The organism is Streptomyces sp. NPDC051219 (assembly GCF_040682335.1).
Taxonomy (GTDB): domain Bacteria; phylum Actinomycetota; class Actinomycetes; order Streptomycetales; family Streptomycetaceae; genus Streptomyces.
This window is the reverse complement of record NZ_JBFBAS010000001.1, coordinates 111,694-168,330: the sequence shown is the minus strand read 5'-3', so window position 1 is coordinate 168,330 and position 56,637 is coordinate 111,694. Positions and strand designations below refer to the sequence as shown.

General features: G+C 70.0%; 50 protein-coding genes, 8 pseudogenes and 1 riboswitch (2 of these 59 cut by a window edge). Of the genes and pseudogenes, 34 read left to right on the top strand and 24 right to left on the bottom strand.

What is annotated here, in order from left to right; genetic code table 11:
* Window positions 1–493, bottom strand: partial view of an NCS2 family permease gene (locus AB0M62_RS00870; protein ID WP_366071903.1) — the 5' portion only. The gene continues 962 nt to the left of window position 1, outside the view; the window shows 493 of its 1,455 coding nt (coding positions 1–493); its start codon is at window positions 491–493; its stop codon lies off the left edge, out of view.
* Window positions 494–657: 164 nt separating this feature from the next.
* On the opposite strand from AB0M62_RS00870, the gene AB0M62_RS00865 reads away from it, so the two are divergent.
* Window positions 658–933, top strand: a complete 276-nt coding sequence (locus AB0M62_RS00865; RefSeq protein ID WP_366071902.1) for a DUF2530 domain-containing protein — start codon at window positions 658–660, stop codon at window positions 931–933.
* A gap of 104 nt (window positions 934–1,037) precedes the next feature.
* Entirely contained in the window at window positions 1,038–3,548 is a 2,511-nt protein-coding gene (locus tag AB0M62_RS00860) for an HAD-IC family P-type ATPase (protein ID WP_366071901.1), read from the top strand.
* Window positions 3,549–3,600: 52 nt separating this feature from the next.
* Here the strand turns inward: AB0M62_RS00860 and AB0M62_RS00855 are convergent, their stop codons facing one another.
* Window positions 3,601–6,714, bottom strand: a complete 3,114-nt coding sequence (locus AB0M62_RS00855; RefSeq protein WP_366071900.1) for a molecular chaperone Hsp90 — start codon at window positions 6,712–6,714, stop codon at window positions 3,601–3,603.
* Window positions 6,715–7,234: 520 nt separating this feature from the next.
* Entirely contained in the window at window positions 7,235–8,161 is a 927-nt protein-coding gene (locus tag AB0M62_RS00850) for a DUF3027 domain-containing protein (protein WP_366071899.1), read from the bottom strand.
* Window positions 8,162–8,623: 462 nt separating this feature from the next.
* Here AB0M62_RS00850 and AB0M62_RS00845 point away from each other — a divergent pair, with 462 nt between their 5' ends.
* Genes AB0M62_RS00845 through AB0M62_RS00830 form a run of 4 tightly spaced genes read left to right on the top strand, consistent with a single transcriptional unit; the run spans window position 8,624 to window position 12,060 of the window.
* Window positions 8,624–9,988, top strand: coding sequence for an MFS transporter (locus AB0M62_RS00845; RefSeq protein WP_366071898.1), 1,365 nt, complete (start codon window positions 8,624–8,626; stop codon window positions 9,986–9,988).
* A 27-nt stretch (window positions 9,989–10,015) separates the two neighbouring features.
* Window positions 10,016–10,525, top strand: a complete 510-nt coding sequence (locus AB0M62_RS00840) for a DUF2771 domain-containing protein (protein ID WP_366071897.1) — start codon at window positions 10,016–10,018, stop codon at window positions 10,523–10,525.
* Between the two features lie 4 nt (window positions 10,526–10,529).
* The gene (locus AB0M62_RS00835) at window positions 10,530–11,204 is read left to right on the top strand and encodes a futalosine hydrolase (RefSeq protein WP_366071896.1); all 675 of its coding nucleotides are present in this window, start codon (window positions 10,530–10,532) and stop codon (window positions 11,202–11,204) included.
* Window positions 11,191–12,060, top strand: a complete 870-nt coding sequence (locus tag AB0M62_RS00830; protein WP_366071895.1) for a 1,4-dihydroxy-6-naphthoate synthase — start codon at window positions 11,191–11,193, stop codon at window positions 12,058–12,060. Before AB0M62_RS00835 ends, AB0M62_RS00830 begins: the two co-directional genes overlap by 14 nt.
* An 83-nt stretch (window positions 12,061–12,143) precedes the next feature.
* Here AB0M62_RS00830 and AB0M62_RS00825 read toward each other — a convergent pair whose 3' ends face one another.
* Window positions 12,144–12,527 (bottom strand): cold-shock protein, encoded by a 384-nt coding sequence (locus AB0M62_RS00825; RefSeq protein ID WP_366071894.1) that lies wholly within the window; start codon window positions 12,525–12,527, stop codon window positions 12,144–12,146.
* Window positions 12,528–12,672: 145 nt separating this feature from the next.
* On the opposite strand from AB0M62_RS00825, the gene AB0M62_RS00820 reads away from it, so the two are divergent.
* Window positions 12,673–12,924, top strand: coding sequence for a hypothetical protein (locus AB0M62_RS00820; protein WP_366071893.1), 252 nt, complete (start codon window positions 12,673–12,675; stop codon window positions 12,922–12,924).
* Here AB0M62_RS00820 and AB0M62_RS00815 read toward each other — a convergent pair.
* The gene (locus tag AB0M62_RS00815; protein WP_366071892.1) at window positions 12,900–13,517 is read right to left on the bottom strand and encodes an HAD hydrolase-like protein; all 618 of its coding nucleotides are present in this window, start codon (window positions 13,515–13,517) and stop codon (window positions 12,900–12,902) included. The genes AB0M62_RS00820 and AB0M62_RS00815 overlap by 25 nt on opposite strands.
* An 81-nt stretch (window positions 13,518–13,598) precedes the next feature.
* On the opposite strand from AB0M62_RS00815, the gene AB0M62_RS00810 reads away from it, so the two are divergent.
* The 4 genes and pseudogenes from AB0M62_RS00810 to AB0M62_RS00795 all read left to right on the top strand — a co-directional run.
* Window positions 13,599–14,639 carry an iron ABC transporter permease gene (locus tag AB0M62_RS00810; protein ID WP_366071891.1) on the top strand — a complete coding sequence of 347 codons (1,041 nt, stop codon included), beginning with the start codon at window positions 13,599–13,601 and terminating at the stop codon, window positions 14,637–14,639.
* Window positions 14,636–15,712, top strand: a complete 1,077-nt coding sequence (locus AB0M62_RS00805; protein ID WP_366071890.1) for an iron chelate uptake ABC transporter family permease subunit — start codon at window positions 14,636–14,638, stop codon at window positions 15,710–15,712. The genes AB0M62_RS00810 and AB0M62_RS00805 overlap by 4 nt, the downstream gene beginning before the upstream one ends.
* Window positions 15,709–16,683: an ATP-binding cassette domain-containing protein gene (locus AB0M62_RS00800; RefSeq protein WP_366071889.1), complete on the top strand. Its 975-nt coding sequence runs from the start codon at window positions 15,709–15,711 to the stop codon at window positions 16,681–16,683. The genes AB0M62_RS00805 and AB0M62_RS00800 overlap by 4 nt, the downstream gene beginning before the upstream one ends.
* Window positions 16,684–16,724: 41 nt before the next feature.
* A pseudogene (locus AB0M62_RS00795) lies at window positions 16,725–17,213 on the top strand (ABC transporter substrate-binding protein); the annotation flags it as partial.
* Window positions 17,214–17,228: 15 nt separating this feature from the next.
* Here the strand turns inward: AB0M62_RS00795 and AB0M62_RS00790 are convergent.
* Window positions 17,229–18,365, bottom strand: coding sequence for a hypothetical protein (locus AB0M62_RS00790; RefSeq protein WP_366071888.1), 1,137 nt, complete (start codon window positions 18,363–18,365; stop codon window positions 17,229–17,231).
* Window positions 18,366–18,462: 97 nt separating this feature from the next.
* Between AB0M62_RS00790 and AB0M62_RS00785 the strand changes: the two genes are divergently transcribed.
* The gene (locus AB0M62_RS00785) at window positions 18,463–21,051 is read left to right on the top strand and encodes a helicase C-terminal domain-containing protein (RefSeq protein ID WP_366071887.1); all 2,589 of its coding nucleotides are present in this window, start codon (window positions 18,463–18,465) and stop codon (window positions 21,049–21,051) included.
* A 95-nt stretch (window positions 21,052–21,146) separates the two neighbouring features.
* Here the strand turns inward: AB0M62_RS00785 and AB0M62_RS00780 are convergent.
* Window positions 21,147–21,596: pseudogene (locus AB0M62_RS00780) on the bottom strand (VanZ family protein); the annotation flags it as partial.
* 74 nt (window positions 21,597–21,670) lie between these two features.
* Here AB0M62_RS00780 and AB0M62_RS00775 point away from each other — a divergent pair.
* Window positions 21,671–21,823: pseudogene (locus AB0M62_RS00775) on the top strand (DUF4291 family protein); the annotation flags it as partial.
* A 367-nt stretch (window positions 21,824–22,190) separates the two neighbouring features.
* Here AB0M62_RS00775 and AB0M62_RS00770 read toward each other — a convergent pair.
* The gene (locus tag AB0M62_RS00770; RefSeq protein WP_366071886.1) at window positions 22,191–23,495 is read right to left on the bottom strand and encodes a RelA/SpoT domain-containing protein; all 1,305 of its coding nucleotides are present in this window, start codon (window positions 23,493–23,495) and stop codon (window positions 22,191–22,193) included.
* Window positions 23,496–23,914: 419 nt separating this feature from the next.
* Here AB0M62_RS00770 and AB0M62_RS00765 point away from each other — a divergent pair, with 419 nt between their 5' ends.
* The 6 genes from AB0M62_RS00765 to AB0M62_RS00740 all read left to right on the top strand — a co-directional run bounded on the left by AB0M62_RS00765 (window position 23,915) and on the right by AB0M62_RS00740 (window position 28,614).
* On the top strand, window positions 23,915–24,232 hold the full coding sequence (locus AB0M62_RS00765; protein WP_366071885.1) for a hypothetical protein: 318 nt from the start codon (window positions 23,915–23,917) through the stop codon (window positions 24,230–24,232).
* A gap of 463 nt (window positions 24,233–24,695) precedes the next feature.
* Window positions 24,696–25,058: a hypothetical protein gene (locus tag AB0M62_RS00760; protein ID WP_366071884.1), complete on the top strand. Its 363-nt coding sequence runs from the start codon at window positions 24,696–24,698 to the stop codon at window positions 25,056–25,058.
* A gap of 213 nt (window positions 25,059–25,271) precedes the next feature.
* Window positions 25,272–25,478 (top strand): dehydrogenase, encoded by a 207-nt coding sequence (locus tag AB0M62_RS00755; RefSeq protein ID WP_366071883.1) that lies wholly within the window; start codon window positions 25,272–25,274, stop codon window positions 25,476–25,478.
* 346 nt (window positions 25,479–25,824) lie between these two features.
* On the top strand, window positions 25,825–25,947 hold the full coding sequence (locus AB0M62_RS00750; protein WP_366071882.1) for a hypothetical protein: 123 nt from the start codon (window positions 25,825–25,827) through the stop codon (window positions 25,945–25,947).
* Between the two features lie 131 nt (window positions 25,948–26,078).
* Window positions 26,079–27,149, top strand: a complete 1,071-nt coding sequence (locus tag AB0M62_RS00745; protein WP_366071881.1) for a TIGR02391 family protein — start codon at window positions 26,079–26,081, stop codon at window positions 27,147–27,149.
* A gap of 230 nt (window positions 27,150–27,379) precedes the next feature.
* A protein-coding gene (locus AB0M62_RS00740; RefSeq protein WP_366071880.1) for an IS3 family transposase occupies window positions 27,380–28,614 on the top strand; the annotation gives its coding sequence in 2 pieces (ribosomal slippage) (window positions 27,380–27,695 and window positions 27,695–28,614; 1,236 coding nt in all).
* Window positions 28,615–29,630: 1,016 nt separating this feature from the next.
* Here the strand turns inward: AB0M62_RS00740 and AB0M62_RS00735 are convergent.
* Window positions 29,631–30,062, bottom strand: a complete 432-nt coding sequence (locus AB0M62_RS00735; protein ID WP_366071879.1) for an ATP-binding protein — start codon at window positions 30,060–30,062, stop codon at window positions 29,631–29,633.
* 179 nt (window positions 30,063–30,241) lie between these two features.
* On the opposite strand from AB0M62_RS00735, the gene AB0M62_RS00730 reads away from it, so the two are divergent.
* On the top strand, window positions 30,242–31,567 hold the full coding sequence (locus tag AB0M62_RS00730; protein ID WP_366071878.1) for an XRE family transcriptional regulator: 1,326 nt from the start codon (window positions 30,242–30,244) through the stop codon (window positions 31,565–31,567).
* Here the strand turns inward: AB0M62_RS00730 and cutA are convergent, their stop codons facing one another.
* Window positions 31,568–31,888: a divalent-cation tolerance protein CutA gene (gene cutA, locus AB0M62_RS00725; RefSeq protein ID WP_366071877.1), complete on the bottom strand. Its 321-nt coding sequence runs from the start codon at window positions 31,886–31,888 to the stop codon at window positions 31,568–31,570. It abuts the gene before it with no gap.
* Between cutA and AB0M62_RS00720 the strand changes: the two are divergent.
* From AB0M62_RS00720 to AB0M62_RS00710, 3 genes and pseudogenes are all read left to right on the top strand, one after another.
* Window positions 31,887–32,387, top strand: a pseudogene (locus AB0M62_RS00720) (DUF4291 family protein); the annotation flags it as partial. The gene cutA and the pseudogene AB0M62_RS00720 sit on opposite strands and share 2 nt — an antisense overlap.
* Window positions 32,388–32,469: 82 nt before the next feature.
* Complete coding sequence (locus AB0M62_RS00715; protein WP_366071876.1) at window positions 32,470–34,116, top strand: DNA repair helicase XPB; 1,647 nt, start codon at window positions 32,470–32,472, stop codon at window positions 34,114–34,116.
* A gap of 51 nt (window positions 34,117–34,167) precedes the next feature.
* On the top strand, window positions 34,168–34,452 hold the full coding sequence (locus tag AB0M62_RS00710) for an antibiotic biosynthesis monooxygenase family protein (protein ID WP_366071875.1): 285 nt from the start codon (window positions 34,168–34,170) through the stop codon (window positions 34,450–34,452).
* Between the two features lie 64 nt (window positions 34,453–34,516).
* On the opposite strand, the gene AB0M62_RS00705 is transcribed toward AB0M62_RS00710, so the two are convergent.
* From AB0M62_RS00705 to AB0M62_RS00685, 5 genes and pseudogenes are all read right to left on the bottom strand, one after another.
* Window positions 34,517–35,647, bottom strand: coding sequence for a glycosyltransferase 87 family protein (locus AB0M62_RS00705; RefSeq protein ID WP_366072229.1), 1,131 nt, complete (start codon window positions 35,645–35,647; stop codon window positions 34,517–34,519).
* Window positions 35,648–35,830: 183 nt separating this feature from the next.
* Complete coding sequence (locus AB0M62_RS00700) at window positions 35,831–36,034, bottom strand: hypothetical protein (RefSeq protein WP_366071874.1); 204 nt, start codon at window positions 36,032–36,034, stop codon at window positions 35,831–35,833.
* Window positions 36,035–36,307: 273 nt separating this feature from the next.
* The gene (locus AB0M62_RS00695) at window positions 36,308–36,481 is read right to left on the bottom strand and encodes a zinc ribbon domain-containing protein (protein WP_366072228.1); all 174 of its coding nucleotides are present in this window, start codon (window positions 36,479–36,481) and stop codon (window positions 36,308–36,310) included.
* Window positions 36,482–36,516: 35 nt separating this feature from the next.
* Window positions 36,517–36,913, bottom strand: a pseudogene (locus AB0M62_RS00690) (transcriptional activator protein); the annotation flags it as partial.
* A pseudogene (locus AB0M62_RS00685) lies at window positions 36,913–37,140 on the bottom strand (winged helix-turn-helix domain-containing protein); the annotation flags it as partial. The pseudogenes AB0M62_RS00685 and AB0M62_RS00690, both read right to left, overlap by 1 nt.
* Before the next feature lie 751 nt (window positions 37,141–37,891).
* Between AB0M62_RS00685 and AB0M62_RS00680 the strand changes: the two are divergent.
* Window positions 37,892–39,919, top strand: a complete 2,028-nt coding sequence (locus AB0M62_RS00680; RefSeq protein WP_366072227.1) for an ATP-binding domain-containing protein — start codon at window positions 37,892–37,894, stop codon at window positions 39,917–39,919.
* Window positions 39,920–40,070: 151 nt separating this feature from the next.
* Here the strand turns inward: AB0M62_RS00680 and AB0M62_RS00675 are convergent, their stop codons facing one another.
* On the bottom strand, window positions 40,071–40,757 hold the full coding sequence (locus tag AB0M62_RS00675; protein ID WP_366071873.1) for a copper homeostasis protein CutC: 687 nt from the start codon (window positions 40,755–40,757) through the stop codon (window positions 40,071–40,073).
* 97 nt (window positions 40,758–40,854) lie between these two features.
* Here AB0M62_RS00675 and AB0M62_RS00670 point away from each other — a divergent pair, with 97 nt between their 5' ends.
* From AB0M62_RS00670 to AB0M62_RS00660, 3 genes and pseudogenes are all read left to right on the top strand, one after another.
* Complete coding sequence (locus AB0M62_RS00670) at window positions 40,855–41,538, top strand: hypothetical protein (protein ID WP_366071872.1); 684 nt, start codon at window positions 40,855–40,857, stop codon at window positions 41,536–41,538.
* Window positions 41,539–41,647: 109 nt separating this feature from the next.
* Complete coding sequence (locus AB0M62_RS00665) at window positions 41,648–42,862, top strand: Cmx/CmrA family chloramphenicol efflux MFS transporter (protein ID WP_366072226.1); 1,215 nt, start codon at window positions 41,648–41,650, stop codon at window positions 42,860–42,862.
* A gap of 134 nt (window positions 42,863–42,996) precedes the next feature.
* Window positions 42,997–43,371 (top strand): annotated as a pseudogene (locus tag AB0M62_RS00660) (Uma2 family endonuclease); the annotation flags it as partial.
* A gap of 95 nt (window positions 43,372–43,466) precedes the next feature.
* Here the strand turns inward: AB0M62_RS00660 and AB0M62_RS00655 are convergent.
* A complete protein-coding gene (locus AB0M62_RS00655) occupies window positions 43,467–43,736 on the bottom strand; it encodes a DUF4031 domain-containing protein (RefSeq protein ID WP_366071871.1) in 270 nt (89 codons plus the stop codon).
* 7 nt (window positions 43,737–43,743) lie between these two features.
* A complete protein-coding gene (locus tag AB0M62_RS00650; protein WP_366071870.1) occupies window positions 43,744–44,142 on the bottom strand; it encodes a hypothetical protein in 399 nt (132 codons plus the stop codon).
* 126 nt (window positions 44,143–44,268) lie between these two features.
* Between AB0M62_RS00650 and AB0M62_RS00645 the strand changes: the two genes are divergently transcribed.
* Together AB0M62_RS00645 and murQ are read left to right on the top strand one after the other, a co-directional pair.
* Entirely contained in the window at window positions 44,269–45,192 is a 924-nt protein-coding gene (locus tag AB0M62_RS00645; protein WP_366071869.1) for a MurR/RpiR family transcriptional regulator, read from the top strand.
* An 86-nt stretch (window positions 45,193–45,278) separates the two neighbouring features.
* Complete coding sequence (gene murQ / locus AB0M62_RS00640) at window positions 45,279–46,217, top strand: N-acetylmuramic acid 6-phosphate etherase (protein ID WP_366071868.1); 939 nt, start codon at window positions 45,279–45,281, stop codon at window positions 46,215–46,217.
* Between the two features lie 171 nt (window positions 46,218–46,388).
* Here murQ and AB0M62_RS00635 read toward each other — a convergent pair whose 3' ends face one another.
* Window positions 46,389–48,455 carry a SpoIIE family protein phosphatase gene (locus AB0M62_RS00635; RefSeq protein ID WP_366071867.1) on the bottom strand — a complete coding sequence of 689 codons (2,067 nt, stop codon included), beginning with the start codon at window positions 48,453–48,455 and terminating at the stop codon, window positions 46,389–46,391.
* A 391-nt stretch (window positions 48,456–48,846) separates the two neighbouring features.
* Between AB0M62_RS00635 and AB0M62_RS00630 the strand changes: the two genes are divergently transcribed.
* A complete protein-coding gene (locus AB0M62_RS00630) occupies window positions 48,847–50,274 on the top strand; it encodes a PTS transporter subunit EIIC (protein ID WP_366071866.1) in 1,428 nt (475 codons plus the stop codon).
* 23 nt (window positions 50,275–50,297) lie between these two features.
* Here AB0M62_RS00630 and AB0M62_RS00625 read toward each other — a convergent pair.
* Window positions 50,298–50,482 (bottom strand): annotated as a pseudogene (locus AB0M62_RS00625) (hypothetical protein); the annotation flags it as partial.
* 110 nt (window positions 50,483–50,592) lie between these two features.
* Here AB0M62_RS00625 and AB0M62_RS00620 point away from each other — a divergent pair.
* The 4 genes from AB0M62_RS00620 to AB0M62_RS00605 all read left to right on the top strand — a co-directional run bounded on the left by AB0M62_RS00620 (window position 50,593) and on the right by AB0M62_RS00605 (window position 52,343).
* Complete coding sequence (locus AB0M62_RS00620; protein WP_366071865.1) at window positions 50,593–50,763, top strand: DUF397 domain-containing protein; 171 nt, start codon at window positions 50,593–50,595, stop codon at window positions 50,761–50,763.
* Between the two features lie 416 nt (window positions 50,764–51,179).
* A complete protein-coding gene (locus AB0M62_RS00615) occupies window positions 51,180–51,662 on the top strand; it encodes a hypothetical protein (RefSeq protein WP_366071864.1) in 483 nt (160 codons plus the stop codon).
* Between the two features lie 58 nt (window positions 51,663–51,720).
* Entirely contained in the window at window positions 51,721–51,930 is a 210-nt protein-coding gene (locus AB0M62_RS00610; RefSeq protein WP_366071863.1) for a type II toxin-antitoxin system VapB family antitoxin, read from the top strand.
* On the top strand, window positions 51,927–52,343 hold the full coding sequence (locus tag AB0M62_RS00605) for a PIN domain nuclease (RefSeq protein ID WP_366071862.1): 417 nt from the start codon (window positions 51,927–51,929) through the stop codon (window positions 52,341–52,343). Before AB0M62_RS00610 ends, AB0M62_RS00605 begins: the two co-directional genes overlap by 4 nt.
* An 80-nt stretch (window positions 52,344–52,423) precedes the next feature.
* On the opposite strand, the gene groL is transcribed toward AB0M62_RS00605, so the two are convergent.
* The 4 genes from groL to thrC all read right to left on the bottom strand — a co-directional run bounded on the left by groL (window position 52,424) and on the right by thrC (window position 56,571).
* The gene (gene groL / locus AB0M62_RS00600; protein ID WP_366071861.1) at window positions 52,424–54,046 is read right to left on the bottom strand and encodes a chaperonin GroEL; all 1,623 of its coding nucleotides are present in this window, start codon (window positions 54,044–54,046) and stop codon (window positions 52,424–52,426) included.
* 325 nt (window positions 54,047–54,371) lie between these two features.
* Window positions 54,372–54,575: a cold-shock protein gene (locus AB0M62_RS00595; RefSeq protein ID WP_005315736.1), complete on the bottom strand. Its 204-nt coding sequence runs from the start codon at window positions 54,573–54,575 to the stop codon at window positions 54,372–54,374.
* Window positions 54,576–54,952: 377 nt separating this feature from the next.
* Window positions 54,953–55,228, bottom strand: a complete 276-nt coding sequence (locus AB0M62_RS00590; RefSeq protein ID WP_366071860.1) for a MoaD/ThiS family protein — start codon at window positions 55,226–55,228, stop codon at window positions 54,953–54,955.
* A gap of 41 nt (window positions 55,229–55,269) precedes the next feature.
* Window positions 55,270–56,571 carry a threonine synthase gene (thrC, locus tag AB0M62_RS00585; protein WP_366071859.1) on the bottom strand — a complete coding sequence of 434 codons (1,302 nt, stop codon included), beginning with the start codon at window positions 56,569–56,571 and terminating at the stop codon, window positions 55,270–55,272.
* 17 nt (window positions 56,572–56,588) lie between these two features.
* Window positions 56,589–56,637, bottom strand: a riboswitch (SAM riboswitch); it runs 94 nt beyond the window's last position.

The window sequence follows — 56,637 nt, the reverse complement described above, 5'->3', positions numbered from 1 at the left end:
CGATACCGATGGCGATGCCCTTGCGCAGTCCGAGCGGCACCGCGTGCATGACGCGCTCCCGCAGACCGGTGGCGACGAGCAGCATCACCAGGAAGCCGGCGATGACCACCATGCCCATGGCGTCCGGCCAGCTCATCCGGGGCGCGAGCTGGAGCGCGACGACGGTGTTCACGCCGAGGCCGGCAGCCAGGGCGATCGGCACATTGCCGATGACGCCCATGAGCAGAGTGGAGAAGGCCGCGGTGAGGACGGTGGCGGTGACCAGCTGGCCGCCGTCGAGCTGATGCCCGTACATGTCCTTCGCGCTGCCGAGGATGATCGGGTTCAGCACGATGATGTAGGCCATCGCGAAGAAGGTCGCGAGGCCGCCGCGGACTTCACGGGCGACCGTGGAGCCGCGTTCGGAGATCTTGAAGAAGCGGTCGAGGCCGCCGGGACCACCGGACTGCTCCTGCTTCCGGACACCCGCAGGAGCGGTGGCCGTGGGGGACATGCGAAACCTCATCGGTATTTCCTGGATGTTCATACGAACAAAACCGGTCGGACGCAAACCGTTTCAGTATGAACATATAAACTCGGTGATCGCTATCTCCGCGCGTAGACCTCGGCCGCACGGGTCCCGGAAACCCGGCCCGCCCACCGACCTACACTGTGCGCATGGCTGGCTCATCGACGGGATTCCCCAAGCACGAGGCGCCGGAGCCCCTGGAAGGGCCCGTCGTCGGCACCATCACCGGCGGCACGATCCTGTGGTTCGTCCTCTTCCTGGTTCAGCTCCCGTTCTACGGCTGGTTCGAGGAACGCGATCTGCTGTGGTGGGTGTGGACCTGCGCGGCCGGCGGCGGTCTTGGCCTGATCGGCATCTGGTACGTCCGCAAGCGCGAAGCGGCGATCCGGCGGGCGAAGTCGGACGCGGCCGGCGAGACCCCGTAGCCGCGTCCCCGGCTACGGCCAGAGGACCATTCGCCTCCTCCCGCGATCCTGTGTCCGGCCCACTCGGGGGGTGAAGCACGGCCTCCCGCCGTACCGTCGGAGTCATGACGCAGCGGGCGAAGATCGACACGGACGGACCGGAGCCGCCCGGCGGCCCGGCCATCGACGCCGGATCCGAGCTCGACCCGGTGCATCCCGTACGGCTGCCGGTGCTGCACAGGCCGGCCGGGCTCACCGCCGCGGAGGTCGCCGAACGCGTCGCGCGCGGCGAGGTCAACGACGTCCCCGTCCGCTCCTCCCGCTCCACCACGGACATCATCCGCGGCAACGTCTTCACGCGCTTCAACGCGATCATCGGCGTCCTGTGGGTGATCATGCTGATCGTCGCGCCGATCCAGGACAGCCTCTTCGGCTTCGTGATCATCGCCAACACCGGGATCGGCATCATCCAGGAGCTGCGCGCCAAGAGGACCCTGGACGGGCTCGCCGTCATCGGCGAGGCCAGACCCACCGTCCGCCGCGACGGCGTGGCCGCCGAGATCTCCACCTCCGAGATCGTCCTCGGCGACCTCGTCGAACTCGGAGCCGGGGACAAGGTCGTCGTCGACGGCGAAGTCGCCGAGGCCGACGGCCTCGAGATCGACGAATCCCTGCTTACCGGCGAGGCCGACCCGGTGCTGAAACAGCGCGGCGACCCGGTCATGTCCGGCAGTTTCGTCGTCGCCGGAGGAGGCGGGTTCACCGCCACCAAGGTCGGCCGCGAGGCGTACGCCGCCCAGCTGGCCGAGGAGGCCTCGCGCTTCACGCTCGTCCACTCCGAGCTGCGCAGCGGGATCAGCACCATCCTCAAGTACGTGACCTGGATGATGGTGCCGACCGCGATCGGCCTGATCATCAGCCAGCTCGTGGTGAAGAGCAACGACTTCAAGGAGTCCGTCGCGCGGACCGTCGGCGGCATCGTGCCGATGATTCCGGAGGGCCTGGTCCTCCTGACCTCGGTCGCCTTCGCAATCGGCGTCATCCGCCTGGGCCGCAAGCAGTGCCTCGTACAGGAGCTGCCGGCGATCGAGGGCCTGGCGCGGGTGGACGTCGTCTGCCTGGACAAGACCGGCACGCTCACCGAAGGCGGCATGGACGTCACCGAGCTGCGGGTCCTCAGACCCGTGGCCGACGGCCGGGACACCGACGAGGGCAGGGCCGCCGCCGCACAGCGCAACGGCCTCGACGAGCCGTACGTACGCAAGGTGCTGGGCGCCCTCGGCGAGTCCGACCCGCGGCCCAACGCGAGCCTCCAGGCGATCATCGACGCCTACCCCGACAGCGAGACCTGGCGGTGCACCGAGTCGCTGCCCTTCTCCTCCGCCCGCAAGTACAGCGGTGCCAGCTTCAGCGAGGGCAACGGCGAGAACTCCACCTGGCTGCTCGGCGCCCCCGACGTACTCCTCCCGGCGGACGACCCGGCTCTCGCCGAGATCGACCACTTCAACGAGCGGGGCCTTCGGGTGCTGCTCCTCGCCCGCGCCGTCCGCGAACTGGACGATCCGGCAGTGGTGACCGGCGCGCGGGCCACCGCGCTGGTCATCCTGGAACAGCGGCTCCGCCCCGACGCGGCCGACACCCTGCGCTACTTCGACGAGCAGAACGTCCACGCCAAGGTCATCTCCGGCGACAACGCGGTGTCGGTGAGCGCGGTGGCCGGAAAACTCGGCTTGGCCGGCGCCGCGAACACGGTGGACGCCCGCAGTCTTCCCACCGAACAGGCCGACATGGCCCGGGCCCTCGACGACAACGCCGTCTTCGGCCGGGTCACCCCACAGCAGAAACGCGACATGGTCGGCGCGCTCCAGTCACGTGGTCACACGGTCGCGATGACCGGCGACGGCGTCAACGACGTCCTCGCGCTCAAGGACGCCGACATCGGCGTCTCGATGGGCTCCGGCTCCGAGGCGACCAAGGCCGTCGCCCAGATCGTCCTGCTGAACAACAGCTTCGCGACGCTGCCTTCGGTCGTCGCGGAGGGCCGCCGGGTCATCGGCAACATCACCCGGGTCGCCACCCTCTTCCTGACAAAGACGGTCTACTCCGTCCTCCTGGCCATCCTGGTGGTCTGCTGGCAGGTCGAATACCCCTTCCTGCCACGCCACCTGACCCTGCTGTCCACGCTCACCATCGGCGTGCCGGCCTTCTTCCTCGCGCTTGCCCCCAACAAGGAGCGCGCCAGGCCGAACTTCGTGCGCAGGGTCATGCGGTACGCCATCCCCGCCGGCACGGTCGCGGCCGTGGCGACCTTCGGCACCTATCTGCTCGCCCGCTCCCACTACAGCGGCCCGGGCGCCCTCGACGCCGAGACCAGTGTCGCCACCCTCACGCTGTTCCTGGTGTCCATGTGGGTCCTGGCGATCATCGCCCGCCCGTACACGTGGTGGCGCGTCTGTCTGGTCGCGACGATGGGTGCGTGCTTCCTGATCGTGCTGATCGTGCCGTGGCTCCAGGACTTCTTCGCCCTGAAGCTGGTGGGCACGACCATGCCCTGGGCGGCGGTGGCCGCCGCGGCGGCCGCGGCGGCGGTCCTGGAGCTCGTCTGGCGCCTGGTGGACCGCCGCTTCCCCGCCTAGGCCCAAGACCTGGGTCTCCGAAGGGCCCGAGGACGTCAGTCGGCCAACGACGTCAGTCGAACCAGCGGTCCCGGGCCAGCTCTTCCGTACGCGACGGGTCCTCCAGCAGGGCCGCCACCTCGAAGCGGCGCGGCCACTGCCCCGCTGCCCAGGCCAGGCCCGCCGCCACACCCTCCAGCGTGGCAGCGTGCAGAACCCCGTCCGGAGTGCGGCGCCAGTCCAGTTCCACGCCGCCCGCGACAAGCTCCTCGTGCTCGAAGTACGAGTGCGGCGTGGCCGGACCGAGCAGGACGCGTACCGCGTCGGGGACCTGGTGCTCCTCGCCCTCCGTGGTCACCTCGGCCGGTACGGTCTCGCCCAGACGCCGGACCTGGAGCAGCTCGGCCAGATCCGCGGCCCGGGACGGCGACACCGGCAGCAGCGCCACGCCCGCGGTGAGCGGCAGCAGGTCCGGCGCGTCGGCGATCACCGCATCCGCCGCGTCGACCACCCGCACCTCGCCGTCCACGACGGCCCGCAGCTCGTCGGGCAGTGTTACCTGGTCCGGGTCCAGTTCGGCGAGCGCTCCGTAGAGGGCGTGCAGCTGGCGCGCGGCGACGTGCCGGGACGCGTCGGCGAGCCGGCCCAGCAGCTCGGCCGCACCGCCCGGCTCGTCGAGCAGGGCCGCGACCGACGTCCGCACACCCAGTGCGCGCAGCACCTGCTCGTCGCCGAAGCCGGTCGCGTCCGCCTCGTCGTAGAGTCCGGCCAGCAGCGGATCGCCGCCCGCTGCGCGCAGGCCGGCGGGCCGGCGGCCCTCGAGCACCGGATGGTCGCGCAGCCACCACGCCGTGTACGAGCGCACGGTCTCGGTCGTCCCGTCCGGGAGCAGGACCCGCACCGGCTGGGTCAGCGCATCACGCAGCGGCGGCTGCGCCAGCAGTGCCAGCGCCTGCGGCCAGGCCTCGTCGTCCACCAGGTCCAGATCCCGTACCGCGACGATCTCCGTCGCGACGGGCGGCACCGGAGTCTCCGGCAGTTGGTCGAGCACGTCCTCGCACCACACGTCGACGGCGTCGAGCAGCCCCGCGTCGTCCGGCTCGGCGAAGTCACCGTCGCGCGGCTCGACTTCGTCCGGGTCCAGCACCACATCGGTGGCGCGTACGAGGGCGAAGTTGCCCAGTACCCCGCAGGCGGTCAGCGGCTGCGCACCCCAGCGCTCGGCCAGCTCGGCGTCGCAGAGGGCCAGTTCACCTTCCCGCATGACCTGCGCGAACGGGCTGCCGGGCAGTACGAGTTCACCGGCCGGGGCGGTCTCGCCGTCCTCGTCCGGCAGCGCGAGTGCGCCGAGCCACGGCTCGTCGCCCGGCTCCAGACCGGCGTCCCGCACCAGCCGGAGCACGACCTCGGCCAGTTCCTCGGCGTCGAGGCCGTTCTCGTCCCACATCTCCCCGTCGTCGAGCGACGCGGCGACAGCCGCCCGCACCTGGGGAGTGGTCAGTACGGCGCGGGGCGTCGCGGGCAGCGCGCCCAGTTTCTCCAGCAGCGGGTGGGCGGCATCGGGATGGGCCACCTTCAGCCCGAGCCGGGCCAGCTGTTCACTGTCCGCCGCGTCCGGGAGCGGCAGCAGGACCTGCCGGGGGCCGTTCGCGGTGCGTCCACTGGCCAGTGGCACCGGCAGCCCGGCGAGCCGGTCCGGATCGACGCCGGCCAGGGTCTCGTACAGCCGGTGCCACCATTCCGGCGCGCGCTCCACGCCCGCCAGCCGGTCGATCGCATCGCCCAGCGGCAGCCTGCCCACGCCGAGCGTGCGCAGCTCCGTACGCCGCTCCAGCCCGGCCGGCAGCAGCGTCGGCAGCACCTCCGCCAGCACCTGCACCGTGTCGGCGCCGACGCCCTCCACCACCTCGGCCTCGAACGGCCGCAGCGCGGTCAGTTCCTCCGATGGAGCGGCGGGCGCGAGAAAGGCCACGCGTGCCAGCCGCTGCAGAATCGCGGCCCTCAGAGCGCCGTCGAGTTCGCCCTTGCCCAACGGTCCCGGCACCAGGTCGATGGTCCCGGTCGAGACCGGCTCCCAGTCGGCCAGCAGCTCCGCGTACGCGTCGGCCGCCCGCTCCACCAGGAAGTCGCTCAGCGGACCGGGAGCGGGGTGGCGGCGGGCCGTGTCCAGCGGCAGCGAGGCGATCAGCAGAGCCGGTACGCCCAGCGGCTCGTCGGTCGGTGTCGGTGCGTGTACGACGGGTGCGGTGCGGGGGTACTCGGGAGCCCCGTCCAGGTCCACGGGCACGGCCCAGGTGACGGCCCAGTTCGGGCGCAGCCGCTCTTCGAGGGGACGCCCGACGAGCAGCGCCGGCTCGACGGGCCCCCCGTGCGTGACCGTGCGCCAGCGGTTCGTCACCCCGGCGCTGTCCTCCACATGGACGTACGGGCCTTCCACCCGGCGCCGCAGCACGCGTACCCCGGCGCCCGGGGTCTCCACGACGACTTCCTCCAGTCCGGGAAGAGTCAGCAGCAGCGCGTCGTCGACGGCGCCGAGCAGCCGCTCCACCAGGTCCTCGGCGCTGCCGTCCCGCAGCGGCAGGATCACGACCGTGTCGTACCCGTCCGGTGCGGTGCCCTCCGCGGGCAACGGCAGCCGCAGCAGCGGGACATGGCCGTCCCGGCGGCGCAGCTCGTCTCCCAGGCCGGGACTCCCCAGCGCGGCCCGGGCCGCCAGCTCGCGCGCCTCGGCGAGCGACCAGCGGACGCCGCCGTGCCGCCCCACGACAGCGGGCTCGTCACTGACGGCCAGCACGGCGGCGAACCCGACGCCGAACCTTCCGACGCTCACATCCTGCGCATCGCGCTTGGCGGACGCCCGGAGGGTGCTCAGCGACTCGACGCCGGTCGCGTCCAGCGGCGCCCCGGTGTTGGCCGCGGCGAGCACAGCGGGCTCACCTGCGGCCCCGGGGTGCAGGGTCAGCCGAAGACGCCCGGGAACCTTCGCCCGGGCGGCGGCATCGGCGGCATTCTGCGCCAGCTCCACGACCAGCCGGTCGCGGTACCCGCCGAGCGCGAGGTCCTCCTCGGCGTTGGCGTCCTCCCGGAAGCGGGCGGGGCTGGCCCCCCACGCGTCGAGCACCCCGCGCCGGAGCCGCGCCGTCCCGAAGGGATCGGCCCCGTCGGTCGCCGTCGCCTTTACGCTCACGCCTGGTGCCTCCAATTGTCTGAGCCGCCTCCTGGCGGGGCTGGGCTGAAGGTACCGCGAGAAACCGCCAAGTCACGCCCTCGCCTCCACGCACCTACCCGATGCCCGCACCCCCACGCGGGGGCCGGCAGGGTCGGAGGGTGCGGGGGGGCGGACGGTGGGGGTTCGGGACAGGAAGCGTGATGTGTGGCGCGGGGCGCCGGGCACCCGGACGTACCGCCAGGAGGTGCCTGAGTCATTCGGTCCCGGACGCACCGCCTGGAGGCCCCGGCGCGTCCGGCCCACGCTTCCGGAGCAGCAGCTCGCGCGACCGCGCAGGACTCTCGGCGTCACACCCCGGCCCGCCGGGGTGAGAAGTCCAGGGTCGCTCGTTTGGATCTTGCCGGGCTCACAGGCCCTGGCACGCACGCTCGCCGCGTTGTCGTCGGTCGGCACGGCTCCGCCATGCCTCCCTCCTCCGCCTCGCGATCGCGCGCACCAGACCCCGCTCACTGATCCGGCCTGATCCAAACGAGAGACCCTAGGAGTGGCCCAGCTCGCCGTCTTCCGTTTCCGGCTCCTCCGGGACCGAGCCGCCGTCGCGGGCGGGGCGGAGCGCGAACTCGTCCACCCGCATCGAGTCCAGCACCGGCGGCGCCGGGCGCGGCGGCTTCGGCATGACCGCCGCCTCCGAGTGGCCACCGCATCCGTATGACAGCGACACGACATGCCCGTCCGCCGGACCGAACTCGTTCCCGCAGATTCCGAACGCCTGGCCGAGCGACCCGCCCAGCGGCACCAGGAAGCCGCACGACATGCATGACGCCGGGGCCGCCTGGGCCATCGGGGTCTTCGCGCCGAAGGACTCGTCCCAGCGGTCGGCCGCCGAGTGCAGCCCGTACCGCGACAGCACCCGCGCCCGTCGCATACCCAGCTCCTCGGCCACGGCGGCGATCGATCCGCGCGCCGGTGCGACCGGCAGGGACGACGGCGGGCCGGCGGTGACCTCGGCGTCCTCGGCCTCCACGAGCTCGGCCATCTCCCCCGAGACGGCGGAGTTCGGCAGGGGCTCGTCCTCGCCCGTGTAGCCGGGCTCGAGGCGCAGATCCTCCGCCTCCGTCGGCAGAAGATCGCCGGGTCCCATGTCGCCGGGGCGCAGCCGTTCGCTCCACGGCACCCATTCGGGGGCCAGCAGCGCGTCGGGCCCGGGCAGCAGCACCGTCTCGTCGAGGGTGACGATCTTCGCGCGGGAGGCCCGCGCGACGGTCACCGCCCAGCGCCACCCGCGGTAGCCCATGTCCTTGCACTCGAAGAAGTGGGTGACAACCCGGTCACCCTCCGCGACAACGGAGACATGTTCGCCCACCACCCCGGGAGCGGCGGCTTCCTCGGCCGCCGCGCGGGCGAGGTCGACCGCCTCGGCGCACAGGCGGTCAGGGGTACGGCTTCGCGTCGTCGCAGCACTCACAGGTCTCGCTTCTCTCCTACGCCGTCTCACGAGTGCGCCGTCCGTGCAGCCGGTCCATGTCCGTACGTGGAGCGGGCGGAGCGGACCAGAGGGCCGCGTCGACGTCCGCACCCGATCGGCCTCGGGCGCACCTACTGCAATCCATTCTGCGGGATCGCGGAGAGGCGCGCGGCCAAGAGCAACCGCCGGTGGCGCGCTACGCACGCTACCCTCTCCGCCGCCTGTGGCCCACCTGCACGTCCGATTCATGGGACAGAGACGGAAAAGACGGGACCGTGAAGGAGACGGAGGACGTCTCTCCCGCCTCCCCGCGCGCCGTCCCGGCACTCACCGCGCAGCTCGCTCCCGCCTCCTGGCGGCTCGCGCGCGGAAGGCGCGCGGCTGCCCCGCCGCGGAGCGGGGCGGCGCACCGACGTGCCCGGACACCACATCGCCACGGGTCAGTTGGGGCACTATGACGGGGTGGCAGCCGCCAGCTCGTCCGACGATGGAGCCGGCCCGGTCCGCAGAGCCGGCCGGTCGGTGGGCCGCGCCCTGCACCTTCCGTTCACCGGCACAGCGAGAGGCATCCGACGGGCCACCCACGCCCACGGCGCCGGCGAATCCGGCCTCGGCAAACTGATCGAACTGCACGCCGTGAACGGCGCGGGCGACATGATGATCACCGTCGCGCTCGCCTCCACGGTCTTCTTCTCCGTACCGACGGACGAGGCTCGCGGTCGCGTGGCGCTCTACCTCGCGATCACGATGGCTCCGTTCGCCCTCCTCGCCCCGGTCATCGGCCCGCTCTTCGACCGCATCCCGCACGGCCGACGCGCCGCCATGGCGGGCGCGATGCTGACGCGGGCGCTCCTGGCGCTCACCATGTCGGGCGCGGTCGCGACGGGAGGGCTGGAGCTGTATCCGGCCGCGCTGGGCGTGCTGGTCGCCTCCAAGTCGTACGGAGTCGTACGCAGCGCGGTCGTCCCGCGTCTCCTCCCGCCCAAGTTCTCATTGGTCAAGGCCAACTCCAGAGTGACCCTGGCCGGCCTGGTGGCGACCGGCATCGCAGCCCCGACGGGCGCGGGGCTCCAGGCCATCGGCCCGCAATGGCCGCTGTACGGTGCCTTCGCGCTCTTCGCCGCGGGCACCTTCCTGGCCTTCACCCTGCCCCCCAAGGTCGACTCAGCGAAGGGCGAGCGCAAGGCGTCGCTCATCACGCACCCCGAGCGCCATCCCCATGGCCGCAAGCCCGGCCTGCGGACGGTGGGCCCGTCCGTGGCGTGTGCGCTCCGGGCCAACGCCGCCTTCCGCTCCCTCTCCGGCTTCCTGATCTTCTTCCTGGCCTTCCTGCTGCGCGAGCACCCGCTCGCCGGCCAGTCCGCCGCCGTCTCGCTGGGCATCGTCGCTGTCTCGGCCGGCGTCGGGAACGCGTGCGGCACGGCCGTCGGCGCCTGGCTCAAGGCTCGCGCCCCCGAAGTGATCATCACCTCGGTGCTGACCCTGACCCTGAGCGCGGCCATCACCGCCGCCGTGCTGTTCAGCCCGGTCCTCGTCGCGGTGCTCGGCGCGTCCGCCGGCTTCTCCCAGGCACTGGCGAAACTGTCGCTCGACGCGCTCATCCAGCGGGACGTACCGGAGGAGGTGCGGACCTCCACCTTCGCCCGCTCCGAGACTCTCCTGCAGATGTCGTGGGTGGCGGGCGGAGCCATCGGCATGGCGCTGCCGCTCAACGGGGTCATCGGCATGTCGGTCGCCGCCGGGCTCATCGCCCTGGGCGCGGCGACCGCCGCACGTGGCCTGCTGATGTCCGCCCGGCGCGGCACGCCGCACCCCCGCGTGGCATGAGCTGGACCGAGCGATAGCCTTCGGGACATGACCGCTCCGCTTTTCTCGGGTAAGGGCCGCCGCACTGCTGCCGCCCTCGGCGCCGTGTCCGCCGGACTCCTCGTCCTTTCCGCCTGCGACAAGCCGACGCCGCTGGCGACCGTGACGGTCGGCACGACGACGGTGACCTCCGAGGCCGCCTGCCACAGCGGCGACGGCAAGGGGCTCTCCAACGAGAAGCTCCAGGAGTGCATCGAGGGCCTGAAGACTTCGAAGACCGTCAAGTACTCCCCGGGCACCACGCTGCGTATCGGCGTCGAGCCCGAGGTCGTCGAGGACGGCAGGAAGTGGATCGCCGCGCTGGACGGCCAGCCGATCACCGACCAGTCGAACAAGACCTACCGCAGCTTCCCGGGTGTCGACTTCTTCGGCACCGGCGGCCAGGGCGCGCCCGCGAAGAGCCGGAAGATCAGCATCATCCAGTTCTCCGACAAGGGTGCGAGCAAGGGCAAGGCCGAAGCCGTCTGGAACTTCAAGCTCGAGCGCGACGACAGCTGACGCAATGCCGCGGGTGCTGGTGGTGACCGCGGTAGCGGCGGAGGCCGAAGCGGTCACCGCCGGCCTCGGCCACCCCACCCCGGGCGGCGCCGCTTCCTTCGACGTACTGGCCGCCGGCGTGGGGCCGGCCGCCGCTGCCGCCGGGACCGCGACCGCGCTCGCCAGGGCCACCGGCCCGTACGACCTGGTCGTCTCGGCCGGCATCGGCGGCGGCTTCCTGCCCGCCGCGCCCCCCGGCTCGCTCGTCGTGGCTGATGCGATCGTCGCCGCCGACCTGGGCGCCGAGACGCCCGACGGCTACCTCACCGTCGAGGAACTGGGCTTCGGGCGCTCCGTCCACCTCCCGCCGCCGGACCTCACCGCCCACGTGGCGCAGGCTCTGGGCGCCCTGATCGCTCCCGTCCTGACCGTTTCGACGGTCACCGGCACCGCTGCCCGCGCCGCCGAACTGGCCGGCCGCCACGCGCGCGCCGGGGCCGAGGCGATGGAGGGCTTCGGCGTCGCCGAGGCAGCCGCGGTGCAGCGCGTCCCCGTCCTCGAAATCCGCGCGATCTCGAACGCCGTCGGCCCGCGCGACCGCGCCGCCTGGCGGATCGGCGACGCGCTCGCCGCCCTCACCGAGGGGTTCGGGAAGCTCGCGCCCGTACTGAATGGTTGGGGAGACCATGACCGAGACTGACCGGCAGCACCCACAGCAGCCGCTGAAGATCGCCTACTCCCCGTGCCCGAACGACACCTTCGTCTTCGATGCGTGGGCCCACGGCCGGGTGCCGGGCGCGCCCTCCCTCGACGTCACCTTCGCCGACATCGACATCACCAACGGCATGGCCGCGCGCGGCGAGTTCGACGTCCTCAAAGTTTCGTACGCGGTACTGCCCTATGTGCTGGACGAGTACGCCCTGCTCCCCTGCGGGGGCGCACTGGGCCGCGGCTGCGGGCCCCTCGTACTCACCCGCGAGCCGGGCCTGGACCTCACCGGCAGAACGGTCGCGGTGCCGAGCGAGCGCTCCACGGCGTATCTGCTGTTCCGCCTGTGGGCGGCCGACACCCTCCCGGCCGGCGTCGGCAAGGTCGTGGTCATGCCGTTCCACGAGATCATGCCGGCGGTACGGGACGGCAGGGTCGACGCCGGGCTGGTCATCCACGAGGCGCGGTTCACGTATCAGGAGTACGGACTGCACTCCCTCGCGGACATGGGAGGGCACTGGGAGTCCACCACCCGCCTGCCCATCCCGCTCGGCGCGATCATCGCGAAGCGCTCCCTGGGCGACGGGATGCTGCGCGAACTGGCCGACGCCGTGCGCACGTCGGTCCGGATGGCCTGGGACGACCCCGAGGCGTCGCGTCCGTACGTGCGCGAACACGCCCAGGAGATGGACCCGTCGGTGGCCGACCAGCACATCGGCCTGTACGTCAACGAGTTCACGGCCAACCTGGGCGACGCCGGCTACGCGGCGATCCGCGGACTGCTCACACGCGCGGCGGCCGAGGGACTCGTTCCGCCGCTGTCCCCGGACGCTCTGCACTTCGCCTGAGGTCTGCGGCCTCCTGCACGCGGCAGAAAGTGGGCTGGGGCGAAAGGTGTTCACCTTTCGCCCCAGCCCACTTCTCTCGCGCGTCAGACGTCCAGCTGGTCGGCCACCGCCCGCAGCAGGCCGGCGATCTTGGCGCCGTGGACCTTGTCGGGATAGCGGCCGCGCTCCAGGCTCGGGGTGATGTTCTCGAGGAGCGTCGTCAGGTCCTGGACGATGGAGGCCAGTTCGTCCGGCTTGCGGCGCTGCGCGGCCGCCACCGAGGGGGCCGGGTCGAGGACCGTGACCGAGAGGGCCTGGTCGCCGCGCTGGCCTGCCACGACACCGAATTCGACACGCTGGCCGGGCTTGAGCGACTCGACCCCGGCAGGGAGCACCGACGAGTGCACGAAGACGTCGCCGCCGTCGTCGCGGGAGAGAAAGCCGAAGCCCTTCTCACTGTTGAACCACTTGACCTTGCCGGTAGGCACGTCTGTCCTCGTCCTTGTGCTCGTTGGGGCTCTGAATAGCACTACAGCGGGTCGCGTGACCCGCCACCACCAAGGCTAATGGTCCAGGGGCTGGTGACAAGACGTCGTTGGGTGGTTCCTGTGCGCTGGGAACTACCCTGGTCGGGTGACTAGCGAAACCCGAACGGACAAGGCCGGCGCCGGCGACCGACTCGTACAGGTCGGCGTGATCGTCTTCTTCATCGGCGCGGTGGCCACTCTGGTCACCGTCGCCCCGCTGTTCCTGGGGACCGATCCGTTCCCCACGGTCGCGTACTTGGTGTGCATGCTGATGGGTGTCGGCTTCCTGATCGCCGGAGCCGGAGTGCTCCGCTCGATCGCCGCGCAGCGCCGTCAGGCCCGCGACGCCGCCGCGTAGTCCATCAACCACTCCGGAAACACCGTCAGGTCGGTCAGGACCACATCCGCGCCCTCGGCGCGCAGCTCCGCCTCGTCGCACGGGCCCGTCGGGACCGCGACCGAGAGCGCCCCGGCCGTACGGGCGCCGCGCACGTCGCCCGTGTGGTCGCCCACGTACACCGCGGCGCCGTGTTCACGCAGCGCCTCCGCCTTGGCCTCCGCCCACAGCCAGCCGATCACCGCGTCCGGCTCGATGCCGAGGTGCGCGAGGTGGAGCTTGGCGTTCGGCTCGTGCTTGGCGGTGACGACGATCGCCCGGCCGCCCAGGGCCTGGACCGCGTCCACGGCCTCGCGGGCACCGGGCATCGCGGGCGTCGGGGCGATGGCGTGTGTGGGATACATCTCGCGGTAGCGGTCGCCCATCTCCTGGATCCGCTCGTCCTCGAACCAGTGCGCCAGCTCCTGCTCCAGGGGCGGACCGAGCCGTGTGATGGCCAGGTCGGCATCGATGAACGTACCGGTCTCGGCGGAAAGGGCCTGGTAGGCGGCCTTGATGCCGGGACGCGAGTCGATGAGCGTCATGTCGAGGTCGAAGCCGACGGTCAGGTTCATGGTGGCCATTGTGCCGAGTCGGAGCGCGGGGAAAGCAAACGTAGACTTAGCCAAGCCTTACCAGACTTTGAAATGGGTTTGATGTCAGCCGCCGTTCCGACTGTCCGCACGAGACGTGTTCTCGTACCCCGTCGTCAGCGGCGCATCGGCTGGACCGTGGTGGCCGTCGTGGCCCTGCTGCTCGCCGTACTGCTGAGTCTGGCCGTCGGCGCGCGGCCGATCGCGCCGGCCGAGGTGTTCGACGCCCTGTTGCACGGTGGCCGCAGCGACGCGGCCGAAGTCGTACGGAACCTGAGGGTGCCGCGCACCGTGATCGGGCTGATGGTCGGGGTAGCCCTCGGGCTCGCCGGGACCGTGCTCCAGGGGATCACGCGCAACCCGATCGCCGACCCCGGCATCCTCGGCATCAGCCAGGGCGCGTCGGTGGGAGTGGTGCTGGCCATCGCCTACGCCGGCATCCACACCCTGACCGGCTATGTGTGGTTCGCCTTCGCCGGGGCGGCGCTGGCGTCGGTGGCCGTGTACGCGATCGCGTCGAGCGGGCGCGGCGGTGCGACGCCGGTCAAGCTCGCGCTCGGCGGCGCGGCGATCAACGCGCTGCTGGTGTCCGTGACGATGGCGGTACTGACGACCAAGGCCGCGGCGCTGGACGAGTTCCGCTTCTGGCAGGTCGGCTCGGTCGCGGGGCGGGATGCCGAGGTGGTAGGGCAGATATGGCCCTTCCTGCTGGTCGGTGTGGTGCTGGTGGCGTCCGTCGCGCGGGGCCTGGACGCGCTGGCGCTGGGCGAGGACGTGGCGAAGGGGCTCGGTCAGAACGTCGCGACCGTACGGATCGTGGGCGGCGTGGGCGCCACGGTGCTGACCGGCGTGGGTGTCGCCGCCGCCGGTCCGATCGCCTTCATCGGGCTCGCGGTGCCGCACATCGCCCGCGCGATCGTGGGCAGCGACCACCGCTGGGTGCTGCCGATGGCGGCGCTCATCGGGCCTGTGATGCTGCTGGTCTCGGATGTGATCGGCCGCGTGGTCTTCCCGCCGAGCGAGGTGCCGGCCGGGGTGATGACGGCCCTGATCGGGGTGCCCTTCCTGGTGGCCCTGGTCCGCAGGAAGGCGGTGCCGGCATGACGGTCACCACCGCAGCGGCTCGGCGGCCGGGCGTGCGGCCCGCCGGCTACAGCCTTGTACGCGCCGGGCGGGCGACCTTCCTGGTGCACCGCCGGGCGGCGCTGGCCGCAGGGGCGCTCGCGGTGCTGCTGGCCGCTGTCTGTGTCACGTACCTCTCCGTCGGCGAATCGTTCGTCGCGCCGGGCGAGGCCGTCAGGGTGATCCTCGGGCAGCCGTCCCCGGACGAGCTGGTCGTCGGCACGCTGCGGCTGCCCCGCATGGTCGCCGGGCTGTTCGTCGGGGCCGCGTTCGGCGTCGCGGGGGCGCTCATCCAGACGGTGGCCCGCAACCCCCTGGCCAGCCCCGACATCATCGGCATCAGCCAGGGCGCGAGCGCGTTGACCGTCGGTGCGATGACGCTCGGCGTCACGTCGTACACCGTGCTGCCGTATCTGTCCGTCGCGGGTGGTCTGGCCGCCGCCGCCCTCGTGTACGTCTTCGCCTGGCGCGGCGGCCTGCACGCCACCCGCTTCGTGCTGATCGGCATCGGCTTCGCCATCGCGCTGCGGTCGGTCACCCAGCTCTTCCTGACCAAGGGCGACTATCTCGTCGCCCAGCAGGCGCAGATCTGGATGACCGGTTCGCTCAACGGCCGCGGCTGGGACGTGGCCGGGCCGCTGGGCTGGGTGCTGCTGGCCCTGGTCCCCGGCGTGCTGTGGGCGGCGCGGGCCCAGCGGACGGTGTCCATGGACGACGACACGGCGACCGCGCTCGGCGTCCGGCTCGGGCGGGTACGCCTCGGGCTGGTGGTCCTGGGCGTGGTGCTGGCATCGGTGGCCACGGGGGCGGCGGGTCCGGTGGACTTCGTGGCATTGCTGGCGCCGCAGATCGCACGCCGGGTGACGCGCACCGCGCAGATCCCGTTGCTCTGCTCCGCGCTGCTGGGCGCGGTGATCGTGGTACTCGCCGACCTGCTGGCGCGCAAGCTCTTCGCGCCCACCGAGCTGCCGGTGGGTGTACTGACGGCGGCGGTGGGCGCCCCGTATCTGATCTGGCTGATCGTGCGCAGCCGTACCGCAGGAGGCAAGGCATGAGGAGCCCTCTGGGGGCCAACCCCCCGGTTCCCCCGAGGCTGACGGCCCGTGAACTGACACTCGCCTACGAGGACCGCACGGTCGTCCACGAGCTCGATCTCGCTGTTCCGGACGGGCAGGTGACGGTCATTGTGGGCCCGAACGCGTGCGGCAAGTCCACCACACTGCGGGCGCTCGGCCGGCTGCTGAAGCCCCGGGGCGGGTCGGTGCTGCTGGACGGCACGGAGCTGGCCCGCATCCCCACGAAGAAGATCGCGCAGTCGATAGGGCTGCTGCCGCAGTCCCCGGTCGCCCCCGAGGCGATCACGGTCGCCGACCTGGTCGCGCGCGGCCGTCAGCCGCACCAGCACTGGTGGCAGCAGTGGTCGGAGGCCGACGAGCGCGCGGTCACGGACGCGATGGAGCGTACGGACGTCAGCGCGCTGGCCGAGCGGTCGGTGGACGAGCTGTCCGGCGGGCAGCGGCAGCGCGTGTGGATCGCGATGGCGCTCGCGCAGGAGACGGATCTGCTGCTGCTGGACGAGCCGACGACGTTCCTGGACATCTCGCACCAGGTTGAAGTGCTGGACCTGGTGCGCCAGCTGAACCACGACCGCGGCCGGACGGTCGTCGCGGTCCTCCACGACCTCAACCAGGCCGCGCGGTACGCGGACCACCTCGTGGCGATGAAGTCCGGCCGGATCGTCGCCGAGGGCCACCCGCGGGACGTCGTCACGGCGGATCTCGTACACGAGGTGTTCGGCATGCAGTCGGTCGTGATCCCGGACCCGGTGACGGGCTCGCCCCTGGTGATCCCGGCCGCGCCGTGGTCGCCGAAGGCGGAGGACGAGGCGCCGAGTGCGGCGCCCGGCCCGAGCCCGGACGGTGCGCCGAACCCGGCCGCGAGCCAGGACCGGGCCGATTCGGCCGCCGGTCCCGACGCCGGTCCCGACGGGGCGCGGCCCGGCGACGTCGCCGCCGACCGGCGCTGACCCTTCCCTGCTCACACCCTCCAGATGAGATCTTCCTGGCGCACGCCGACGCGCTCGGCAGGCAGGCCGAGGCGAAGCGGATCGTCGCCGACTACGACGCGCACGCGAAGAAGGTCACCGAGGCTATCGGCGGCAGGGACAAGGCGGCCGCCACCCAGGTGAACGTCGTGCGCTTCGTCGAGGGCACGGACATCCGTATCTACGGCAGGAAAAACTACATCGCGACGATTCTCGCCGACGTCGGAGTGGGCCGCCCGGCCATCACCGACAAGGCCGCCGACGGCTTCTCGTACGACGTGAGCCCCGAAAAGATCGACCTCGCCGAGGCGGACGTGATCTTCCACTCGACGTACGGGGACCCCAAGAAGGCCAAGGAGACCCAGACCACGGGCAGCGGCCTGTGGAAGAACATGGCCGCCGTCAAGAACGGCAAGGTCTTCGGCGTCGACGACCAGTTGTGGATTCAGGGCATCGGCTATACCGCCGCCAACAAGATCCTCGACGAACTGCGGGGCCACCTCACGAAGTGACCCCGCGTTGACGCACTACCGCCTCCGCGCCCGCCACACCAGGTAGAGCGCGGAGGCGATGGCGGCGGTACGGACCACGACCGGCCAGGCGCCGGAGAACGCCTCGCCCAGCGCGTCCTGCGCGAGCGGTTCGCCCCAGCGTCCCTCCGACCGCCCCCAGAGCCAGGCGATTCCGCCCGCCGCCACCAGCCCGGGCAGCCCGAGCGTCACCCACTTCGCCTCGGCGCGCGACATCGTGCGGGAGGCGTACACCAGGAGCCAGCCAGCGCCGACCGCCAGCCAGGAGCCCAGGACAGCGCCGCCGACCAGCAGCGCGGCCGCGAGCAGGAGCAAAGGGTTCGCGAGCGGGGCCCGTGCGGCAGGTGCGGCAGGTGCGGCAGGCACGGTACGACGGCGAAGTCGTCGCCGCCACCTTCGCAGCCCGGCGTCTCCCGGCCCGGCAGCCTCCGCATCGCCCGCGCCCGCGTCCCGGCCGGCCCCGGCGGCGGCTCCGGTCCCGGCTCCGGGGGTGCTCTCGCCGTTGCCCGGCCCCCGACGTCGGCGGCCGGGCCAACGGCTCGTTCCGTGGTCCACCGCGTCCGCCTCCGCCGGATCCTTCACCGTCTCCAGCGCGGTCGCCGCATCCGGTGGGCGCAGTATTTCCGGGATCTCGACGCCACCGACGAAACCGGGCACCGAGTCGCCCAGTCCGTACGGGCCGGGCTCGATCCGCCACCAGTCCGGCTCGCTGCCGTGCGGGCCGAGCTCGTCCTCGCCCGCCAGGTGCGGCGGCGAGGCAGCCGTACCGAACATCTGCGGCTCCGCGGACTCGGCCGGCTCCTCCGTACGGCGCGGCCGTGGCACCCGGCGGCGTACCCGCTGCGGTACGGCGGACGACTCCGGGTCCGGCCGCGTCGGCGGCATCGGCGCGGTGCCGCCCGGGTCTCCCGTGGCGGCCGCCGCCACGATGTCCTCCGGGCTGCCCAGCCGGCCCAGGATGCGGCGCACCGCGGCCGGAGAGTCGGCCGTCTGCCCCGCGCGCTGTCGGTCGATCTCGCCGCGCAGCGTCGACACCAGCCGCATCCGGTCGCCCGAAGGCAGCAGGCGCTGCTGAGCCAGGTCGCCGACCCGGCTCAGATAGTCGTAGACGAGCTGATCGCTCTCGATCCCCACGAAGTTCCCTCCGGTGCGGCCCAGTTGCGGACCACCTGCCTCCGACGTTAGCGCCTGACGCACTGAGTCGCCGCGCACAGCGGCTACCGTGGGTCGGATGGGGACCAGCGAGCGCAACCGGGAGGCGCACGTGCCCGAAGACAGTCCGAGCGCGGACAGCGGTACGGGAAGCCGTGCGGCCGGCGGTACGGGAAGCCGTGCGGCCAGCACCCCGCGGTCCCTCGCCGAAGCCCTGCGCGCCCGCGACGACGCGTCTCTGGGCGCCCTGCTGCACGCCCGGCCGGACCTGCTCTCCCCCGTCCCGAACGACATCACCCAGCTCGCCGCCCGGGCCGGTACCCGCGCCTCCGTCGTACGCGCCCTGGAGCGGCTGGACCGGTTCACACTGCAGACCGCCGAAGCCCTCGCCGTGGCCCCGGACCCGGCTCCCTACGCCACCCTGCTCGCCCTGCTCACCGGCGACGAGGGCGACCCGGAAACCGAGGCCGCGCTGCCCGGCGCCCTGGCCGACCTGCGCGAACAGGCCCTGGTATGGGGCCCGGACGACCGGCTGCGCCTGGTGCGCACCGCCCGCGAGCTGCTCGCCCCGTCCCCCACACACCCCTCTCCCACCGGGCTCGGCCCCACGGTCGCCGAGGCGACCGCCGGTATGTCGCCCGGCCGCATCCAGGAGATCGTGGCGGCCGCCGGCCTGCCCCCCACCCACGACTCGGTCTCGGCCGTCGCCGCGCTCACCAAGCTGTTCACCGACCGCACCAGGATGTCGGCGCTGCTCGACGAGGCGCCGGCGGAGGCCCATACCGTGCTGGGCAGGCTGGTCTGGGGCCCTCCGTACGGAGAGGTGACGGCCCACCCCTCCCCACCCGTGCGCTGGCTGCGCGACCACGGGCTGCTGCTGCCTGCTTCCACGCGTACGGTCGTTCTCCCCCGGGAAGCCGCCCTGCACCTGCGCGCCGGGCGCGCGCACCGCACCACCGAGCCGCTGCCGCCGACCGTCACGCCCGCGAAGGAACACCGTCCACAGCTTGTGGACGCGAATGCGGCGGGCCAGGCCGTCGGCGCGCTCGACGCCGTCGAGGACCTTCTCAAGGAGGTCGACCAGGGCGGCCCCGCGGTGCTGCGCGCCGGCGGGCTCAGCGTCCGCGACCTGCGGCGCACGGCGACCGCCCTCGACGTGCCGGAGACGGTTGCCGCGTTCTGGGCCGAACTGGCCTACGCGGCCGGGCTGCTGGCCTCCGACGGCGAGGCCGACGAGCGGTACGCGCCGACGCCCGCGTACGACGACTGGCTCGCCCTGCCCGTCCAGAACCGCTGGGCCCGCCTCGCCACCGCCTGGCTCACCGCGACCCGCACCGCCGGTCTGGTCGGCGGTCAGGACTCCAAGGGCCGGACGCTCTCCGCGCTCGGTCCCGACCTGGACCGCTCGGCCGCCCCCGAGGTCCGCCGCCGCGTCCTGGAGCTGCTGGCCGGCCTGCCTGAGGGTGCGGCGCCCGACCCCGACAGTCTCCTCGCCCGGCTGCGGTGGGAGCGGCCCGCGCGGGGCGGAACGGGTGAACTTCGCACCCGTATCGCCCGGTGGACTCTGACCGAGGCCGAACTCCTCGGCGTCACCGGCCGCGGCGCGCTCTCCACCCACGGCCGTGCCCTGCTCACCCCCGGCCCGGCCCTCGGCGCCACGGCAGCCGGACCGCGCCCGACGGCCGCCCGGGCCGCCCGGGCCACGCAGGTCGAGTCGGCCGCCGCCGCGCTGCTCGTGCCGCACCTTCCCGAGCCCCTCGACCACGTACTCCTCCAGGCCGATCTCACCGCCGTCGCACCCGGCCCCCTGCAACGGCCGCTCGCCGAGACCCTCTCCGTACTCGCCGACGTCGAGTCGAAGGGCGGCGCGACGGTCTACCGGTTCACGCCCGCGTCCGTACGCCGGGCCCTCGACGCCGGCCGCGCCGCGGCCGATCTGCACGCCTTCCTCGGTGCGCACAGCCGCACCCCCGTTCCGCAGCCGCTCACGTACCTCATCGACGACGTGGCCCGCCGGCACGGCCATCTGCGTATCGGCGCCGCCTCGGCGTACGTCCGCTGCGACGACGATTCGCTGCTGAACGAGATCCTGGCCGACAAACGGTCCCAGCCCCTCGGTCTGCGCCGCCTGGCACCCACCGTGGTGGCCGCACAGACCGATCCGGCCACACTCCTCGACGGCCTGCGCTCGCTCGGCTACGCGCCCGCCGCCGAATCCGCCGAGGGCGATGTCCTGATCACCCGGTCGGACGCACGCCGGACTCCGCCCCGCACGGCGCCCGCCCCCGTCCCGGAGGGGCCGCCGGTGCCCGACTCCACACTGCTGGGCGCTGCGGTGAAGGCCATCCGCGCGGGCGACCTCGCGTCGACGGTGGTCCGCAGAGAACCCGCGGAAGCGGCCGGAGCGGGGACGGGGGCGGGCAACGGCGAGCTGCCCCGCACCACCTCGGCCGAGACGCTCGCCACCGTCCAGGCGGCGGCCCTCACCGGCTCCGCCGTCTGGATCGGCTACGTGAACGCGGACGGCGCGGCCAGCCAGCGCGTGATCGCGCCGGTGCGCGTCGAGGGCGGGTTCGTCACGGCGTACGACCACACGGCCGACGAGGTGCGTACGTATCCGCTGCACCGCATCACGGGTGTGGCGGAACTGGCGGACGACCCCGCCTGAGGGCGCTTGCCGGTCGCTCCGCGGAACGGCTCGGGCGGCGCGCAGACGACGACTCAGGCTCGCGGGGAGCGCCGGCGGTGCGCCACGCGGCCGAACCTACGGCCGAGCATCACGTATCCGATCAGCGCGCCGGTCGTGTTGAGGATCACGTCGTCGATGTCGAAGGCACGCCCCTGGACGATCGCCCCCTGCGCCAGCTCCACCAGCACCATCACCACGACGGTGAGCAACACGACACGCACCAGGCGCAGCTGACGGGGCACCAGCACCGGCAGCAGCACTCCGAAGGGCACGCCGAGCAGCAGGTTGCCGCCCACCTGCTTGCAGGCGGCGAGGAAGGTGTAGTCCTCGGCGTACTTCCGCAGCGAGGCGCCGGGGCGGAGGTTGGTGGTGACCAACTCCTCGCTGGCCGGGGACGGTACGAGGGTGAGCTTCGCGAGCACCGCGGCAAAGACCACGAGCCCGGCAAAGGCCACCCCGACGGCCAGCACACGCAACACGGTCCGGCCCCAGGAAGCGCGGGGACTTGCATCAGTCGTCGCCATAGCCACCGGTTACCCCGGGGCGCCCGCTCCAAAATGAGTGGCCCACAGCGGACTCGGGCCCGCACGCTTTCGCCATGGAAGAACCGACACACCGCATCCGGGCGCTTCACACGGCCACGACGGTGACCGTCTACCAGGCATACGCCCCGTACCTCGGGGTGCCGGCCGCCCGCGACGGCCGCTTCCCCGACGCCTGGAAACGGGAACGGATGACGTGGATCAAGCCTCGTTCGTAGTCTGTTTTCATGACGGAAGACGACAAGGACCAGCAGTTAAGGGCGAGTTCGCGGCGAGCCCTTCGCAGGAGGCAGGCAGCCGGTACCCAGCGGACAATGAAATCTATTCGATCGGATGGGTACTTTCCTATACATTTAGTGGCAGGGAGGCTCTGATGTCCCAAAAAGATGCCCCGAGCCAGATCGTGCGGAAATGTACGGCGCATGATGTTGCTCATCGGTACCAGAGCGTGCGCGAACTAATTGGTGACGTGGAGAAACTGGAAGCGACTCCCAACCCTACGTATGCGCCTGCTTGACGTCTAATGCCGTCCGCACCTGGTGCAACAAGGGTCGGCGGACTCACCACTCAGGCAAATCAACCGATGCCCCCTGAATTCCTAATTCTCTCCGTGACCGCCTTCAGCCTGTCAGTACATTCCATCAATACGCCAACCGATGGGACATTATGACCATGGGCCACCCTGTTTCTCACTTGACGAAGAAGATCAATTTCGCTGATTGTTGCACCGTCGAAACCTGCCAGGTTGCGTAGCAAGCGACCTGTCGGGATAACGCGATCGTTCGGATCCCCTCCATTGGTCAAGTAGATTTCCCTTAGTAGTTTTTCCAACTCCACCCAGGTCGACAAGAAATGACCAGTTTCGCGGCGCCTGATTGACTCTTCACGATTCTCGCTACCCTCTTGCGCATGCAATTCTCCGCGCAGGGAATTGTAAGCTTTATACCTGGACGAGTCTTCTGAGAGCAGAGCATCGATTACTTGTTCCGCCAATGGCCTCATTTCTAGGTTTCCATGAAGTGAATCCAAGTAGGAGGACAGGCCTTGGGGGGTCTGCTTCCCAGTCTTCACCAGCATGGCAAATAGTTCGTCTACACGCCCCAGTCCTGCATCACCTACTGGCTCATCAATCAGGTGGTTTACCCTGCTGAGCAGATGCGCGGCCAACTCGTAGTGATTCAAAAACTTTCGTTCTCCACTTGCTACGCGATTTTCTCCTGCCTCTTGCAGCATCCTGAGAGAAATCTCGCCCGCCATCACCAGCCCGTTAAGCTGGTCCAGAATAGATTGCTCCTGGTCGGAAAGATCGCCCTCAAGCTGCTTGTAATCCAAGTCGTGCTCGACTTCGGACCACGCATGCATGAGAACGGAGGCAACTTGAATTTCAATACGCGCTTTCGCGTACCTCTTGTTCAGGTCGCTCATTTCTTGCTCTTTAAGCTGCACCCGATAGTGGGCTGCCGAGTAGCCGGAAAATCGCTTATCAGGCCTCTGCTTTTTGAGATCCGGGAAAACTCTCTTCTTCTCAAGTTGACTGAACAGCCGCAAAATCGCCTTCTCTACCTGCTCCTGCTCTCCGGGAAAATATAGCGCGACGCGCACTCCAGCCAAGTCGACGATATCCTCGAAGATATCGTCGACTGACTGGTACTTCTTTTCACTGAACCTGCCGCGGCATTTCTCCTCCAAGCGAGAAGCATCTTTGGCTCGGTAGGTAACAATGGAGCGCACTCCGGAAGCCCGCAAGTCCGCTTCCAGCATCTGAGAGGCCAGGCGGGCCGCCTGGTTATAGAAGTCATATTCTTTCGTGTAGCGCGCGACGAAGTCCTCAATCAAGCCCACGGCAACCCCCCAAAGAAGGTGAATCGTTGTGTACAGCATGCCCTACAGCATGTGCGGCAGCCCTAGAAAGCGTGAATCCCGCCGAGGTGGGGTTCCTATCTTGTTCACTCCACTCGCCGCGCTCTTGGAGGCGTGGGTGTGACGTGACTGCGGACCTACGTCCACACGCTGGAGACGTGGACGGCGCAGAGAACGCCGACCGCATCGGTCCACCTGGGGAGAAGCCTCTGCCGAGCGAGTGTCTAACTGCGTGTCAACGCCGACGCACACCGGCGGACGAGCGCAAACGTCCACACACCATCGGAGCAGGTGAGAAGCGCACCGGCCTGAGGTCAAGCTCCCACCCAAGTTGCTTCGGGACGAAGAGGTCCCTTGTTCAGCAAAACCGCGACGCCAGCCTCGGTTGAACGAGATGATGAGCCATGGTGAGTCGTCAGCCATCAACCGAGCCGAGTCTGATGGTTGCTTTCTGGTGGCTGTTCCTCGCTGCCTGCGGACTCGTCGCGTTCCTTGGCGGCATCAACCTTCTCGCCGCTCTGTTCACTTCGGACGATGAGCCTCTCCCCGCCCCGACGGTGACGGTCACAGAAACCCAGACTGCGGATCTCAATCTGTCCGACGACAGCCCGGGCAGTGTCACCGACGAAGGCCTGTCGAGCGTGCCCACGCCCAGCGGATGCATCGAGGCCGACGCTCAGGGAGTCATCCCTCGAGACCGCTGGACTCCGTGCGGCCAACTCCTCGGGTACTTCGACGACGAGACGCCGTTCCCTTGAGAGACCCAAACCCACCCGAGGACCGCACCACAACCGCACCAGATCCAGCAGGGAACTGCGGTCAACAGCGGTTCAATCTGAACTTGCGATGCACCTGCCCGGACGCCGTCGTACCTGGTCGGAGGGCTGAAGCGGCTCTGATCGCTCGTGATTCCCAAGCTTATGGCTTGCGCACCGTCGTCATCGGCTGGCTCGTTCGCGGGGCGCCGGACGAAACCGCAGCTCCGACCCTCGGCTTGACGGCACTCTTTGACGGCAACGACAGCGGACGTTGCCGTACCCGGAGAACCAACCTCGCACCAGTCGGAGCAGACGGAGAGGCCTCAGCCCTGGCCAGCAGATCGGCCGGATGATCTCCTAAAGCGGTGGTCACGCGGGAGCTGTCTCACGGCTCACCACGTGAACGGACTCGATCTCGGGGCCTGCTGGCTCCGGCCGAACTGTCACCTGCAACGATTGGCCTGTGAGCTATGACCTTGCTGTGTGGGACGGTGAACGTCCACTCGACAACCATCAAGCGGGCTCGGTCTACGACGAGCTCTATGCGCGCTACCTCGAGGCGGATGATGTCGTCGTGCCACCGGCGCCACGCATCGTGGCCTACGTCGAAGCGCTCGTCGAGCGATACCCCGACGACGTCGACGGCAGTGTCGTATGGGCGTCGCCGCCGGTCATCAACGAAGCCTCTGGGGAAACCTCTGGGCCGATCGTGTACCTGCTCATGTCCTACAGCAAGGCTGAGGAAGTCTCTGAGTACGCCGCTTCGCTGGCTCGCAAGCACGGCCTCGTCTGCTTTGATCCGCAAGGAGAATGCTTGCGGACGTGACCTGTCTGCCCTTGCAGCAGTACCTTCCGGTGCCCGTGCCAGATCCGTGCCAGAACTAGGGGAGAACCACGGTCAGTGACGGTCGCCCAGACCGCCCTCAACCATCCTTCTGCGGCTGTTCCGGCAGGTCATTGCCGCTATCCCGCCTGGCAGCTCCGGTGATTCCCAAGCTCAGGTCCTCCGCAGACGAGGCAACCAGGTACGGTGCGCAGCATGTCGTCCGAGTCTCCGCCCGCCTGCCCCGAGTGCGACCAGCCGATGAAGTCAGGCGGCTTCGTCCTCTGCGGGCGGGAGGACGACGGCAAGCGAATCTGCCGCATGCTATGGCGGTGCCCCAAACGACACCTCTGGTGGAAGTGGGCCGACCGGCCGGAGGACCCTCTGGAGCTCTGCCCGTACCCGCAGATCTTCCAGGGCTGACATCAACGACGGCACACAGCAGCACCTCTGAGTGACCCAGCACGGTGGCCGTACAACCGTGTGCGCCTGACCTAGGCGGCACCCGCTCGAACTCCTAAAGCGGTGCTCAGCCAGCCGTGGACTACCTGTGGACTTGTCCAGCCTGATCTGGTACTTACCGGGCTGTGACCTGCTGTGTTGCCCGCCTACCAAAGGGCCTCCGGAGCCGTTCGCGCCGTTTCGAATCCTACCGGGGACGGTTCGGCGCCCACAGCGTGCACTTCCGAACAGATCAGAGCCCACCGCGCAGGTCCGCCCAGATTCCTCACTCAAGGCGAGGCACTCCGCCCGGGCTAACATCCGGGCCGTGGACAGGACGCATGACGGCGGGCAGTGCCAGGCAGCGTTCGACAACCGGCTGGACTCGGAGCAGCACAGTTTGCGACACGCGGTATGGATGGTCGACTGCACGAAAACCCCCGACCGGTGAGGCAGGGCGCGGTAGTAGCCTGCAGGCATCGCTCAAACTAGGACGCTGGGGGACAGCACGTGATCGTTCGGACCATCGCGCCGGAGGGGATGCCACGCCCTACGGGAGCAGAGGGCCACGTCCTTCTCGACATGATCTGGACACACTTCGGTACCTACTACCGCTGGCCGACTTTCGACGACATAGACAGGGAGTTGTGGGAAAGGGGCCTGAAGTTCGAAGAGGTGGTACAGCAGCTGTGCCCCGCATTACTGCGTGGGATTAGTCCAGACATCGCGCAGTTGCCGCAGGGCTCGCAGGAACTGTCCCTGACGATCGCCGGCGCTGCGAACTGCTCCAGCACCGGACCGGTCACCAGCGTGTTCCTCGACATGGTACGGACAGCGGCCGCTATGGAGCCTGCTTGGCGGCCCGCGGAGCCCGGTGAGCAGCCATGGTTGGGGCACGGAGACATGAGACGACACCCGGAGATCGACCCGAATCTCCTGACCAAAGAGGTCCTGTTCGCCAGCGCCGCCCTGGCACGGCAGGAGCCCTGCTTCCGCGGAGGAAGCCGCAACGTGGATCAGCTCGAGTGGTCGCTGACCTTCGACCGTGGCATTCGGCCGTTCGCTGACGTGCGCCGACTGGACGACTACTGGCGCATCCGTGAACAGGTGCTGGGGCCGACACGGACGGAGGCCGACAACCGGCCCTTCCACAGACACCCAAACCCGGTTTTCGCTTCCGTGCCGGCCGCTCGGCCTGCCGTTCCGGCCCCTGAGGTGGAGGCGGCGGAGAACCTGCCTGTCACGTGCAACCTGCATCCGCTGATCGCGGAGGTCGCCGCCGAGCGGTACAGCGGCGGCTTCTACTACGACGCGGTCAGAAGTGCCTTTCAGGCGGTGGAGCACCGCGTGGCAACCCTGGCCGGTGTCAACGAGGTTGGTGAGAAGCTGATGGGTATCGCCCTCGGCTCCAAGCCAGACCCCCCAAAGATCACGGTGACCCGGTCCTTGGGAGGCTCGCTGGAGAGCGAGCGGAACGGCATGCAGTTCCTGTTCAAGGGCGCGATGGGCGCGCTGCGTAACCCTCGCATGCACGGGCCGGACGACAAGGACAATCGTGACGAGGCCGAGGAGTTGCTGGTCTTCGCCAGCTTTCTCATGCGGCGCCTTGACATCGAGGATGAGCGGCGCAAGGCCGCCGCTCCGGGGCCGTGATCGCAGAGTCGAATGCGTGTCGAAGGCTCTGCACGTCCGCAGCCGTCGTCCGAAGAATCCATGGTCAGACGGCGTGAGCCGGTGATCCCAATAAGCGCCTTCTAAAGCGCGTGCCTAACGTCCCTGCTGGCCAGCTCGGGCCGACGCGGGGCCGTGGAAGGTCGCTCAAGGCTGGCCAAGGACGACACTCAACGACGGCCTGAGCTGCTCTGAGTTTGGTGGAGTCCTTGATGCCAGGGTTACGATCCTGGCGAAGGAGATTCACCAGCACCGTGCCAGCACCACGTAAATACCCCGACGAGCTCCGCGAGCGCGCGATCCGTGAGGTCCGCACCACCGGCCGCCCGATCGCGCACGTCGCGAAGGACCTGGGCATCCACAAGGAAGCCCTGCGCGGCTGGGTCCGCCAGGCCGAGGCCGACCACGGTGAGCGGGACGACCGGCTCACCACCGCCGAACGCGACGAGCTGAAGCAACTCCGCAAGGAAAACGCGGAGTTGAAGCGGGCGAACGAGATCCTCAAAGCCGCGAGTGTCTTTTTTGCCCAGGAGCTCGACCGTCCCCGGACGAGGTCGACCAGGTGATCAACCACCTGCGCGAGAGCGGCCTCGGGGTCGGGCCCGTATGCCGGGAGCTGGACCTGTCGGAGTCCGCGTATTACGCACGCAAGAAGCGGCCGAAGTCGGCACGCCAGCTCCGTGACGAGCAGCTCATGCCCCTGATCGAAGAGATCCACGCCGAGTCCGGTGGGACCTATGGAGCCCGCCGGATCACCCGGGCCCTGCGGCGCAAGGGGGCGAACGTGGCCCGCTGCACCGTCGAGCGGCTGATGGCCGAGCTGGACATCGAGGGCGTCATCCGCGGTCGGCGCCGGCGCACTACGGTCCTCGAGCCGTCGGCGCCCCGCCCGCCGGACCTGGTCGACCGTGACTTCACCGCTTTGGGCCCAGACCAGCTGTGGGTCGCGGATATGACCTACGTCCGCACCTGGTCGGGTTGGGCGTACGTGGCGTTCGTCCTGGACGTGTACTCACGAATGATCGTCGGCTGGCAGGTCGCCGACCACATGCGGACCGAACTCCCGCTGGACGCCTTGGAGATGGCACTGTGGAGACGGAGGATCAAGAAGGACTCCGGCCTCATCCACCATTCGGATCGCGGCAGTCAATATGTGTCCATCCGCTACACCGAGCGGCTGGCAGATGTCGGCGCTTCCGCCTCGGTCGGCTCTGTCGCGGACTCGTATGACAACGCCATGGCCGAGGCCCTCAACGGCACCTTCAAGGCCGAGCTGATCGAGATGCAGGGCCCCTGGCGGGACTTCGAGCAGGTCGAGCGGGCGATCTTCCAGTGGGTGACGTGGTACAACGAGGAACGTCTCCACTCCGCGCTCGACTACGTACCGCCCGCCGAGTACGAACGCGACCTCCGGCGAAGCCTGGAAGAAGAACCGCAGACCGCCTGAAACATGACCGGCGGACTCTACGAAACCCGGTTCAGCTCAGCCCCACCGCAGGTGGGAGGGGCCGCCCGAGATGATCGCCCCGGCCAGAAACCCGAACCATCAGTTCCGCCCAATCTGACGCCAACAGCCTTGGACGGCACCAGGCCTACGTGAACGCGTACGGCAGGCAGACAATCGACGCAGAGGCGGGACGCTGCGCCGCCGTCTGGGGGGCGTCGCGTGCCAGATCCGTGCCAGAACGAGCGGTCAGTCACGGTCAACGGCAGAGACGGCCGGCCTGAGTGGTGACTCACCGGGTCCGCCAGCGATTGTCCGCAGGGACCAGCGGAGACCAGGTACGCACACGGTAGTGCGGTGCGATTCTGTGAGCAGCATCAGCCCGCCTTGCCCAGCCGAGCAACCGCCCGCACCAGTGCCGCCACGTCGCGAGCCGCTTCCGTCGACAGCACCAGGCCGCTTGCTGTCCCTTCCCCGTCGCTGACTCAACTCCGACCATGAGAGAGCTCATCGATCATGGACACGACGATGCCCCCGGTACCATTGGCACCGGGGTTGATCTGCGCCCCAAACCGGACCGCCCCCGAATGCTTCCAGGCCAAGGGGGCGGTCCGCCTGCGTCTGGCCTACGTAGGCCGGACGCTAAAAGGCGGCCGAGTAGGGATCACTGATCACCGCCAACGGCACATAGAACGCAATCCAGAAGACGACGGAGCCTCATGAGTCCGCACCACCACTCCGCGCGTTGACCAGAGCGGCGCGAAAGAAGGCGGTCGTGATTCCGCGGAAGCCGGTGTGCCCGAGAGCGCCCGCGTGCCGCAAGCACCAAAGCTCGGGCTGGTCCCTGCTTTCCGCGGCGTCGGAGGACTCGCCGCATGTCGTGCACTCGGCTTCATACACCGGTCCGCTGCCTTGCCGGTCCGTGCTCAACATCCAGTCGGCGAACCGCATCACTGCGCGAGGTCTCAGCAACTGAGGTTCCAACGCGCCGGCATCCACAGGCTTCTGAGCGCGGTCCATCAGCTGTCTCCGTCCTGAGGCGGCACCGACATCAGTGCCCATACGGACTTTCCGACGCCGCCGCGTTCGCTCACGCCCCACTGGTACGCGAGCGCGCCGACCAGGACGAGTCCTCGGCCGGATTCCGAGTCGCTTGCAGCGGCATGCTTGTGGGGCCACACGTCTGAGCTGTCATGCACCTCGATACGGAGGTCTTCGCCGGCCAGTTGAAAGCGCGTTTCGATCTCACGCCCCGGCGAAACGTGCGCATGCCGGACGGCATTCGTGACCAGTTCGGAGAGCACGACGAGAGCCGTGTCCTCAATCTTCGCCAGGTGCCAGGCTGCGAGCGCCTTGCGCAGCTCAACGCGGGCCAGGCCAACGCACCGCGGATGGCGAGCCCATCGGCACACCATCTCTGGGCTGTTCAGCGCATCCTGTCGCTCCTGCATGCCGCAGAGGATGGGCGGCTCAATGCCTCTTCGATTCCCGGCGATAGGGGTACCCATGATGGGTAAACTCCGCGCGGAGAATCACTGATATTCCTTGTGCCCAGGAAGATTCGGGGAAGCGCGTGTCAGGAGAACTCTCACCAACGGCGTTACCGGCCCATGTCCTTGGCCGAGCCGATGTGCAGGCCGCTCTGAAGCGACACGACTTCGGACAGGTCTTCAAGCTCGCCCGGCAATGGGGCGGGATCAGCTTCCTGAAAATCGCCGACGCGTGCGACATCAAGCCGGAACGAGTGGGGAAGCTGGCGCGAGGCGACGGCGCGATCACCACCTACGAGAAGATCGCGTACATCGCAGACGCCCTGGGCATCCCCGGCCACATGATCGGGATGGCACCACGCCCCTGGGAGCAGGCATCAACGCCCACGTGTGCGAGCCGCCCGGAGCTGATCTCTCCCCTGGCGACTGTCGCCCCAAGAATTGCGGATGTTCCCGAGACCGATGATCTGGGAACCGTCGATCTCGAAGGAGACGAAGTGCAGCGCAGGAGGTTCCTCGCAGCGTCCATAGGCATCGCCACCAGTGCGGCCATGACGCCAGGAGCCACAGCCGGCCGCCGCATCGGGCAGCGGCAGGTGCAGCACCTTCAGCGGCGCACCGTCCGTCTCCGCAGCCTCGATGACGTACTCGGCGGAGCCGACACCCGGCACATCTACCGCGCCGAGCTCGGCACCACCATGAACCTGTTGCGCAACGCCTCGTACACGGAGACCACCGGTCGGCAGCTCCTCAGTCTGGTGGCCGAGCAGGCCCAGCAGGCAGGTTGGGCAGCGTTCGACGCGGGCCGTCAGACCGAGGCATCAGCCCTCTACGAGAAGGCCTTTCAGGCAGCGACAGAGGCCCGAGACGCGGCGCTGGCAGGCAACTCCCTCGCGTTCCTCGCATACCAGCAGGTCAGCACCGGAACGTCCGGAGTGGCAACCGCCGCCGCATCCTGCGAGACGGCCAGTGCAGACGCACCTCCGACTGTCCGGGCCCTTCTCTTTGAGCGTCGCGCTTGGGCCCATGCCAAAGCAGGCCAGGCCAAGGAGACCGAGCAGGCGCTCGGCCAGGCCGAAGAAGCGTTGACAGGGAAAGGCAGTGACCGCCCCGGGCCCGACTGGTCGTCGTGGGTCGATACCCGCGAACTCCAGATCATGAAGGGCCGCTGCTGGACCGAGCTGCACCGGCCGCTGCGAGCTGTTCCCGCGCTCGAAGCAGCCTTGGCCGACTTCGCCGATTCCCACGCCCGCGACAAGTCGCTGTACCTCACCTGGCTGGCACACGCCTATCTGGACGCCGGTGAAATCGAGCAGTCAGCAACCGTGATCACCAGGGCCATGGATCTCTCCACCGGAATCGGCTCCGTCCGGCCCCAGCAGCGCGCGAACGAGTTCCTGCTCAGGCTTCAGCCGCACCGGACGATCCCGCACGTCGCCGAACTCCTGGACCGCACGGCCACGTGATCACTCGGCGACACTGCGGGCGATCCAGTCCAGGCCTGACGCAGAGCCGGCCACGATAGGCACGGCATTGATCTCGGGGTTCTTCCACGGGTGGTGCTCCAGCAGATGCGCTTCAAGTTCGGGGTATCGAGCCGCCGTTGTCTTGAAAATCACCTGCCACTCCTCGCCCTCACCGAACTCGCCCAGGTGCCAGAACACCGAGGTGACAGGGCCGACCACCTGCGCACCCGCAGCCAGACGTACCTCCGTCGCACCCCTGGCCAGTGCTACCGCTGCCTCACGGCTTTCCGTCGCTGTGTACACCTGCACGCACTCAGTCATGAGCCAGAGCCTAGGCCGGACCGCGACCCGCCAACCAGGCCGCGCAATGAGTGCTGCTCAGAGCTCCGCACGAAAGCTTCCCAGCCAAAAAGTCTATGAAGAAGGGGCCGACCAGGAGACCGTCCTGGCCGTCGAGATCACGCGCGAAGGCTTCGACGACGCCCTGCGCCACGCCTGCCTCTCGCACTACGCCCCCGGTCTGCACCCCGACCGGGCCACCTGGAAGCGCGCCCTGAGGCAGGCCCCGGCCCGCGTGCAGTGGGATCCGGAACGCGATCTCCGCCTGAACCCGCTGCCGTACCGCTCGCTGCAGCTGGGCCTCTCGGGCGACGCGTCCCGCGCGTACGCCGACGACTGGACGGTGTCGGTCAGGGACGTCACCCCGCTGGCCCACGAGATCCACGCCCTGGTCCGGGAGGGAGCGCACGAGAGGGCCCGGGGCCTTCTCCCGCGGGAGCGCCCGTACCCGGCAGGGGACGAGCTCCTGGCCCACCTGCGCCAGGCACTCCGCCCCGCCGCCGCAATGCGGCACACTGGAGGTTTGGCCATACCGGCCGATCCGTGTGGGAAAGGGCTGAGCGTTGAACGGACCCCTCATCGTCCAGAGTGACAAGACGCTGCTCCTGGAAGTCGACCACGAGCAGGCCGACGCCTGCCGTCGCGCCATCGCGCCCTTCGCCGAGCTGGAGCGCGCCCCGGAGCACATTCACACCTACCGGGTGACCCCCCTCGGGCTGTGGAACGCGCGCGCCGCCGGGCACGACGCCGAGCAGGTCGTGGACGCACTGGTGGAGTTCTCCCGGTATCCGGTGCCGCACGCGCTGCTCGTGGACGTGGCCGAGACGATGGCCCGGTACGGGCGCCTGACCCTCTCCAAGCACCCCACCCACGGGCTCGTGCTGACCTCGACCGACCGGCCCGTCCTCGAGGAGATCCTGCGGTCGAAGAAGGTCCAGCCGCTGGTCGGGTCCCGGATCGACCCCGACACGGTCGCGGTGCATCCCTCCGAGCGCGGACAGATCAAGCAGACGCTGCTGAAGCTGGGCTGGCCGGCCGAGGACCTCGCCGGGTACGTGGACGGCGAGGCGCACCCCATAGAGCTGGACGAGAACGGCTGGGCGCTGCGCGCCTACCAGAAACAGGCCGTGGAGGGGTTCTGGCACGGCGGCTCCGGTGTCGTGGTGCTGCCCTGCGGCGCGGGCAAGACCCTCGTGGGCGCCGGGGCGATGGCCCAGGCCAAGGCGACCACCCTGATCCTGGTCACGAACACCGTGTCGGCCCGGCAGTGGAAGCACGAGCTGGTCAAGCGGACCTCGCTGACCGAGGACGAGATCGGCGAGTACAGCGGTACGCGCAAGGAGATCCGGCCCGTCACGATCGCGACGTACCAGGTCCTGACGACCAGGCGGAAGGGCGTCTATCCGCACCTGGAGCTGTTCGACTCCCGCGACTGGGGTCTGATCGTCTACGACGAGGTGCACCTGCTGCCGGCGCCGGTCTTCAAGTTCACCGCCGACCTGCAGGCCCGGCGCCGCCTGGGCCTCACCGCGACGCTCGTGCGCGAGGACGGACGCGAGTCGGACGTCTTCTCGCTCATCGGCCCGAAGCGCTTCGACGCGCCGTGGAAGGAGATCGAGGCGCAGGGCTACATCGCGCCCGCGGACTGCGTCGAGGTTCGGGTCAACCTGACGGAGAGCGAGCGCCTGGCGTACGCGATGGCGGAGACCGAGGAGAAGTACCGCTTCTGCGCGACGACGGCGACCAAGCGGAAGGTGACGGAGGCGCTGGTCGCCAGGCATCAGGGCGAGCAGACGCTCGTCATCGGTCAGTACATCGACCAGCTGGACGAGCTCGGCGAGCATCTGAACGCCCCGGTCATCAAGGGCGAGACGAGCAACGCGCAGCGCGAGAAGCTCTTCGAAGCCTTCCGGCAGGGCGAAATCAGCGTGCTGGTCGTGTCCAAGGTCGCGAACTTCTCGATCGACCTTCCGGAGGCGACGGTCGCCATCCAGGTGTCCGGCACGTTCGGGTCCCGGCAGGAGGAGGCCCAGCGGCTCGGCCGCGTGCTGCGTCCGAAGGCGGACGGCCACGAGGCCCGGTTCTACTCGGTGGTCGCGCGCGACACCATCGACCAGGACTTCGCGGCGCACCGCCAGCGGTTCCTGGCCGAGCAGGGATACGCGTACCGGATCGTGGACGCGGACGAACTCCTGGCCGGCGAACGATGAGTCCGTGACCGGCCGAGGGTCTGCACCGGTGTGACCTCTGGAAGGAACGCCATGATCATCGTGTCCGGAAGGCTGTACGTCGATCCCGCCGCGCGCGACGCGTATCTGGCCGGCTGCCGCACCGTCGTCGAGCAGGCGCGGGCCACGCCCGGCTGCCTCGATTTCGCCCTGTCCGCCGATCTGGCCGAGCCGGGCCGGATCAACGTGTACGAGCGGTGGGAGTCGGACGAGCAGCTCATGGCGTTCCGCGGGACGGGCCCGGAGCCGGAGCAGACGGCCGCCGTCCGAGACGCGGAGGTGAGCCGCTACCGGATCTCGGCCGTGGAGCCGGCGTAGCGGCTGGGCCGTCCGGCAACAGTCGGCCCGGCCGACCGGGAGCCGGCGCCTCCGGGACGGGTACTCAGTCCGCGCGCTGCGCGTACTCGTTCCGTACGGGCACCGGCGGTGGCGCGCCACGCTGCCCCGGGACCGGCTGCGCCTGGGCGGACGCATGGGCTGCGAGCAGCAGGAGGCCTGCGGCGAGCAGGGGGTAGGGCGACGCCAGCGGCTGCTGCCACCAGGGCAGCCGGAGGTCGAGTTCGCCCTGATGCGGTACGAGCCACAGTGTGCGGGCGGTGAAGACCGCGGCGACCGCGGCGGCTGTGCGTACGTACCCCTCCGCCACCAGGACTGCGAGCAGCGGCACGCACCACACCCAGTGGTGCGACCAGCTGATGGGTGAGACGAGCAGCGCCGTGAAGGCGATGATCACGACGCCCCAGGTCTCGCGGCCGTCCCGGACGACGACGCGCCGCGCGAGCCACAGACCGGCGATCCCGGTGGCCACCGCGGCCACCGGCCAGAGGAGGCCCGGCTCGGGGGTGTGCAGGAGGCGGGCGAGCAGACCCTGCAGCGACTGGTTGTCGACGATCCACGGTTTGCCGACACGGTCGGTCTCGAAGATCCGCCGGGTCCAGAAGTCGATGCTGGCCACGGGCAGGACGAGGGCCCCGAGCAGCACGGTGCCGGTGAAGGAGGCGAGGGCGGTCAGACCGGCCCGTACCCGGCCGGTCATGAGCAGGTGAACGATGAAGACGGCCGGGGTGAGCTTGACGCCGGCCGCGATGCCGAGCGCGAAGCCCTTGCCGAGTGCGCCGTCCGCGCGGGCCAGGTCCCACAGGACAAGGCAGGTCAGGGCGAGGTTGATCTGGCCGAAGAGGAGGGTCTGGAAGACGGGCTCCAGCCACAGCCCGAACGCCGTCGCGGCGAGGACGACCCCGGGGCGGGCGGGCAGCCGCGCGAACCGGCAGGAGAGGTGGACGAGGAACGCGAGGAGGGTGGCGTTCCCGGCCACAAAGACGATCTTGAGCGCCTCGACGGGCAGCCAGGTGGTCGGTACGAAGAGGATCGCGGCGAACGGCGGGTAGGTGGCGGGCAGGTCCCACTTGGTGACCGTGAAGCCGTACAGGTCGGTGCCGTTGGCCACTGCGGCACCCTCCGCCCGGTAGACGAGGGTGTCGGCCATGGGAATGCGCTGAACGATGCAGAGCATGGCCAGCGCGGCAAGGGAGCCGGCGAACAGTACGCCCGAAGCGAGGAGTAAGGGGCGGGTGGCGAGGCGGCTCCGGGTCACGCGCGTGACCCTAGTGGATCTCCGGTGAATACCGTGGATCAAGGAGCCCGGACGGGTCGCGAGGGCACCCGGAACGGGGTCGGAGAGGTCAGGGGCAAGGGGTCAGAGGGCAGGGGTGGATTCCCGGCGCACGACGCCGGCCTCTTCCGCGTACTCACCGAGGACGATCACGCCGAACGCGGCGGATGCGAACACCTTGAGGGCGCGCAGAGCGTCCCCGAGGCGGTGGGGGTGATGGGTGCCGGAGGCGGCGGTCGCGCCGTGGTGGGGACCGGCCTGGGCTGGATGGAAGGTTGCGCTGCTCATGTTTCCATGATGGGTTTCCACGTTGCGAAAAGCGTCGGTCTGTGGATGTAACCTCCGGCCCGTGCGCGTACGCCCTGGGGCCCATGCCGTCCCCTACGGGAGGGAGCCCTGCGTCGCTGGGGGGATACGGTGCGCGACGGCAGAGCGAAAGATCGAACACGGTTCATCCACACCTCGCGCACAACCCAGTTACTCTTCCGTCAACTTCTCGGCCGTAGACGACCGAGCTTGTTGACTCGGTCGTCTACACCTTGTCGCGCTCCCGACTGCCCACTACGGCAGGACGGTCACGGGTCGCATGACGAGAACCCACGCCGAGCGTGCACGGTTGCGCACGTTGACCCCGGCGACGTGGTCGGCGGGGCCAGCGAGCCCGCACCGACGACAGCAGAAGGTGTCCCGGGCGGGACGGTTACCCCTCGCCGTATGCCCGCATCTGGGGCACATCTGCGACGTGTAGTGGGCGTCCACCCAGATCACCGGCCGAGCGCCACCTCGACCCTGCTGATCTTCAGCGGCGTCTGTGTCAGTTCCTCGTCGTCGTACCGGCTGAAAATCCCGGTGTACGGGCGGACCAGCGCGGTGCTGATCCGGTTGAGGTCCTCGACGAGGGCCTCCGCCTCACGCGCGGTCTCCACGGTGGGGGTGACCGGCACGGCCAGCCCGTCGGGCAGCTCCGGCAGCGGCTCGGCCGCCCGCCCCGGAGCAGAGGCCGCAGCGCGGGTGTGCCTGCACCGGCTCGGCCATGACGTCCAGCGACTCCAGGTCCTGGATCAGGACCTGACGGTACGTCTCGGCGGGCAGCGCGCCGGTGGCGATACGGAAGACCTCGTAGCCCAGCAGGTTGCCCGCCATGGCGGCGAGCGGCCCGGACAGCGGTGCTTGGAGAAGAGCCGCCGCAGCCGCAGTACGCAGGTCTGCAGCGCGGCCTTGGAGGTGGCGGGCTGTTCCTCACCCCACATGGTCCGCTGGAGGTATTCGGCCGAGACGACGGAGTTGGCGTGAAGCAGCAGTGAGGCAAGCAGGATCGTCGGTTTGGAAGGCGGGAGAACGACGGTGTCCGGACCGTCCGTGATACTCAGCGGCCCTAGAAGCTGAAACCGCATCATGTTGCCTAATCCCAGCCGTTGACTTGCTTGCACAGCGCGCGGGCCGCGTCGGTGACGGGTCCGTGTACGGGGGCGTTCGCGACGTGACGACAGACGGCCTCGATCGCCTGGGCAGGCAGACTCCCGACCGGCGGCGAGGGGTGCGCCGAGTGGGAGGACTGGGCGGAGTGTGACGACTGGGTGGTGGCAGTGGGCGGTGGATTCCGGGGCGGGTGACGCAGTCGCCACCCCGGCCGTCATGGAGAGCGCGGCGACGGAAAGGCCGAGCGCGAGAGCGATACGGGTCCGGCCGGCGGACTTCTTCGCAAGCGACATCCGGTTCACAACTTTCCCCTGTGAATTGGTGCTGCGTGCCGGATTGCTTCCGGCACGACCGACGATGCCAGCGGGGGACCCGGCACAGTATCCGGATGTCTGTCAGCTTGTTGCACCGGGCGCGGCAGCATCGTGACAGCCGTGACTCCTGTCGGGGAGACGCCGCCCAAATTCATTCGCCCGGCACGCGCGTGCTGGCTACAATCGCCCGTCCTGCCGCCTCCCGAACCGCGCTGCTCGCAGCAGCCGGGGGAGTGCCGCCGCCCGGACGGAAACCGGCCGGCGCCCCTGTCCGCTTGCTCACGCCGGAGGCAACACCGTGCCCGCGCACGCCCCCATCCCCCCTGTCGGCCCCATCGGCTCGGACCACCCGAACAGCTCGGACGGCCCGAACGGCACCGAGGGGCCAGGCAGCCCAGACGGCCCCGCCCCCCTGGCCCGCGAGCGTGCCCACCTCGCCGCGTCCCGTGCCGCGCTGCGGGCCATGCGCGAGGACGTCCAGTCGCTGGACATCCGCGACGTCACCGCCAACTGGGTGAACGCCGCGGTTCTCCAGGCGCAGATCGACGAACGCATCAAGGCCCTCGCCGACCTTTCCCACACCCCGCTGTTCTTCGGCCGCCTCGACTACCTGCACGCGCCGGGCGCGGAGCTGGCGGAAGGGGCCGGCGGCGAGCAGTTCTACATCGGGCGCCGGCACGTCCACGACTCCGACGGCGACCCGATGGTCATCGACTGGCGCGCACCCGTCTCCCAGCCGTTCTACCGGGCCTCGAAGAAGGACCCGATGGACGTCGCGCTGCGCCGCCGCTTCGGTTACACCGGCGGCGACCTCACGGCGTACGAGGACGAGCACCTCACCGACCCCGACGAGGCGGCACAGGCCAGCAAGCTGCTCCAGGCCGAGATCGAACGCCCCCGCGTGGGCCCGATGCGGGACATCGTCGCGACGATCCAGCCCGAGCAGGACGAGATCGTGCGGTCGGGCCTGGCCGGCAGCGTCTGTGTCCAGGGCGGCCCGGGCACCGGAAAGACGGCCGTGGGCCTGCACCGGGTGGCCTATCTGCTCTACGCCCACCGGGAACGGCTGGCCCGCACCGGCACGCTCGTCATCGGGCCGAACCGGTCCTTCCTTCACTACATCGAGCAAGTGCTGCCCGCCCTGGGCGAGTTGGAGGTCAAGCAGGCGACGGTCGACGATCTCGTCGCGACGAACGTGGAGGTGCGCGGCACGGACGACGCCGGAGCGGCGGTCATCAAGGGCGACGCGAGGATGGCCGAAGTCCTGCGCCGCGCGGTCCGCTCCCACGTCACGATGCCCACCGAGCCGGTGGTGGTGGTCCGCGGCTCGCGGCGCTGGCGGATCCCCGCGTACGAACTCGAGGAGACCGTCGCCGAGCTGCTCGCCCGGGACATCCGCTACGGCGCCGCCCGCGACGCCCTCCCGCAGCGCATCGCGCACGCGGTGCTGGTGCGGATGGAGCAGGCGGGCGAGGCCCCGGACGACCGGGTCCAGGACGCGGTGGCCCGCAACCCCGCGGTCAAGGAGGCGGTCAAGGCGATCTGGCCGCCGGTGGACCCGGCGAAGCTGGTTCTCCGGCTGCTCTCCGACGAGGAATTCCTCGCCGCCCATGCGGAAGGTGTCCTCTCGGCCGACGAGCAGAAGGCGATCCTCTTCACCAAGCCGGCCCGCAGCGTAAGGTCGGCCAGATGGTCGGCGGCCGACGCGGTGCTCATCGACGAGACGCAGGACCTCGTCTCCCGCACGCACTCGCTGGGCCATGTCGTCCTCGACGAGGCACAGGATCTGTCCCCCATGCAGTACCGGGCGGTGGGCCGCCGATGCACGACCGGTTCCGCGACGGTCCTCGGCGACCTGGCGCAGGGCACGACGCCATGGGCGACCGGGAGCTGGGCGGAGGCTCTGGCCCACCTGGGGAAGCCGGACGCGGCCGTCGAGGAACTCACGGCGGGCTTCCGGGTCCCCCGCGAGGTGATCGCCTACGCCTCCCGGCTCCTGCAGTTCATCTCCCCCGGTCTGGCCGAGGTCTCCTCGGTCCGTGAGGCGCCGGGCTCGCTTGCGGTACGGGAGGTGCCGGACCTCGACACCGCGGTGGTCGCCGCGTGCGAGGAGTCGCTGCGCAATGAGGGCTCCATCGGCCTGATCGCGGCCGACGGCCGCATCCCGGTTCTGGCGGAAGCCCTGTCGGCGGCGGGCCACACCTGTTTGTCGCCGGGTGAGGAGACGACGGCGGCGTCCCGGCTCACCCTGGTTCCGGCGTCGCTCGCGAAGGGTCTGGAGTACGACTACGTGGTACTGGACGAGCCGTCGGCGGTGGTGGACGGCGAGCCGGACGAACGAACGGGCCTGCGCCGCCTCTACGTTGCCCTGACCCGGGCGGTGTCAGGCCTCACCGTTCTCCACCACTCCCCGCTCCCACCCCAGCTTTTGGCCTCCTGACGCCCTGACGCCTGCCGGAGCCGAGGGGGCCGGAGGGGGGCCGAGGCGGGGGGCCGCGCAGCCGCCGCCGACCGCGCGGACCACCCGCCGGCAAGCACTCACCCTCCACCCACCGCCGAACGGGGCGGCCGGTGGGCGAGGGTGCCCCGCGTCAGTCCACCGCTTCGCGCCACTCCGCGACCATCGCCGCGTCGACCGGCGCGGACCAGCCACCGGGCCGAGCCGCGCCGCCGATGTGGAACGCGTCCACTCCCGCCGCCCGCAGCGCCGGCAGGTGGTCCAGCCGGAGGCCGCCGCCGACCAGCATCCGCGGCTCGTACCCGGGCTCACCCCGCCGCGCCGCCTCCGCGAGGAGGACGGGCATGCCGGCGTCCACGCCCTCCGCCGCGCCGGCGGTGAGGTACGTGTCGAGGCCCGGCAGTTCCGCGAGTTGCCTACGCAGCGCATCACGGTCACCCGCCCGGTCGATCGCCCGGTGGAACGTCCACCGGCATCCCTCCAGCTCCGCCGCGAGCCGTTCCACCGCGACCAGGTCGGGCGTGCCGTCCGGGTCCAGAAAGCCCAGGACGAACTCGTGCGCACCCTCGGCCCGCAGTGCCCGCGCGTCCCGTACGAGTGCGTCGACATCCCCGGCGGCGAACCCGTCCGTCGCTCTCAGCATCACGCGCAGTGGAATGTCGACGGCTCCCCGGACCGCGGCGAAGGTCGCCGGCGAGGGCGTGAGCCCGTCGGCGGCGATGTCCCTGACCAGTTCCAGGCGGTCCGCACCACCGGCCTGGGCGGCGACCGCGTCCTCCACGTTGAGGGCGATCACCTCCAGGACTGCACGGTTGCTCATGTGACCCCATTCCTTCGACCACTCGTATCGGATATAGGTCTAGTCCAATAGTCAAGGCCCACCCTAAAGGCGACTGCCACGGGCCACAATGAGGCTCATGGCCGAGCACCCCGCCCACCCCGCCCACGACGAGCTCCGCCGCCGCTGGGCGTCCGCGATCCCGCACCCGAGCCGGCACCCGAGCCCGGGCCCACACCAGGTCTCGTACCCCGACGTGCAGCGTTACGCCGACAACCTGCTGGCCCGCTGGGCGGAGCCGCAGCGGAAGTACCACACCACCGATCACCTGCTCGCGGTCCTCGACCGCGTCGACGAACTCGCGCACCACGCGGCCGACGCCGACGCCGTCCGCCTGGCGGCCTGGTTCCACGACGCGGTCTACCGCCCCGACCGCTCGGAGAACGAGGAGCGCAGCGCCGCCCTCGCCGAGCGAGCCCTGCCCGAGCTGGGCCTGGACGAGGCCCGGACGGCCGAGGTCGCCCGGCTCGTCCGGCTGACGGTCACCCACGACCCGCAGCCCGGGGACGCGAACGGCGAGGTGCTGTGCGACGCGGACCTGGCGATCCTGGCGGCGGAGCCCAAGGGGTACGCCGCCTACGCCGCCGCGGTGCGGGAGGAGTACGGATTCGTACCGGACGACGCGTTCCGCGAGGGCCGGGCAGCCGTACTGCGGCAGCTCCTGAGCCTGCCTGCGCTGTTCCGTACCCCATACGGACGGGAGAACTGGGAGGAGGCGGCCCGCCGGAACGTGGCCACGGAGCTGACCCTGCTCACCACCTGAGACGGAGCGGAGAGGAGCCGAGACCCGCCACGGGGCGGGAATGTCAGGCACCAATCGGCGGTTGGTACTTGTCATGCCCGAAACCGCTGAACGTACCGACCGCATCCGTATGCCCCTCGCGGTCCACATCCTCGGGCTCTCCGTCTTCGCACTCGGAACCAGCGAGTTCATGCTGTCCGGCCTGCTGCCGCCCATCGCCGCCGACCTGGAGGTCACCATCCCGCAGGCCGGGCTGCTGATATCCGCCTTCGCCATCGGCATGGTCGTCGGCGCTCCGCTGCTCGCCGTCGCCACCCTCCGGCTCCCCCGCAAGACGACGCTGGTCGCGCTGATCTCCCTCTTCGGGCTCGGCCAGGTCGCCGGAGCGCTCGCGCCCTCGTACGAGCTGCTCTTCGCCTCCCGTGTGATCAGCGCCCTGGCGTGTGCCGGGTTCTGGGCGGTGGGCGCGGCGGTCGCCATCGCCATGGTCCCGTTCGGCTCCCGCGCCCGGGCCATGGCCGTCATGATCGGCGGGCTGTCGATCGCCAACGTCCTCGGCGTCCCGGCGGGCGCGTTCCTCGGCGAGCACCTGGGCTGGCGTTCGGCGTTCTGGGCCGTCGGCGCAGCCTCCGCCGTGGCCCTGGTCGGCGTGGTCGCGTTGATCCCGCGCATTCCGCTTCCGGACGAGAAGCCGAAGCTCGGACGCGAGCTCGCGATCTACCGCGACCGGCAGGTGTGGCTGTCCGTCTCGGTCATCGCGCTGGCGGCGGGCGGCGTCTTCTGCGCGTTCAGCTACTTCGCCCCGCTGCTGACGGATGTCGCCGGGCTGGACTCGGAGTGGGTGCCGACCGTCCTCGCGCTCTTCGGTATCGGCGCGCTCGTCGGTACGACGATCGGCGGCCGGGTCGCCGACGCGCACATGTTCGGGGTGCTGCTGAGCGGCATCACGGCCTCCACGGTGCTGCTGGTCGCCCTCGCCCTGTTCGCGTCGAACCAGTTCGCCGCCATCGCGCTCTCGTTCCTGCTCGGCCTTTCCGCCTTCTACACGGCCCCGGCGCTGAACGCCCGCATGTTCAACGTCGCAGGCGCCGCCCCCACCCTCGCGGCGGCCACGACCACGGCGGCCTTCAACCTCGGCAACACTGGCGGGCCCTGGCTCGGCGGCAGCGTCATCGACGCGGGCTTCGGATTCGCGTCGACCGCCTGGGCGGGCGCCGCGATGACGGTGCCGGCGGTCGTGCTGGCCGCGGTGGCACTGCGCCTCCAGCGCACGCCCGGGCCCGGGTCCCGCACGGTCGCGTCGTCCGCGTCTTCGCCGAGGGAGGCGCGCGCGGAACGGGTCTGAGCGGAGTCGCGCGGCGGGCGCCCACGAGGTTGGTGCACCGCTCACTCGATCGTGGGACGCTGAGGGAAGCGGCTCAGTGCCGCAGATCTGTCGATCACGCTCGCCCCGTCAGGCCACTGGAGAAGGGAGTCGCGATGACCGCTGCGATGGTCGCGGACGACCAGGTGCCGAACGGTGAGCCGTGGGACTACCTGCTGGAGGCCTGGCGGGAGCTGGACGTGCCCGAGGGGTGGCGCGCCGAGATCGACGGAGGGCAGATCGTCTTGGTACCACCGCCACACGCGCACCACAACGGCATCGCCGCAGCCGTACAGCGCGCGTTGTACCGCAACCTGCCCGAAGAGCTGGAGGTCTACCAAACCCTGGGCATCCACATCGCCACGCTCGACAAGCTGTACGTACCCGACCTGGTGGTCATGCCGAAGGACCGGATCGCGGCGGTGGACCCGGAGAAGAACGACCCGGTGGATGCTGCCGAAGCGCTGCTCGTCGTGGAGATCACCTCCAGAAACACAGGTGCGGCTTCCGGAGCCGTTCGGCGTGACGCTGGACACCGCCGCCTTCCCGGGCTGAGCCCGCGCCTGGCTCGTCGGCCACGGGCCCGTTACGGCGCCGGCCGCCCCTTGGGCCTGCGCAGCCCCGCCGCCGTGAGCCTGCGCACCAGTTCCTTGCTGCCCACCTCCACCGCGCCCGCGCGCACCGCGTCCTCGTACCGGTGCGACGGGATGTCGTAGTGGTCGCGCTCGAAAGCGCGCGACGGGCAGCCGATGGCCGCCGCGAAAGCGTGCAGTTCCTCGTACGAGACATCGCTGACCAGATGCGACCACATCCGGCCGTGCCCCGGCCATGTCGGGGGGTCGATGTAGAGCGTCACCGTGGCGTCACCGGCCCAGCACCCCGCCGAGCGCCCCGACCGACGAGACCACCACGCCCGCCTTGCCGCACACCCAGTGCGGGTCTGTTCCCAACTCCGGTTCCACATCGAGGGCATGCGGTTCGCCGGCCGCACAGACGGGACACAGCGGCCACCGGCCGTACTTCTCCAGCAGCGCGTCCTGGACGTCCTGGGCGATCAGGCCGAGGACGTAGTCGACGCCCTCCGGCCACTGCTCGGCCCACCAACGGCGGTGCGCCACCGAGTCCTCGACCATGGAGACGACATCGGCCTCCGCGACCCTGCCCGCCATGAGATCGGCCAGCACGAGGGCCCGGGCGGCGTGCAGTGCCCTCTCCAGGCCGGACGGCACGGGCGTGGGAGGGGAGGGGTCCGACGGTTCCATGGAGCAATTGTCACCCTTGCCGCGGCGGACACGAAGGACTGTCACAGGTCGGGACCACTGAAGAAGGGGCACAGGATGGGCGATGCAGGGGTTGACGCCCCCGAACGGTGAAAATATCTTTCAAGAGTGACCAATGACGTGAAGGAAATTTTTACCGGGGTCACCACCCCGCCCGCCCCCGCCGCCCTCGCGGCCAAGGTACGCACCCTCGCGCCGTCCATGACCCGCTCCATGCAGCGGGTGGCCGAAGCCGTGGCCGGCGACCCGGCGGGCTGCGCGGCCCTCACGGTCACCGGTCTCGCCGAACTCACCGGCACCAGCGAGGCGACCGTGGTCCGCACCGCCCGCATCCTCGGCTACCCCGGCTACCGCGACCTGCGTCTCGCGCTCGCCGGACTGGCCGCGCAGCAGCAGTCCGGCCGGGCCCCCTCCGTCACCGCCGACATCGCGGTGGACGACCCGATCGCCGACGTCGTCGCCAAGCTCGCGTACGACGAGCAGCAGACGCTCGCCGACACCGCGGCCGGTCTGGACACCACCCAGCTGGGCGCCGCCGTCACTGCCCTCGCCGCGGCCCGGCGGATCGACATCTACGGCGTCGGCGCGTCCTCCCTCGTCGGCATGGACCTCGCCCAGAAGCTCCTGCGTATCGGCCTGATCGCCCATGCTCACGCCGACCCGCACCTCGCCGTCACCAACGCCGTGCAGCTGCGCACCGGTGACGTCGCCATCGCGATCACCCACTCCGGCTCCACCGGCGACGTCATAGAACCGCTGCGCACGGCCTTCGAGCACGGGGCGACGACCGTGGCCATCACCGGCCGTCCGGACGGGCCGGTGTCGCAGTACGCCGACCACGTACTCACCACCTCCACCGCCCGCGAGAGCGAACTGCGCCCGGCCGCCATGTCCAGCCGGACCAGCCAACTCCTGGTGGTGGACTGCCTGTTCATCGGCGTCGCGCAGCGCACGTACGAGTCGGCCGCCCCCGCGCTCGCCGCCTCCTACGAAGCACTCGCCCACCGCCACACCCCCCGCACGAGTCGCTGAACCGCCCGGCTGAAACACCTGCTGAACCGCCCGCTGAACCACCCCGGCCGACCACCGGGCTGAACCAGGAAGCAGAGAGCCGCCCCATGACCTCCAGCAGCGACTACGCAGCACTGCGCGCCCAGCTCGACACCCTGACCACGGAGGCCTTCCGGCCCGAACTCGCCGAGATCGACCGGCTGTCCACCCTGGAGATCGCCCGGACGATGAACGCGGAGGACGCCACCGTCCCCACAGCCGTCGGCGCGCAGCTCCCGCACATCGCCGCCGCGATCGACGGCATTGCCGCCCGGATGGCTTGCGGCGGCCGCCTGATCTACGCGGGCGCCGGCACCGCCGGCCGCCTCGGCATCCTGGACGCCAGCGAGTGCCCGCCCACCTTCAACACCGACCCGAGCGAGGTGATCGGGCTCATCGCGGGGGGACCGACCGCCATGGTCACCGCGGTCGAGGGAGCCGAGGACAGCAAGGAGCTGGCCGCGGGCGATCTGGACGCCCTCGGTCTCACCGCGGACGACACCGTCGTCGGAGTCTCCGCCTCCGGCCGCACCCCGTACGCGATCGGCGCGGTCGAACACGCCCGCGCGAGGGGGGCCTTGACCGTCGGCCTGTCCTGCAACAAGGGATCGGCGCTGGCCGCGGCGGCGGAGTACGGCATCGAGGTCGTCGTGGGCGCCGAACTGCTGACCGGCTCGACCCGCCTCAAGGCCGGTACGGCGCAGAAACTCGTCCTCAACATGATCTCGACCGTCACGATGATCCGGCTCGGCAAGACGTACGGGAACCTGATGGTCGACGTCCGGGCCTCCAACGAGAAGCTGCGCGCCCGCTCACGCCGCATCGTCGCGCTGGCGACGGGAGCCTCGGACACCGACATCGAGTCGGCACTCGCCGCGACCGGCGGAGAGGTCAAGGACGCGATCCTCGTGCTCCTCGCCGGCATCGACGGCCCGACGGCTGCCGAGCTCCTGGCCAAGAGCGGCGGCCATCTGCGGGCCGCGCTGGAGGCGCGGGGCGACGCATAGCAGGGGAGCGTCCTGGCGCTTTTCCCCCCGCCGGCGGCCGAGCACGACCGCGGCCGTACCGAGATGGGGCCGCAGAACGGCGGCCCGGGGCTACGGCTCACGGCATTCAGCTCGCCGGGCGGGGCATGTGCCCCAGTCCGACCCGGTACCACGAGGCGCTGGTGCAGGTCATCACCGCCGAGCCCTTGGGGAAGCCGAAGGGGGGAGGGCCTGTTCGGTCCAGATTGTCTTGCCCTCGGTGGTGTAGCGGGTTCCCCACTTCTGAGCGAGCTGGGCGACGATGAACAGGCCTCGTCCGCCTTCGTCGACTGTGCGGGCGTGGCGCAGGTGGGGGGCGCTGGTGCTGGTGTCCTGGACTTCGCAGGTGAGGGTGCGGTCCTTGATGAGTCGCAGCTGGAGGGGCGGGGTGCCGTAGCGGACGGCGTTGGTGACGAGTTCACTGACGATCAGTTCGGTGGCGTAAGCGGTGTCCTCGTCCACGCTCCAGTCCGTAAGGGTTTGGCGGGTGTGTCTCCGGGCGACGGCGGCGTCTGTGGGGTTGTGGCTGAGGAGCCAGGAGGCCACGGAGTGGGCGGGCAGGCTGCGGGTGCGGGCGAGGAGGAGGACGGCGTCGCCGGGGCTGCTGCTGCGGAGGGTGTAAAGGCTGTCGTCACAGAGATCCTGGAGGGACCTGCCGGGGTGAGCGAGGACGTCGCGGAGGACGCCGGTGTCGTCGTCGGCACCGGCGGGGGGCGCTGGCAGCATCTCAGGGGTGTACAGGGCGAGGATGCTGCCGCTGGCGATTTCGATGGTGGTGGCGGCGAAGGGCGGGCCTTCTACGCTGCCCAGGGAGGGCCCGGCAGTGCTGTCGGGAACCTGGGTGGTGCCGTCGGGGTGGACGATCACGGGTGCGGGATGACCGGCCCGGCAGAAGGTGCATGTGCGGGTGAGCGGGTCGTAGACCGCGTAGACGCAGCTCGCGGAGAGCGGTTGCCTGTACAGGGGGTCGCCGGGGGACAGATCCGCGCGTTCTGCTGCCAGGAAGGTCGCGGTGTCGTTGAGGCGCGCGAGGAGCTCGCCGGGTTCCAGGTCCAGCGTCGCGGCCAGACAGTGGATGACGGTGCGCAGTTGCCCCATCGTGGTGGCGGCTTGGATGCCGTGGCCGGCGACATCGCCGACGACCAGGGCGGTGCGGGCGCCGGACAGGGCGATCGTGTCGAACCAGCCTCCCCCGCCGTCGGCGCCGGGCACGTGCAGGTGGGCGGTTTCGACGGTGGTCTGCGAGGAGGGATAGCGGGGCAGCAGGTGGCGCTGGACTGTCGCGGCGATGGTGTGCTCGCGGGTGAAGCGGCGGGCGTTCTCGATACACAGGGCCGTGTGGGCGGCCACTTCGAGAACCAGGCCGACATCGCCTTGGTTGTAGGGCTCGGACCGGCCGGTGCGGTAGACGCTCACCAGCCCCAGGGCCGCCCCGCGCAGAGCCAGAGGCGCCACGATGAGTGAGTGCGCCCCGGATGCGCGGATCGCCCAGGCCCTGGCTGGGTCAGCACCGAGCCACGGGCTGTCAGTGCCCAGCGCCACGAGGCGCGGCCGGAGGTCGGTCAGGGTTTGCGCGTAGGGGGTCGGGAAACTGAGGCTACGCACGTCGCCCACCGGATGCGCCTGTGCCTGATGCGGGCCGCCGCGGGAGCGGAAGGCCGCACGGCGCAAAGGCACCTCTTGGGCGAGTGGCCCGATCGGGGACTCCTCACCGCGCACCACGGCATCCACCACTTCCACCACGGCGACGTCGGCAAAGCCGGGCACCAGGGTTTCCACCAGCTCCTGGCAGGTAGCGATCACATCGAGGGTCCGTCCCACACGCTCACGCACGGCCTCCAGGACACGCAGCCGGGCACGCGCCTCTTCCTGCTCCGTGACGTCGACCACCGCGACAGCCACTCCCAGGACCGTCCCTTGCGGGTCCTTCAGCCGGAAAGCCGAAACCGAGTGCACACTTTCCCGCTCCCGATCGGTCTCCGGCCGCAAGCGCACCGGATACCCGCGCATGGGCACGCCGCTTTCCAGCACACCACGGACCATTGCCTCCACCTCCTCGAGCGCGTGGAGGCCGGCGTACACCTCGGTAAAGCGCCGCCCGAGGACCCGGTCGGCAGGCACGCCACGCATGCCCCGCGTGGCGGTGTTGACCCGCACGACCCTCAGCTCCGTATCCAGAACATGCAGTCCTACCGGGGACTGGGTGAACAGGGCGTCCAAGACCGCCCCTCCCACTCCGTCCCCAGCATTCCCGCCCGCCTGTGACCGGTGGAACGGATCATCCTGTGCCACAGGGATCACCTCCACCACCCAGGCTGCCCGACCGAGCGTGCAAGTGGACCGGCACGCTCCGTCGGGTACCCCGATCAGCCCCGCAGCACAGCCGCGGCCCGGCAGTCACAGGCGAAGGCAAGCTGATAGCGCAGGGGATCTGGCAGCCCCTGGGCTGCGGCGGGGCGCCCGGTGCCAGGTCAGCACGACCGGGAACTCACCACCCCAGGAAGTCGGCGTAGCTGGAGCAGTAGCGCGAACAGCGGACGTACGGCGGCTTCGGTCCGGCCCGTCCGGCGCGTCGGCCACCGCACGCACGCGCCCCGCGCAGGATCGCCCCATGGCATCTGACAGGGCAGCAGACACCCACCGCAACACCGCAGCCGCGCTCCTCCCCCTCGTCGGCGGCGCGTCCAACGTCACCTCCGTCGCTCACTGCATGACCCGGCTCCGGCTCGGTCTGCGCGACCGTTCACTGGTCCAGGAGGAGGCGCTGAGGGCCCTGCCCGCGGTCCTGGGCGTGGTCGAGGACGACACTTACCAGATCGTGCTGGGCCCGGGCACGGTCGCCCGGGTGACCCCGGAGTTCGAGTCCCTGCTCGCCTCGGTCCCGGTGACCGCCGAGACTCTCGCCGAGCAGGGAGCCGCGCTCAGGGCGACCCACCGGACCAGGAACGCCACCCCGCTCAAGCTCCTCCTGCGGCGGATCGCGAACATCTTCGTCCCGCTCATCCCGGCCCTCATCGGCTGCGGCATCATCGCGGGTCTCGGCGGTCTCCTCAGGAACCTCGGCTGGGCCCCCGGCCTGGTGCCCGCGCTCACGGTCCTCGCGTCCGGCTTCATGTCGCTGATCGCGGTGTTCGTCGGCCACAACACGGCGAAGGAGTTCGGCGGCACACCGATCCTGGGCGGCGCGGTCGCCGCGATCATCGTGTTCCCCGGCGTCGCGAACGTCACCGCGTTCGGCCGGCAGCTCTCCCCCGGCCAGGGCGGCGTCCTCGGCGCTCTCGCCGCCGCACTCCTCGCCGTGTACATCGAGAAGGCCTGCCGACGCCGGGTCCCCGGCGCCCTGGACGTACTGGTCACTCCGACCCTCACGGTCCTCGGCTCCGGCCTGGTCACCGTCTTCGGTCTGATGTTCGTCGCCGGTGAGGTCTCCACCGCGATCGGCGACTTCGCCCACTGGCTGCTGGCGACGGGCGGCGCGTTCGCGGGCTTCGTCCTCGGCGGCCTGTTCCTCCCGCTCGTCATGCTGGGGCTCCACCAGGCCCTGATCCCGATCCACACCACACTCATCGAGCAGCAGGGCCACACCGTCCTCCTGCCGATCCTCGCCATGGCCGGAGCGGGCCAGGTCGGTGCGGCGGCAGCGGTCTTCTTCCGCCTGCGGAACAACACGTCCATCCGGGCGACGATCAAATCGGCGCTCCCGGCCGGCTTCCTGGGCGTGGGCGAACCCCTCATCTACGGCGTCTCGCTCCCCCTCGGCCGCCCGTTCGTCACGGCATGCATCGGCGGCGCGTTCGGCGGCGGCTTCGTCGGCCTGGTCAACCAGCTGGGTGAAACGGTCGGCTCCACGGCGATCGGCCCCTCCGGCTGGGCGCTGTTTCCCCTGCTCGCCGGTGGCCAGGGCATGGGCACGACGATCGCGGTCTATGCGATGGGCTTGCTGGCCGGGTACGCGGCCGGGTTCGTCGCGACGTACTTCTTCGGGTTCAGCAAGCGGATGCTGCTGGACCTGAACGCGGAGACGAACTCTCGCGGTTGAGCTCGGCCACCCGGACCCGCAGCGAGTACGGCGGCGAGCCGGCGGGCGGTGGTCAGGTTGCACCGGCCGAGGTCGATGAGCGGCGCGGGTTCGTGGCCCGCGCTGGACACCGGGTCCAGCCGCAGCGACGGCAGGGTGACGCCACCGCCGCCAGTCCGGCCCGCAGTTGCTCGGTGGCCTCCTGCGCCGCCCGCACTCTCTCGGTCATCTCCAGTGCCCTCCACGCTGAGTAGTCGAATCGCCTACACAGAGTGTCTACTCCGGGCTAACCTGGCCAGGAGTGAGGGTCCAACAACCGTTCCTCACCAGTGTGCATGAGTGAGTCTTGGACCCACTGGCGGCAACTGCGTCGAGGTCGCCGCCAAGCTCACCGGCATCGTTCCCGTCCGGGACTCGAAAGCCCTGCTCGGCCCGGCGCTCGTGTTCCGGGCCGGCGCGTGGTCCGCGTTCGTCTCGGGGGTGAAGAACGGCCAGCTCACAAAGCCCTGATCCCGCCCGGGGCTCAAGCCCCGGAGTCCGAGCCCTCTTTCAGTGGAATGGGCGGTGGGTACCACCCACCCACCCAACTCCCGCGTATACCAGCGCGGATGCCTTGGCGTGACCGGCTTGCCACAAAGCATTGCGGCGGTCTAGCGTGCCCGCATAACGAACAACCCCCGCACCGGTGTTAGCAGCACCAGGCGGGGGTTTGACCATCAAGATCGAACTAGGACCGATCTCATGGCTGTAGCCCAGCTTAGTGCTGCCCCGCACGCGCCCGCACATCCCCTCGCCAATCCGGGTTACGGCAAGCGCAACGCGCCCGACCAACGTCCTCACCGCCCGGACGAGTTCGCGCACCTCCCGCGTCGGGAGGCCTCCATCGCCGCGTACATCGACCGGGGAAAGCCTTTACAACCGGCGAAGTGCCCCAGGAGCGGCCCCCTCCCGAGCAAGGGCCGCCGCAGCGCGGCCGGGCGTACGCGGTCCTCGCCTCGCTGGGCCGCACCGCACCCGCCATGTCGCTCTCGTCCGCGGACTGCACCGCCCTGGAACCTCTGGCCGCCGAGTGGCTGGCCCGGGGCGCGACCGCCGCGGAGCTGCTGCACGCTCTGACCGCCGGCCTGCCCGTATCGGTCCACCACCCGGCCGGCATCGCCCGCACCCGACTGACCACCAAACTCCCCCCGCGGCGCCCGAAGCAGGTATCCGTTCCGAAGCCCGCGCCTCTCCGCATCCTTGAATGCACGGACTGCCGCGCCCCAGGCCGCCCGGAAGCCCTGGTGGACGGCCTCTGCCGCGACTGCCGCCACGAGCCCCCGCCCCGCCGGGACGGCGCCCTGACCCCGGCCGAGGTCCAAGCCCACGCCCACCGCATCCGCAATGCGGCCCGAACCGCCCATGCATAATTCCAGAATCTGAACGATATACTTGTAGTGCCGTGATTCCCATGAGAGGGGGCCGGTCATGGCTCGTACAGTCGTCGACATCGATGATGAACTGATCGCCGAAGCCGCCAAGCTCCTCGGCACCACCACGAAGGTGGCAACCATCCGGGCCGCCCTCGCAGCAGAAGTCGGGCGGGCCAAGCGCCGTGAGTTCGCCGCGGCGATCAAGAGCGGCGAGTACGACCTCACGCACGATTCACGGGACGAGGGAAACCAGGGCGCCGCGTGACGCGCATGTACCTGATCGACAAGTCGGCCATGGCCCGCTGGCGTCGTCCCGCAGCCGCCAAGCGTCTCGACGAACTCTCCGACCTCGGTCTATTGGCTGTGTGCGGGGCGGTCGAGATCGAAGTCCTCTACAGCGCACGCAACTCGGTGGAGGCCGCTCGGATGGTCGAGCAGCTTCGCTGGTTCGACCGTCTGCCCATGCCGGACGAGGTCTGGGACGCGGCACTGTCCACCCAGGCCGCTGCAATCAGGAAAGGCAACCATCGGGCGCTTTCCACGGCGGATCTCCTCATCGCGGCGACGGCCGCACGTCATGACGCGATCGTCCTGCATTACGACGGGGACTACGACCAGATCGCGGCCATCACCGGCCAAGCGACCGAATGGGTCGTGCCCCCGGGCACTGCCGACTGACGCCGCAGGGGCGGCACCCCCTGGGAGGAGGGTGCCGCCCCTGCGTACGTGCTCAGGACGGTTGATCAACCAATGGCCGATCAGAAGTCCATGTCACCGCCCGGCATGCCGCCGCCCGCGGGGGCACCGGCCTTCTCGGGCTTGTCCGCGATGACAGCCTCGGTGGTGAGGAACAGCGCGGCGATGGAGGCCGCGTTCTGCAGCGCGGAGCGCGTGACCTTCGCCGGGTCGATGATGCCCTCGGCGATCATGTCGACGTACTCGCCGGTCGCGGCGTTCAGGCCGTGGCCGATCGGGAGATTGCGGACCTTCTCCACGACGACGCCACCCTCGAGACCACCGTTGACGGCGATCTGCTTGAGCGGGGCCTCCAGGGCCAGGCGCACGGCGTTGGCGCCGGTCGCCTCGTCACCGTCGAGCTCGAGCTTCTCGAAGACGGCGGAAGCCTGGATCAGAGCCACGCCACCACCGGCGACGATGCCCTCCTCGACGGCGGCCTTGGCGTTGCGCACCGCGTCCTCGATGCGGTGCTTGCGCTCCTTGAGCTCGACCTCGGTCGCGGCGCCGGCCTTGATGACGGCCACGCCGCCGGCCAGCTTCGCGAGGCGCTCCTGGAGCTTCTCGCGGTCGTAGTCCGAGTCGGAGTTCTCGATCTCGGCACGGATCTGGTTGACGCGACCGGCAACCTGCTCGCTCTCACCGGCACCGTCGACGATCGTCGTCTCGTCCTTGGTGACGACGACCTTGCGGGCGTGGCCGAGCAGCTCCAGGCCGGCGTTCTCGAGCTTGAGACCGACCTCCTCGGAGATGACCGTGCCACCGGTGAGGATGGCGATGTCGTTGAGCATCGCCTTGCGGCGGTCACCGAAGCCCGGAGCCTTGACGGCAACGGACTTGAAGGTGCCACGGATCTTGTTGACGACCAGGGTCGACAGGGCCTCGCCCTCGACGTCCTCGGCGATGATCAGCAGCGGCTTGCCGGACTGCATGACCTTCTCGAGGAGCGGCAGCAGGTCCTTGACCGAGCTGATCTTCGAGTTGACGATCAGGATGTACGGGTCGTCGAGCGACGCCTCCATACGCTCCATGTCGGTGGCGAAGTACGCCGAGATGTAGCCCTTGTCGAAGCGCATACCCTCGGTGAGCTCCAGCTCCAGACCGAAGGTCTGGGACTCCTCGACGGTGATGACGCCTTCCTTGCCGACCTTGTCCATCGCCTCGGCGATGAGCTCGCCGATCTGGGTGTCGGCGGCGGAGATGGAGGCGGTCGAAGCGATCTGCTCCTTGGTCTCCACGTCCTTGGCCTGCTCCAGCAGCGCACCGGAGACGGCCTCGACGGCCTTCTCGATGCCGCGCTTGAGAGCCATCGGGTTGGCGCCGGCGGCGACGTTGCGCAGGCCCTCGCGGACGAGCGCCTGAGCCAGCACCGTGGCGGTCGTGGTTCCGTCACCGGCGACGTCGTCCGTCTTCTTGGCGACTTCCTTGACCAGCTCGGCGCCGATCTTCTCGTACGGGTCCTCGAGCTCGATCTCCTTGGCGATGGAAACACCATCGTTGGTGATCGTGGGGGCGCCCCACTTCTTCTCGAGGACGACGTTGCGGCCCTTGGGGCCGAGGGTGACCTTGACGGCGTCGGCGAGCTGGTTCATCCCGCGCTCGAGACCGCGCCGTGCCTCCTCGTCGAACGCGATGATCTTGGCCATGTGAAGTGGTCCTCCCGGACTGGGGTGGATTGCTCCGGACCGCGTGGCGCCCGCGACGGACGGCCAGCCTGCCTGACGGATCCTTGCCCCGCCCGGCCTGCGGGCCTCGCCGACCCGGTCCTTCTTGTCACTCTCACTGGGAGAGTGCTAACGCAATGATTAGCACTCGACCCCCGAGAGTGCAAGCGACTCCGGAGTAGTCCCGAAGTGGCGCGCCCGCGCCCCGCGCGGGTCGTGGACGCACCCCGGACGCACGAGGGGCCCGTATCCCTGGTGGGATACGGGCCCCTCGGCGTGAGTGCGTCGGTGGCCGGTCGCGCCGAGATCAGACGGCGAGCTTGACCATGTCCGCCTGCGGACCCTTCTGGCCCTGCGAGATCTCGAACTCGACTCGCTGACCTTCTTCCAGGGTGCGGTAGCCGTCCATCTGGATCGCGCTGTAGTGGACGAAAACATCCGCACCACCGTCGACCGCGATGAAGCCGTACCCCTTCTCCGCGTTGAACCACTTGACGGTGCCCTGAGCCATGCCTAACTCCCCTATTACTGGCCCTTGCACAGACCCGCACTTCGCGGACCCGGGTCTGACCTCGCCGGAACGCGTCGACCGCGGCTGAATGTATCTGCTCATGCGCTGTCTGCAACAGGTCAATCCGACGAGAATTCTGGGCACGGCTGAACACTTAAATGCGGTGAATTCCCCATATTCCAGGGCAAGTCGGGCCGGACATAGGGGAATCTATGCCGCAATCGCCACGAACACTTTGACCCCACCTTGTCGCGTTCTCATATGCACGGGGCACAAACAGCGAGGGGGACTTCCCCAACTCTACCGCGCTCAATCATGCAGAATTGCCCCCTCCGCTTCTATTGCGGAGGGGGCAATTCAGGTAACGCCGAGTGCGATCAGCCTCCGGCGACGGCCGGAATGATCGAGACGCCGGCCCCCTCGGGGGTCGCCGTCGCGAGGCCGCCCTCGAAGCGGACGTCGTCGTCGTTGACGTACACGTTCACGAAGCGGCGCAGCTTGCCCTGGTCGTCCAGCACACGCGCGGCAATGCCCGGGTGGTTCTTCTCCAGGGACTCGATGACCTCGGCGAGGGTCGCGCCCTCCGCCGGGACCTCGGCCTTGCCGCCCGTGTAGGTGCGGAGGATGGTCGGGATACGGACATTGACGCTCATACGGTGCTGCCTTCCGGGAAGCAGGGGCTACGGGCGGGGACTCAGGCCAGGCCGGCGGCGCGGAACGCGTCCAGGCTCGGGCGGATCGTCGCGGTCGGTCCGGTGGTCGGCGCGACTGCGTCCAGCGTCTTCAGGCCGTCGCCGGTGTTGAGGACGACGGTGGTGAGGGCCGGGTCGAGCAGACCGTTCTCGATCAGCTTCCTGGTGACGCCGACGGTCACGCCACCCGCCGTCTCCGCGAAGATGCCCTCCGTCTGCGCCAGCAGCTTGATGGCCTCGACGATCCGCGTGTCGTCGACGTCCTCGACCGCGCCACCCGTGCGGCGGGCGATGTCCAGGACATACGGGCCGTCGGCCGGGTTGCCGATGGCGAGCGACTTGGCGATGGTGTCCGGCTTGACCGGGCGGACCACGTCGTGACCGGCCTTGAAGGCGGCTGAGACCGGGGAGCAGCCCTCTGCCTGGGCGCCGAAGATCTTGTACGGCTTGTCCTCGACGAGGCCCAGCGCGATGAGCTCCTTCAGCCCCTTGTCGATCTTCGTGAGCTGCGAGCCGGAGGCGATCGGGATCACGAGCTGGTCGGGCAGCTGCCAGCCGAGCTGCTCGCAGATCTCGTACGCCAGGGTCTTGGAGCCCTCGCCGTAGTACGGGCGGAGGTTGACGTTCACGAACCCCCAGCCCTCGCCCAGCGGGTCGCCGATGAGTTCGGAGCAGAAGCGGTTGACGTCGTCGTAGTTGCCCTCGATGCCGACCAGGTCGCCCCCGTACACCGCGGCCATGACGACCTTGCCGGCCTCCAGGTCGTTCGGGATGAACACGCAGGAGCGGAAGCCCGACCGGGCGGCGGCGGCGCCGACGGCACCGGCCAGGTTGCCCGTGGAGGAGCAGGACAGGGTGGTGAAGCCGAAGGCGCGGGCGGCTTCGACGGCGATGGCGACGACACGGTCCTTGAAGGAGTGCGTCGGGTTGCCGGAGTCGTCCTTGACGTACAGGCCGCCGGTCACGCCCAGTGCGCGGGCCAGGTTGTCGGCCTTGACGAGCTTGGTGAAGCCGGGGTTGAGGTTCGGCTTCCCGGCCACGTCGGCGGGAACGGGCAGCAGCGGCGCGTAGCGCCAGATGTTGTCGGGTCCGGCCTCGATCCGCTTGCGCAGGGCATCGGGGTCGCCGCTCGGCAGTTCGTAAGCCACTTCGAGCGGCCCGAAACACGACGAACAGGCGAAGATCGGTCCGAGTCCGAAACGCTCACCGCATTCGCGGCAGGAGAGGGCTGCAGCGGGCCCGAGGTCGACAGCGTTCGCGGAGTCCGCGGAATCGGTGTTGTTTGCAACAGTCTGCACAGCCATGGAGGCGAGGCCCTTTCTCCTCATCTTCCCCGTGGCGCACTTCGCCACGAGACGGAATTGGCACCT

Coding starts and splice junctions, on each gene's coding strand:
- AB0M62_RS00865 (WP_366071902.1), top strand. CDS start 658: ATGGCTGGCTCATCGACGGGATTCCCCAAGCACGAGGCGCCGGAGCCC.
- AB0M62_RS00860 (WP_366071901.1), top strand. CDS start 1,038: ATGACGCAGCGGGCGAAGATCGACACGGACGGACCGGAGCCGCCCGGC.
- AB0M62_RS00840 (WP_366071897.1), top strand. CDS start 10,016: ATGACCGCTCCGCTTTTCTCGGGTAAGGGCCGCCGCACTGCTGCCGCC.
- AB0M62_RS00835 (WP_366071896.1), top strand. CDS start 10,530: ATGCCGCGGGTGCTGGTGGTGACCGCGGTAGCGGCGGAGGCCGAAGCG.
- AB0M62_RS00830 (WP_366071895.1), top strand. CDS start 11,191: ATGACCGAGACTGACCGGCAGCACCCACAGCAGCCGCTGAAGATCGCC.
- AB0M62_RS00815 (WP_366071892.1), bottom strand. CDS start 13,517: ATGAACCTGACCGTCGGCTTCGACCTCGACATGACGCTCATCGACTCG.
- AB0M62_RS00810 (WP_366071891.1), top strand. CDS start 13,599: ATGTCAGCCGCCGTTCCGACTGTCCGCACGAGACGTGTTCTCGTACCC.
- AB0M62_RS00805 (WP_366071890.1), top strand. CDS start 14,636: ATGACGGTCACCACCGCAGCGGCTCGGCGGCCGGGCGTGCGGCCCGCC.
- AB0M62_RS00800 (WP_366071889.1), top strand. CDS start 15,709: ATGAGGAGCCCTCTGGGGGCCAACCCCCCGGTTCCCCCGAGGCTGACG.
- AB0M62_RS00785 (WP_366071887.1), top strand. CDS start 18,463: ATGGGGACCAGCGAGCGCAACCGGGAGGCGCACGTGCCCGAAGACAGT.
- AB0M62_RS00770 (WP_366071886.1), bottom strand. CDS start 23,495: ATGCTGTACACAACGATTCACCTTCTTTGGGGGGTTGCCGTGGGCTTG.
- AB0M62_RS00765 (WP_366071885.1), top strand. CDS start 23,915: ATGGTTGCTTTCTGGTGGCTGTTCCTCGCTGCCTGCGGACTCGTCGCG.
- AB0M62_RS00755 (WP_366071883.1), top strand. CDS start 25,272: ATGTCGTCCGAGTCTCCGCCCGCCTGCCCCGAGTGCGACCAGCCGATG.
- AB0M62_RS00745 (WP_366071881.1), top strand. CDS start 26,079: ATGATCTGGACACACTTCGGTACCTACTACCGCTGGCCGACTTTCGAC.
- AB0M62_RS00735 (WP_366071879.1), bottom strand. CDS start 30,062: ATGCAGGAGCGACAGGATGCGCTGAACAGCCCAGAGATGGTGTGCCGA.
- cutA (WP_366071877.1), bottom strand. CDS start 31,888: ATGACTGAGTGCGTGCAGGTGTACACAGCGACGGAAAGCCGTGAGGCA.
- AB0M62_RS00710 (WP_366071875.1), top strand. CDS start 34,168: ATGATCATCGTGTCCGGAAGGCTGTACGTCGATCCCGCCGCGCGCGAC.
- AB0M62_RS00705 (WP_366072229.1), bottom strand. CDS start 35,647: ATGCTCTGCATCGTTCAGCGCATTCCCATGGCCGACACCCTCGTCTAC.
- AB0M62_RS00700 (WP_366071874.1), bottom strand. CDS start 36,034: ATGAGCAGCGCAACCTTCCATCCAGCCCAGGCCGGTCCCCACCACGGC.
- AB0M62_RS00695 (WP_366072228.1), bottom strand. CDS start 36,481: ATGTGCCCCAGATGCGGGCATACGGCGAGGGGTAACCGTCCCGCCCGG.
- AB0M62_RS00675 (WP_366071873.1), bottom strand. CDS start 40,757: ATGAGCAACCGTGCAGTCCTGGAGGTGATCGCCCTCAACGTGGAGGAC.
- AB0M62_RS00670 (WP_366071872.1), top strand. CDS start 40,855: ATGGCCGAGCACCCCGCCCACCCCGCCCACGACGAGCTCCGCCGCCGC.
- AB0M62_RS00665 (WP_366072226.1), top strand. CDS start 41,648: ATGCCCCTCGCGGTCCACATCCTCGGGCTCTCCGTCTTCGCACTCGGA.
- AB0M62_RS00650 (WP_366071870.1), bottom strand. CDS start 44,142: ATGGAACCGTCGGACCCCTCCCCTCCCACGCCCGTGCCGTCCGGCCTG.
- murQ (WP_366071868.1), top strand. CDS start 45,279: ATGACCTCCAGCAGCGACTACGCAGCACTGCGCGCCCAGCTCGACACC.
- AB0M62_RS00630 (WP_366071866.1), top strand. CDS start 48,847: ATGGCATCTGACAGGGCAGCAGACACCCACCGCAACACCGCAGCCGCG.
- AB0M62_RS00610 (WP_366071863.1), top strand. CDS start 51,721: ATGGCTCGTACAGTCGTCGACATCGATGATGAACTGATCGCCGAAGCC.
- groL (WP_366071861.1), bottom strand. CDS start 54,046: ATGGCCAAGATCATCGCGTTCGACGAGGAGGCACGGCGCGGTCTCGAG.
- AB0M62_RS00595 (WP_005315736.1), bottom strand. CDS start 54,575: ATGGCTCAGGGCACCGTCAAGTGGTTCAACGCGGAGAAGGGGTACGGC.
- AB0M62_RS00590 (WP_366071860.1), bottom strand. CDS start 55,228: ATGAGCGTCAATGTCCGTATCCCGACCATCCTCCGCACCTACACGGGC.
- thrC (WP_366071859.1), bottom strand. CDS start 56,571: ATGGCTGTGCAGACTGTTGCAAACAACACCGATTCCGCGGACTCCGCG.